The sequence below is a fragment of the Crossiella sp. SN42 genome, from assembly GCF_023897065.1.
Classification (GTDB): domain Bacteria; phylum Actinomycetota; class Actinomycetes; order Mycobacteriales; family Pseudonocardiaceae; genus Crossiella.
This window is the reverse complement of record NZ_JAMHIV010000007.1, coordinates 55,325-110,763: the sequence shown is the minus strand read 5'-3', so window position 1 is coordinate 110,763 and position 55,439 is coordinate 55,325. Positions and strand designations below refer to the sequence as shown.

At 72.4% G+C, this 55,439-nt stretch carries 58 protein-coding genes and 1 pseudogene (2 of these 59 running past the window's edge); 21 read left to right on the top strand and 38 right to left on the bottom strand.

What is annotated here, in order from left to right:
• From M8C13_RS10460 to M8C13_RS10435, 6 genes are all read left to right on the top strand, one after another.
• On the top strand, positions 1-285 hold the 3' portion of the coding sequence (locus M8C13_RS10460) for a VOC family protein (protein WP_252480322.1). The gene continues 126 nt to the left of window position 1, outside the view; 285 of the gene's 411 nt are visible here — the last part of the coding sequence; its start codon lies off the left edge, out of view; its stop codon occupies positions 283-285.
• 71 nt (positions 286-356) lie between these two features.
• The gene (locus M8C13_RS10455) at positions 357-2,777 is read left to right on the top strand and encodes an excinuclease ABC subunit UvrA (protein WP_252480321.1); all 2,421 of its coding nucleotides are present in this window, start codon (positions 357-359) and stop codon (positions 2,775-2,777) included.
• A 42-nt stretch (positions 2,778-2,819) separates the two neighbouring features.
• Positions 2,820-4,097, top strand: a complete 1,278-nt coding sequence (locus M8C13_RS10450; protein ID WP_252480320.1) for an esterase family protein — start codon at positions 2,820-2,822, stop codon at positions 4,095-4,097.
• Positions 4,094-4,879 carry an alpha/beta fold hydrolase gene (locus M8C13_RS10445; RefSeq protein WP_252480319.1) on the top strand — a complete coding sequence of 262 codons (786 nt, stop codon included), beginning with the start codon at positions 4,094-4,096 and terminating at the stop codon, positions 4,877-4,879. Before M8C13_RS10450 ends, M8C13_RS10445 begins: the two co-directional genes overlap by 4 nt.
• 17 nt (positions 4,880-4,896) lie before the next feature.
• The gene (locus M8C13_RS10440; protein ID WP_252480318.1) at positions 4,897-5,517 is read left to right on the top strand and encodes a suppressor of fused domain protein; all 621 of its coding nucleotides are present in this window, start codon (positions 4,897-4,899) and stop codon (positions 5,515-5,517) included.
• Positions 5,518-5,658: 141 nt separating this feature from the next.
• A complete protein-coding gene (locus M8C13_RS10435; RefSeq protein ID WP_252480317.1) occupies positions 5,659-6,432 on the top strand; it encodes a putative protein N(5)-glutamine methyltransferase in 774 nt (257 codons plus the stop codon).
• Here the strand turns inward: M8C13_RS10435 and M8C13_RS10430 are convergent.
• The 5 genes from M8C13_RS10430 to M8C13_RS10410 form a co-directional block, all read right to left on the bottom strand.
• Positions 6,429-6,602, bottom strand: coding sequence for a hypothetical protein (locus tag M8C13_RS10430; RefSeq protein ID WP_252480316.1), 174 nt, complete (start codon positions 6,600-6,602; stop codon positions 6,429-6,431). The genes M8C13_RS10435 and M8C13_RS10430 overlap by 4 nt on opposite strands.
• Positions 6,603-6,620: 18 nt before the next feature.
• Positions 6,621-8,147 (bottom strand): alkaline phosphatase, encoded by a 1,527-nt coding sequence (locus M8C13_RS10425; protein WP_252480315.1) that lies wholly within the window; start codon positions 8,145-8,147, stop codon positions 6,621-6,623.
• Between the two features lie 14 nt (positions 8,148-8,161).
• A complete protein-coding gene (locus M8C13_RS10420; RefSeq protein WP_252480314.1) occupies positions 8,162-8,548 on the bottom strand; it encodes a hypothetical protein in 387 nt (128 codons plus the stop codon).
• A 120-nt stretch (positions 8,549-8,668) separates the two neighbouring features.
• On the bottom strand, positions 8,669-10,027 hold the full coding sequence (locus tag M8C13_RS10415; RefSeq protein ID WP_252480313.1) for a S9 family peptidase: 1,359 nt from the start codon (positions 10,025-10,027) through the stop codon (positions 8,669-8,671).
• 107 nt (positions 10,028-10,134) lie between these two features.
• A complete protein-coding gene (locus tag M8C13_RS10410; protein ID WP_252480312.1) occupies positions 10,135-10,701 on the bottom strand; it encodes a helix-turn-helix domain-containing protein in 567 nt (188 codons plus the stop codon).
• A gap of 60 nt (positions 10,702-10,761) precedes the next feature.
• On the opposite strand from M8C13_RS10410, the gene M8C13_RS10405 reads away from it, so the two are divergent.
• Together M8C13_RS10405 and M8C13_RS10400 are read left to right on the top strand one after the other, a co-directional pair.
• Complete coding sequence (locus tag M8C13_RS10405; RefSeq protein ID WP_252480311.1) at positions 10,762-11,250, top strand: GbsR/MarR family transcriptional regulator; 489 nt, start codon at positions 10,762-10,764, stop codon at positions 11,248-11,250.
• Positions 11,247-11,861: a GNAT family N-acetyltransferase gene (locus M8C13_RS10400; RefSeq protein ID WP_252480310.1), complete on the top strand. Its 615-nt coding sequence runs from the start codon at positions 11,247-11,249 to the stop codon at positions 11,859-11,861. The genes M8C13_RS10405 and M8C13_RS10400 overlap by 4 nt, the downstream gene beginning before the upstream one ends.
• On the opposite strand, the gene M8C13_RS10395 is transcribed toward M8C13_RS10400, so the two are convergent.
• From M8C13_RS10395 to M8C13_RS10380, 4 genes are all read right to left on the bottom strand, one after another.
• Positions 11,794-12,039 carry a DUF397 domain-containing protein gene (locus M8C13_RS10395; protein ID WP_252480309.1) on the bottom strand — a complete coding sequence of 82 codons (246 nt, stop codon included), beginning with the start codon at positions 12,037-12,039 and terminating at the stop codon, positions 11,794-11,796. The two genes, M8C13_RS10400 and M8C13_RS10395, sit on opposite strands and share 68 nt — an antisense overlap.
• Positions 12,040-12,053: 14 nt before the next feature.
• Positions 12,054-12,902, bottom strand: a complete 849-nt coding sequence (locus tag M8C13_RS10390) for a helix-turn-helix transcriptional regulator (RefSeq protein ID WP_252480308.1) — start codon at positions 12,900-12,902, stop codon at positions 12,054-12,056.
• A gap of 67 nt (positions 12,903-12,969) precedes the next feature.
• Positions 12,970-13,929, bottom strand: coding sequence for a CU044_5270 family protein (locus M8C13_RS10385; RefSeq protein ID WP_252480307.1), 960 nt, complete (start codon positions 13,927-13,929; stop codon positions 12,970-12,972).
• Positions 13,926-14,525, bottom strand: coding sequence for an RNA polymerase sigma factor (locus tag M8C13_RS10380; RefSeq protein ID WP_252480306.1), 600 nt, complete (start codon positions 14,523-14,525; stop codon positions 13,926-13,928). The genes M8C13_RS10385 and M8C13_RS10380 overlap by 4 nt, the downstream gene beginning before the upstream one ends.
• A 90-nt stretch (positions 14,526-14,615) precedes the next feature.
• Here M8C13_RS10380 and M8C13_RS10375 point away from each other — a divergent pair, with 90 nt between their 5' ends.
• Complete coding sequence (locus M8C13_RS10375) at positions 14,616-15,434, top strand: class I SAM-dependent methyltransferase (RefSeq protein ID WP_252480305.1); 819 nt, start codon at positions 14,616-14,618, stop codon at positions 15,432-15,434.
• On the opposite strand, the gene M8C13_RS10370 is transcribed toward M8C13_RS10375, so the two are convergent.
• The 4 genes from M8C13_RS10370 to M8C13_RS10355 all read right to left on the bottom strand — a co-directional run bounded on the left by M8C13_RS10370 (position 15,431) and on the right by M8C13_RS10355 (position 18,599).
• Positions 15,431-16,225, bottom strand: a complete 795-nt coding sequence (locus M8C13_RS10370) for an SDR family oxidoreductase (protein ID WP_252480304.1) — start codon at positions 16,223-16,225, stop codon at positions 15,431-15,433. The two genes, M8C13_RS10375 and M8C13_RS10370, sit on opposite strands and share 4 nt — an antisense overlap.
• A 57-nt stretch (positions 16,226-16,282) precedes the next feature.
• Positions 16,283-17,041: a DUF899 family protein gene (locus tag M8C13_RS10365; protein ID WP_252480303.1), complete on the bottom strand. Its 759-nt coding sequence runs from the start codon at positions 17,039-17,041 to the stop codon at positions 16,283-16,285.
• Positions 17,042-17,096: 55 nt separating this feature from the next.
• A complete protein-coding gene (locus M8C13_RS10360) occupies positions 17,097-17,546 on the bottom strand; it encodes a hypothetical protein (RefSeq protein WP_252480302.1) in 450 nt (149 codons plus the stop codon).
• Positions 17,547-17,660: 114 nt separating this feature from the next.
• Entirely contained in the window at positions 17,661-18,599 is a 939-nt protein-coding gene (locus M8C13_RS10355) for a PAC2 family protein (protein WP_252480301.1), read from the bottom strand.
• A 122-nt stretch (positions 18,600-18,721) separates the two neighbouring features.
• On the opposite strand from M8C13_RS10355, the gene M8C13_RS10350 reads away from it, so the two are divergent.
• Complete coding sequence (locus M8C13_RS10350) at positions 18,722-19,375, top strand: HAD-IA family hydrolase (protein WP_252480456.1); 654 nt, start codon at positions 18,722-18,724, stop codon at positions 19,373-19,375.
• A gap of 358 nt (positions 19,376-19,733) precedes the next feature.
• Here the strand turns inward: M8C13_RS10350 and M8C13_RS10345 are convergent, their stop codons facing one another.
• Both M8C13_RS10345 and M8C13_RS10340 read right to left on the bottom strand, forming a co-directional pair.
• Positions 19,734-20,576, bottom strand: a complete 843-nt coding sequence (locus tag M8C13_RS10345) for a GNAT family N-acetyltransferase (protein ID WP_252480300.1) — start codon at positions 20,574-20,576, stop codon at positions 19,734-19,736.
• Between the two features lie 40 nt (positions 20,577-20,616).
• The gene (locus tag M8C13_RS10340) at positions 20,617-22,164 is read right to left on the bottom strand and encodes a hypothetical protein (RefSeq protein WP_252480299.1); all 1,548 of its coding nucleotides are present in this window, start codon (positions 22,162-22,164) and stop codon (positions 20,617-20,619) included.
• 127 nt (positions 22,165-22,291) lie between these two features.
• Between M8C13_RS10340 and M8C13_RS10335 the strand changes: the two genes are divergently transcribed.
• Complete coding sequence (locus M8C13_RS10335; RefSeq protein ID WP_252480298.1) at positions 22,292-23,566, top strand: sensor domain-containing protein; 1,275 nt, start codon at positions 22,292-22,294, stop codon at positions 23,564-23,566.
• 1 nt (position 23,567) lies between these two features.
• Here M8C13_RS10335 and M8C13_RS10330 read toward each other — a convergent pair whose 3' ends face one another.
• The 11 genes from M8C13_RS10330 to M8C13_RS10280 form a co-directional block, all read right to left on the bottom strand.
• Complete coding sequence (locus tag M8C13_RS10330; RefSeq protein ID WP_252480297.1) at positions 23,568-24,707, bottom strand: MFS transporter; 1,140 nt, start codon at positions 24,705-24,707, stop codon at positions 23,568-23,570.
• A gap of 89 nt (positions 24,708-24,796) precedes the next feature.
• Positions 24,797-27,154 (bottom strand): DUF4132 domain-containing protein, encoded by a 2,358-nt coding sequence (locus M8C13_RS10325; protein WP_252480296.1) that lies wholly within the window; start codon positions 27,152-27,154, stop codon positions 24,797-24,799.
• Position 27,155: 1 nt separating this feature from the next.
• On the bottom strand, positions 27,156-27,479 hold the full coding sequence (locus M8C13_RS10320; protein ID WP_252480295.1) for a hypothetical protein: 324 nt from the start codon (positions 27,477-27,479) through the stop codon (positions 27,156-27,158).
• Positions 27,480-27,526: 47 nt separating this feature from the next.
• The gene (locus tag M8C13_RS10315; RefSeq protein WP_252480294.1) at positions 27,527-27,922 is read right to left on the bottom strand and encodes a hypothetical protein; all 396 of its coding nucleotides are present in this window, start codon (positions 27,920-27,922) and stop codon (positions 27,527-27,529) included.
• 123 nt (positions 27,923-28,045) lie between these two features.
• Positions 28,046-28,702 (bottom strand): response regulator transcription factor, encoded by a 657-nt coding sequence (locus M8C13_RS10310; protein WP_252480455.1) that lies wholly within the window; start codon positions 28,700-28,702, stop codon positions 28,046-28,048.
• Positions 28,703-28,763: 61 nt separating this feature from the next.
• Entirely contained in the window at positions 28,764-30,353 is a 1,590-nt protein-coding gene (locus tag M8C13_RS10305) for a sensor histidine kinase (RefSeq protein ID WP_252480293.1), read from the bottom strand.
• Positions 30,354-30,377: 24 nt separating this feature from the next.
• On the bottom strand, positions 30,378-31,133 hold the full coding sequence (locus tag M8C13_RS10300) for a hypothetical protein (protein ID WP_252480292.1): 756 nt from the start codon (positions 31,131-31,133) through the stop codon (positions 30,378-30,380).
• On the bottom strand, positions 31,130-31,843 hold the full coding sequence (locus tag M8C13_RS10295) for an ABC transporter ATP-binding protein (protein WP_252480291.1): 714 nt from the start codon (positions 31,841-31,843) through the stop codon (positions 31,130-31,132). The genes M8C13_RS10300 and M8C13_RS10295 overlap by 4 nt, the downstream gene beginning before the upstream one ends.
• 74 nt (positions 31,844-31,917) lie before the next feature.
• Positions 31,918-32,910, bottom strand: coding sequence for an RNA polymerase subunit sigma-70 (locus tag M8C13_RS10290; protein WP_252480290.1), 993 nt, complete (start codon positions 32,908-32,910; stop codon positions 31,918-31,920).
• 87 nt (positions 32,911-32,997) lie between these two features.
• Positions 32,998-33,813: a sucrase ferredoxin gene (locus M8C13_RS10285; RefSeq protein ID WP_252480289.1), complete on the bottom strand. Its 816-nt coding sequence runs from the start codon at positions 33,811-33,813 to the stop codon at positions 32,998-33,000.
• Between the two features lie 69 nt (positions 33,814-33,882).
• Entirely contained in the window at positions 33,883-34,548 is a 666-nt protein-coding gene (locus M8C13_RS10280; protein ID WP_252480288.1) for an O-methyltransferase, read from the bottom strand.
• A 1,182-nt stretch (positions 34,549-35,730) separates the two neighbouring features.
• Between M8C13_RS10280 and M8C13_RS10275 the strand changes: the two genes are divergently transcribed.
• Positions 35,731-36,366, top strand: coding sequence for an MSMEG_1061 family FMN-dependent PPOX-type flavoprotein (locus tag M8C13_RS10275; protein ID WP_252480287.1), 636 nt, complete (start codon positions 35,731-35,733; stop codon positions 36,364-36,366).
• Here M8C13_RS10275 and M8C13_RS10270 read toward each other — a convergent pair.
• Positions 36,351-36,590 carry a TetR/AcrR family transcriptional regulator gene (locus tag M8C13_RS10270; RefSeq protein WP_252480286.1) on the bottom strand — a complete coding sequence of 80 codons (240 nt, stop codon included), beginning with the start codon at positions 36,588-36,590 and terminating at the stop codon, positions 36,351-36,353. The two genes, M8C13_RS10275 and M8C13_RS10270, sit on opposite strands and share 16 nt — an antisense overlap.
• An 81-nt stretch (positions 36,591-36,671) precedes the next feature.
• On the opposite strand from M8C13_RS10270, the gene M8C13_RS10265 reads away from it, so the two are divergent.
• The 4 genes from M8C13_RS10265 (at position 36,672) to M8C13_RS10250 (ending at position 41,417) form a co-directional block, all read left to right on the top strand.
• On the top strand, positions 36,672-37,418 hold the full coding sequence (locus M8C13_RS10265; protein ID WP_252480285.1) for an SDR family oxidoreductase: 747 nt from the start codon (positions 36,672-36,674) through the stop codon (positions 37,416-37,418).
• 76 nt (positions 37,419-37,494) lie between these two features.
• The gene (locus tag M8C13_RS10260) at positions 37,495-37,845 is read left to right on the top strand and encodes a nitroreductase/quinone reductase family protein (RefSeq protein WP_252480284.1); all 351 of its coding nucleotides are present in this window, start codon (positions 37,495-37,497) and stop codon (positions 37,843-37,845) included.
• A gap of 37 nt (positions 37,846-37,882) precedes the next feature.
• Entirely contained in the window at positions 37,883-41,014 is a 3,132-nt protein-coding gene (locus M8C13_RS10255) for a UvrD-helicase domain-containing protein (RefSeq protein WP_252480283.1), read from the top strand.
• A gap of 13 nt (positions 41,015-41,027) precedes the next feature.
• A complete protein-coding gene (locus tag M8C13_RS10250) occupies positions 41,028-41,417 on the top strand; it encodes a VOC family protein (protein ID WP_252480282.1) in 390 nt (129 codons plus the stop codon).
• On the opposite strand, the gene M8C13_RS10245 is transcribed toward M8C13_RS10250, so the two are convergent.
• On the bottom strand, positions 41,402-42,805 hold the full coding sequence (locus tag M8C13_RS10245; protein WP_252480281.1) for an FAD-dependent monooxygenase: 1,404 nt from the start codon (positions 42,803-42,805) through the stop codon (positions 41,402-41,404). The genes M8C13_RS10250 and M8C13_RS10245 overlap by 16 nt on opposite strands.
• 67 nt (positions 42,806-42,872) lie before the next feature.
• Between M8C13_RS10245 and M8C13_RS10240 the strand changes: the two genes are divergently transcribed.
• Complete coding sequence (locus tag M8C13_RS10240) at positions 42,873-43,499, top strand: TetR/AcrR family transcriptional regulator C-terminal domain-containing protein (RefSeq protein WP_252480280.1); 627 nt, start codon at positions 42,873-42,875, stop codon at positions 43,497-43,499.
• 64 nt (positions 43,500-43,563) lie between these two features.
• Here the strand turns inward: M8C13_RS10240 and M8C13_RS10235 are convergent, their stop codons facing one another.
• Positions 43,564-43,944, bottom strand: coding sequence for a VOC family protein (locus M8C13_RS10235; RefSeq protein WP_252480279.1), 381 nt, complete (start codon positions 43,942-43,944; stop codon positions 43,564-43,566).
• A gap of 30 nt (positions 43,945-43,974) precedes the next feature.
• Between M8C13_RS10235 and M8C13_RS10230 the strand changes: the two genes are divergently transcribed.
• From M8C13_RS10230 to M8C13_RS10220, 3 genes are all read left to right on the top strand, one after another.
• A complete protein-coding gene (locus M8C13_RS10230) occupies positions 43,975-44,547 on the top strand; it encodes an HhH-GPD-type base excision DNA repair protein (protein WP_252480278.1) in 573 nt (190 codons plus the stop codon).
• 52 nt (positions 44,548-44,599) lie between these two features.
• Entirely contained in the window at positions 44,600-45,742 is a 1,143-nt protein-coding gene (locus M8C13_RS10225) for an epoxide hydrolase family protein (RefSeq protein WP_252480277.1), read from the top strand.
• 199 nt (positions 45,743-45,941) lie between these two features.
• Positions 45,942-48,899 carry an LGFP repeat-containing protein gene (locus M8C13_RS10220; protein WP_252480276.1) on the top strand — a complete coding sequence of 986 codons (2,958 nt, stop codon included), beginning with the start codon at positions 45,942-45,944 and terminating at the stop codon, positions 48,897-48,899.
• 50 nt (positions 48,900-48,949) lie between these two features.
• Here the strand turns inward: M8C13_RS10220 and M8C13_RS10215 are convergent, their stop codons facing one another.
• From M8C13_RS10215 to M8C13_RS10200, 4 genes are read right to left on the bottom strand one after another with little or no spacing between them, the layout of a single operon-like run.
• Positions 48,950-49,891, bottom strand: coding sequence for a bile acid:sodium symporter (locus M8C13_RS10215; protein WP_252480275.1), 942 nt, complete (start codon positions 49,889-49,891; stop codon positions 48,950-48,952).
• 24 nt (positions 49,892-49,915) lie between these two features.
• A complete protein-coding gene (locus M8C13_RS10210) occupies positions 49,916-50,692 on the bottom strand; it encodes a MerR family transcriptional regulator (RefSeq protein ID WP_252480274.1) in 777 nt (258 codons plus the stop codon).
• A gap of 52 nt (positions 50,693-50,744) precedes the next feature.
• On the bottom strand, positions 50,745-51,371 hold the full coding sequence (locus tag M8C13_RS10205) for a cation transporter (RefSeq protein WP_252480454.1): 627 nt from the start codon (positions 51,369-51,371) through the stop codon (positions 50,745-50,747).
• A gap of 35 nt (positions 51,372-51,406) precedes the next feature.
• Positions 51,407-51,742: a helix-turn-helix transcriptional regulator gene (locus M8C13_RS10200; protein ID WP_252480273.1), complete on the bottom strand. Its 336-nt coding sequence runs from the start codon at positions 51,740-51,742 to the stop codon at positions 51,407-51,409.
• A 122-nt stretch (positions 51,743-51,864) separates the two neighbouring features.
• Between M8C13_RS10200 and M8C13_RS10195 the strand changes: the two genes are divergently transcribed.
• The gene (locus M8C13_RS10195) at positions 51,865-52,302 is read left to right on the top strand and encodes a VOC family protein (RefSeq protein WP_252480272.1); all 438 of its coding nucleotides are present in this window, start codon (positions 51,865-51,867) and stop codon (positions 52,300-52,302) included.
• A 9-nt stretch (positions 52,303-52,311) separates the two neighbouring features.
• On the opposite strand, the gene M8C13_RS10190 is transcribed toward M8C13_RS10195, so the two are convergent.
• The 5 genes and pseudogenes from M8C13_RS10190 to M8C13_RS10170 all read right to left on the bottom strand — a co-directional run.
• Positions 52,312-52,833 carry an SDR family NAD(P)-dependent oxidoreductase gene (locus M8C13_RS10190; RefSeq protein ID WP_256508846.1) on the bottom strand — a complete coding sequence of 174 codons (522 nt, stop codon included), beginning with the start codon at positions 52,831-52,833 and terminating at the stop codon, positions 52,312-52,314.
• Positions 52,796-53,086 (bottom strand): annotated as a pseudogene (locus M8C13_RS45370) (SDR family NAD(P)-dependent oxidoreductase); the annotation flags it as partial. The pseudogene M8C13_RS45370 and the gene M8C13_RS10190, both read right to left, overlap by 38 nt.
• A 367-nt stretch (positions 53,087-53,453) precedes the next feature.
• The gene (locus M8C13_RS10180; protein WP_252480270.1) at positions 53,454-53,870 is read right to left on the bottom strand and encodes an SRPBCC family protein; all 417 of its coding nucleotides are present in this window, start codon (positions 53,868-53,870) and stop codon (positions 53,454-53,456) included.
• On the bottom strand, positions 53,867-54,205 hold the full coding sequence (locus tag M8C13_RS10175; protein WP_252480269.1) for a helix-turn-helix transcriptional regulator: 339 nt from the start codon (positions 54,203-54,205) through the stop codon (positions 53,867-53,869). The genes M8C13_RS10180 and M8C13_RS10175 overlap by 4 nt, the downstream gene beginning before the upstream one ends.
• 41 nt (positions 54,206-54,246) lie before the next feature.
• On the bottom strand, positions 54,247-55,439 hold the 3' portion of the coding sequence (locus M8C13_RS10170) for an MFS transporter (RefSeq protein WP_252480268.1). 10 nt of this gene lie beyond the right edge of the window; only the last 1,193 of its 1,203 coding nucleotides appear in the window; its start codon lies off the right edge, out of view; its stop codon occupies positions 54,247-54,249.

Sequence of the window (55,439 nt, the reverse complement as noted above, 5' to 3'; positions counted from 1 at the left end):
ACCGTCGGCCCGGTCGACCAGCCCGGCACCTCCATCGTGCTCTACCCGCCCGGCGCCGACCCCGGCGTCACCGAGGCCGAGCGTCAGACCATCACCGAGATGATGGCCAAGGGCACCTTCGCCAGCCTGGTGCTGGCCAGCGCCGACGTGGACGCCGCCTTCGAGAAGCTGCAGGCCGGGGACACCGAGGTGGTGCAGGAGCCCACCGACCAGCCCTACGGCGTGCGCGACTTCGCCATCCGGGACCCCGCGGGCAACATGATCCGCGTCCAGCAGGTCGGCTGAGCCCCACCCCGCACCACCCCGAGCAAGCAGGACGGCCCAGCCCGGCCGGCGCGTCAGCAGATGGAGAGACGATGAGCACGGCCCCGAAGAAGACCACGCGGACCGCCGCCCCGCACGCCGCCGACACCCACGACATGATCCGGGTGCACGGCGCGCGGGTGAACAACCTCAAGGACGTCAGCATCGAGCTGCCCAAGCGGCGGCTGACGGTCTTCACCGGCGTCTCCGGCTCCGGCAAGAGCTCCCTGGTCTTCGACACCGTGGCCGCGGAGTCCCAGCGACTGATCAACGAGACCTACAGCACCTTCGTGCAGGGCTTCATGCCGAGCCTGGCCCGCCCCGAGGTCGACGTGCTGGACGGGCTGACCACCGCGATCATCGTGGACCAGCAGCGGATGGGCGGGGACATCCGCTCCACGGTGGGCACCGCGACCGACGCCAACGCGATGCTGCGCATCCTGTTCAGCCGGATCGGCACCCCGCACATCGGCTCCCCGCAGGCCTTCTCCTTCAACGTCGCCTCCATCAGCGGCGCGGGCGCGGTCACCCTGACCAAGGGCGGGCAGAAGGTCAAGGAGCGCAGGGAGTTCAGCATCACCGGCGGCATGTGCCCGCGCTGCGAGGGCAAGGGCAAGGTCAACGACATCGACCTCACCCAGCTCTACGACGACTCGAAGTCCATCGCCGAGGGCGCCTTCACCATCCCCGGCTGGAAGTCCGACAGCCACTGGACGGTGCGGATCTACGCCGAGTCCGGGTTTGTCGACCCGCACAAGCCGATCCGCAAGTACACCAAGAAGGAGCTCCAGGACTTCCTGTACAAGGACGCGACCCGGATCAAGATCGACGGCGGCAACTTCACCTACGAGGGCCTGATCCCGAAGATCCAGAAGTCCTTCCTGGCCAAGGACCGGGAGTCGATGCAGCCGCACATCCGGGCCTTCGTGGACCGGGCGGTCACCTTCACCACCTGCCCCGAGTGCGCGGGCTCCCGGCTCAGCGAGGCGGCCCGGTCCTCCCGGATCCAGGGCGTGAACATCGCCGAGGCCTGCGCGATGCAGATCAGCGACCTGGCCGAGTGGGTCGGCAAGCTGGACGAGCCCTCGGTGGCGCCGCTGCTGGCCAAGCTGCGCGCCAACCTGGACGCCTTCGCCGAGATCGGCCTGGGCTACCTGTCCCTGGACCGGCCCTCGGCCACCCTCTCCGGCGGCGAGGCCCAGCGGGTCAAGATGATCCGGCACCTGGGCTCCTCGCTCACCGACGTCACCTACGTCTTCGACGAGCCCACCATCGGCCTGCACCCGCACGACATCCAGCGGATGAACGAGCTGCTGCTGCGGTTGCGGGACAAGGGAAACACCGTGCTGGTGGTGGAGCACAAGCCGGAGACCATCGCGATCGCCGAACACGTGGTCGACCTCGGCCCCGGCGCGGGCGCGGCAGGCGGCACCATCTGCTACGAGGGCACCGTGGAGGGGCTGCGGGCCAGTGGCACCGTCACCGGCCGCCACCTCGACGACCGCGCCCAGCTCAAGGACACCGTGCGCGCGGCCACCGGCAAGCTGGAGATCCGCGGCGCGAACAAGCACAACCTCCAGGACGTCGACGTCGACGTGCCCCTGGGCGTGCTGTGCGTGGTCACCGGCGTGGCGGGCTCGGGCAAGAGCTCGCTGCTGCACGGCTCGCTGCCCGCCGAGGCCGGCGTGGTCGCGGTCGACCAGGCCCCCATCCGCGGGTCCCGGCGCAGCAACCCGGCCACCTACACCGGGCTGCTGGAACCCATCCGCAAGGCCTTCGCCAAGGCCAACGGGGTCAAGCCCGCGCTGTTCAGCGCCAACTCCGAGGGCGCCTGCCCCACCTGCAACGGCGCCGGGGTCACCTACACCGACCTGGGCATCATGGCCAGCATCGCGACCACCTGCGAGCTGTGCGAGGGCAAGCGGTTCGACGCGGTGGTGCTGGACTACCACCTCGGCGGCCGGGACATCAGCGAGGTGCTGGCCATGCCGGTGACCGAGGCGCTGGAGTTCTTCGGCTCCGGCGAAGCGCACACCCCGGCCGCGCACGCCATCCTGGCGCGGCTGGCCGAGGTCGGCCTCGGCTACCTCACCCTCGGGCAGCCGCTGACCACCCTCTCCGGCGGCGAACGGCAGCGGCTCAAGCTCGCCACGCACATGGCCGACAAGGGCGGGGTCTACATCCTGGACGAGCCCACCACCGGCCTGCACCTGGCCGACGTGGCCCAGCTGCTCGCGCTGCTGGACCGGCTGGTCGACTCGGGCAAGTCGGTGATCGTGATCGAGCACCACCAGGCGGTCATGGCGCACGCGGACTGGATCATCGACCTCGGTCCCGGCGCGGGCCACGACGGCGGCCGGATCGTCTTCGAGGGCACCCCGGCCGAGCTGGTCGCCGCCCGCACCACGCTGACCGGCGAGCACCTCGCCGAGTACGTGGGCAGCCCGGCCAAACCTGCCCGCAAGCGCCGCTAACCCGGTTGCGCGGCGGGGCGCGGTGGTCAAAGGTAGGTCGCCATGACGATCACCAGCCCCGCCCTCGCCGCGCTCGCCGGCGACCCGGCCGCGCTCGCCGAACACCTCAAGACCGCGGGCGGCCCGCTGGTCGAACCCGCTCCTGACAACCCGGGCTCGGTGCTGGTCACCTTCGTCTGGCTGGGGGAAGCCGAGCGGGTCTCGATCAGGGCGGGCCAGCTCTTCGCCGACCACCTCGCGCCCTCGCACGCCCTGGAACGCCTGCCGGGCACCGACATCTGGCACCGCTCCACCGTGGTGCGCGCCGATGTCACCAGCAGCTACCAGTACATCGTGGACGAACCCGCCGCCGGCGACCTGATCGCCGACGCCTTCGAGGCGCTGCGCCGCCAGGTCGACTGCTGGCGAGCCGACCCGTTCAACCCCCGGCGGATCTACCCGCAGACCGGCATCATCGCCGGCCGCCTCGACCTGCCCGAACACCAGTGGGACTCGATCCTGGAACTGCCGGAGACCGAGCCCGCGCCCTGGTTCACCCCCGCCGGCGCACCGGCCGGGACCCTGGTCGAGCGGCGGCTGACCTCGGCGGCGCTGGGCAACGAACGCCAGGTCACCGTCTACCGGCCGCCGAGCGGGCAGGGCCCGTTCCCGCTGGTGGTCATGCTGGACGGCGAGTGCTGGACCCGCGTGGCCGACCTGCCGACCGCGCTGGACAACCGGATCGCCGACGGCAGCCTCGCGCCGGTGGTGGTCGCCTTCGTGCACACCCCCGAGGTGGCCGACCGGCCGGGCGCGCGGATCGGGGAGAGCACCTGCAACCCGGCGCTGACCACCATGCTGGCCGAGGAGCTGCCGCCGCTGCTGGCCGAGTTCGACGTCACCACCGACCCCGCGCGCACCGTGCTGGCCGGCAACAGCCTCACCGGGCTGGCCGCCGCGTTCACCGCGCTGCACCGGCCCGAGGTCTACGGCAACGTGCTCGCCAGCTCCGGCTCCTTCTGGTGGGGCTACGCCGACCACCCGGTCGCGAAAATGCTCGGCGGCAAGGACGGCGAACCCGAGTGGCTCACCCGCCAGTACGCCGGGTCACCGCGCGTCCCGGTCCGGTTCTGGCTGGACTGCGGGGTCCTCGAAGCCGGGAACGTGCCGTGGATCCCCGGCGTCGACCCGCGCGCGGCCAACCGGCACTTCCGGACCGTGTTGCGCGCCAAGGGAAACCAGGTCGACTACTTCGAGGCCCCCGGCGGGCACGAGTTCGTCTCCTTCCGCCGCAACGCCATCCGCGCCCTGTGCACGCTGCTGCCGGGAGCCGGGGCATGATCGAGTCCACTGTGGACCTTGGCGGGCGGCGGTTCGGCTGGGTCGACTTCGGCGGTGCGGGAGCGCCGATCCTGTTGCTGCACGGCAGTTTCGGGCGCGGCAGCCAGTTCGCCCGGCTGGCCGCCGACCTCGCGCCGGAGTACCGGGTGCTCGCCCTGGACCAGCGCGGGCACGGGCGCAGCGAGCACGGCGGCGACTTCGGCCGCGCGGAGTTCGTCGCCGACGCCGCGGCCTTCCTGCGGCACCTGGACCTCGGCCCGCTGCCGGTGCTCGGCCACTCCCTGGGCGGCCTCAACGCCTACCAGCTCGCCGCCCGGCACCCCGAGCTGGTGCGCGCGCTGGTGGTGGAGGACTTCGGCGCGGTGATGCGCGCCCCGGAGATCGAACACCCCGAGCTCGACCTCACCGGCTGGCCCCTGCTGGCCGATACCGAGGAGGAGCTGCGGGCACAGATCGCCCAGCGGGTGCCGGTGCTGGACTACTTCATGGCCAGCGCCATCCAGACCGCGCAGGGCTGGCGGCTCTGCTTCGACTACGCCGACCTGGCCGCCACCCAGCGCGGCGGGCTCGGCGACCACTGGGCCGACTGGCTGGCCGTCACCTGCCCGGCCCTGTTGCTGCGCGGCGAACACAGCCCGATGCTGCCGGCCGCGCTGGCCAAGGAGATGGTGCGGCCGGGAGTGGAGCTGGTGGAGCTGGCCGGGTGCGGGCACTGGATCCACGACGACGATCCGGCCGCCTTCGCCGAGGCCGTGCGCGGCTTCCTGCGCACGGTCGGCTGAAACGGCATGATGCCCCGATGACCCAATGCCCGGCGCCCGGCCAGGACGCCATCGACGCCGCGCTGGCCGCGCTCTACCCCGGCCGCCAGCCCCGCAGGGTCGGCTTCCCGCCCGGTGGCGCGCTGGCCTGCTGCGTGGCCTACCCGGCCGCCGGGCACTGGCACTACATCAGCTACGGCCTCAGCGAACTGCACGAGGCGGGCCCGGAGGAGGACCCGGAGTTCTCCGGCTGGGGCTTCGAGCTGACCCTGCGAGTGCGCCGCGGCGACGAGGCCGAGGCGCCAGGCTGGCCGTTCGAGATCGTGCACCACCTGGCCCGGCAGGTGAACACCCGCCTGCTGCTGCTGGAACCCGGCCACCGCCTGGACCTGCGCCGCCCCATCACCGGCCACCCCACCCTGCCCGACGCCCCGCCCACCGGGCTCACCGCCTTCACCCTCGTGGCCGACCCCGAGCTGGGCGAGCTGGCCACGCCGAACGGGAAGGTGCTGTTCCTGCAGGCCGTCGGGGTGACCGCGGCCGAACAGGCCCGGATGCGCGCCGGCGGCACGGCCGCGGTGCTGGCCGAACTGGCCGGGGACAACCCGCTGCTGGTCACCGACCCGGCACGGGCGCCAGGGCCTCCTGGTGTAGCGTGAGCGGCCGGAACATCGGATCGGCCGAGGAGGTGGGACCCATTACCGCTTGTGCAGCGGGGTGCTCTCGCCACCCGGACCCGCGGTTCGCCTGACCGCGTCGATCCCGAGCGCCCCTACTCGGCATTCCGGAAGGCGCGTTCCATGACGACCCTGTCTGTCTTCACCACCATCACCGCCCGCCTGCGGGCCGCCGGCTGCGTCTTCGCCGAGGACGAGGCCCAATTGATCCTGTCCACCGCCCCGCTCCCGGCCGCCATCGAGGCCATGGTGCTGCGCCGGATCGCCGGCGAACCCCTGGAGCACGTGCTCGGCTGGGCGGAGTTCCACGGCCTGCGCATCGCGGTCGACCCCGGTGTGTTCGTGCCCCGCCGCCGCACCGAGTTCCTGGTCAGCCGCGCGGTCGCGCTGGCCAAACCCGGGGCGGTGGTGCTCGACCTGTGCTGCGGCTCCGGCGCGCTGGGCGCGGCCATCGAGGTCGAGCTGGGCGAGGTGGAGCTGCACGCCGCCGACATCGACCCGGCCGCGGTGCGCTGCGCCCGCCGCAACGTCCTCGGCCCGGTCCACCAGGGCGACCTGTACGAACCGCTGCCCGCCGACCTGCGCGGCCGGATCGACGTGCTGGTGGCCAACGCGCCCTACGTGCCCACCGAGGCCATTGGCCTGCTGCCGGCCGAGGCCAGGCTGCACGAGCCGTGGGTGGCCCTGGACGGCGGACCGGACGGCCTGGACGTGCAGCGCAGGGTCGCCGCCGGGGCCGCGGACTGGCTGGCTCCCGGCGGTCACCTGCTGGTGGAGACCAGCGCCCGGCAGGCCCCGCGCACCGCCGACACCTTCGCCGCCTGCGGGCTGGTGCCGGAGATCGCCGAGGACGAGGAAGCGGGAGCCACCGTCGTCATCGGGCAGCGCCCGGCCTAGTCCTTGTCTTCAGTGGGTTCGGCCGCCTTGCGCTGGGCGGGGCGGCCGAACCGCACGACACCGGAGTCCAGGTCCAGGGGTCCGCGCTCGAACTTCTCGCCGGTGCCGTCCTCATCGGAGGTCACCTTGCCGAGCTTGCGGCTGGGGAACAGTTCACCAAGCTGTGCCATGCCCCCCACGGTACTTCGTCAGAGCCGCTGCACCCCCGGTTTGCCGTCCAGCACCGCGAACCTGCGCGCCACCGACAGCGTCACCTTGGCCGGATCCTTCTCCAGCACCGAGGACACCTGCATGAACTCCGCGGTCAGCTGCGCCGGGGTGAGCGTGGCCCGCACGTAGCCGCGGGTGTGCCCGACGTAGTTGAGGTGCGGGTTCTTGGCCAGCCCGGCGGGCGGGGTGGTGGAGCTGTGCGAGGTGATCGAGGTGGTGACCAGCTCCGCGCCCACGATCGGCGAGCTGTGCTGGAAGTAGTTCAGCCGCAGGTTGTTCGCCCAGGCCCGGTGCACGTCGCCGGTGAGCACCACCGGGTTGCGCACGCCTCGGTCGATCCAGCCCTGGGTGATCCGCTCCCGGTTGCGCCGGTAGCCGTCCCAGGCGTCGGTGGAGACGTCGCAGGTGCCTGCCGCGCCGTCGGTGTCGCGCTGGGCGAAGAAGACCTGCTGGCCCAGGATGTCCCAGCGCGACTCCTTGACCGCGAGCCGATCGAGGAGCCACTTCTCCTGGGCGGCGCCGGTGAGGGTGCGCGCCTCCTTGGTGATCTCCGCGCAGGACCCGGCCGGGGCTTGCAGCCAGCGGTGCTGGCGGGTGTCCATCAGGTGGAAGCGGGCCAGTGAGCCCCAGGCCACCCCGCGATAGAGGTTGATCTTGCCGCTGGCTGGTTTCATCGCCTTGGGCAGCGGCATGTTCTCCCAGAACGCCTGGAACGAGGCCTGCCTGCGGGCCGCGGCGGGTTCGGTGTGGCCACCGGCCCAGTTGTTGCGCAGCTCGTGGTCGTCGAAGACCACCAGCCAGGGCGCGGCGGCGTGCGCGGCCCGCAGCATCGGATCGAGGCGGTGCTGGGCGTAGCGGATGCGGTACTCGCCCAGGGTGTCGGTCTCGTCGAAGTCGGTGTAGCCGCGCACCTTGGTGGCCTGCCCGGAGGGCTTCTCGTACATGTAGTCGCCGAGGAAGAGCACCAGGTCCGGCCGGTCGGCGGCCAGGTAGCGGTAGGCGTGGTACCAGCCCTCCTCGAAGTGCGCGCAGGAGGCGAAGGAGAAGGTCAGCTTGGCCGGCTCGGTCCCGGCCGCGGGCGCGGTGCGGGTGCGGCCGACGGGGGAGAGGGCGGCCCCTGCCTTGAACCGGTAGAAGTACTCCCGGCCGGGCTGCAAGCCGCGGGGTTCAGCGTGCACGCTGTGGCCCTCGGCGGCCACCGCGGTCTCCTTGCCCGTGGCCACGACCGCGGTCATCGCCGCGTCGGTGGCCACCTGCCACTCCACCTCCACCGCCGCGGCGCCCATGCCGCCGTCGGGGTCCAGGGGGTTCTGCGCGAGGCGGGTCCACAGCACCATGCCGTCCGGGCGCGGTTCCCCGGAGCCGACGCCGAGGGTGAACGGGTCGGCCAGCGGCGCGAGGCGGCGGGCGGGGGCGTCGGAGAGGCCGAGCACGGTGGCGGGGGCGGCCAGGGCTCCGGTGGTGGCCAGGCCGGTGACCAGGAACAGACGACGGTTCAGCGACATCGGGATCCTCCTGGTCAGGCTCGGTCGGTGACGGTGACGCCGCAGGTGCTCTCCAGCACGTCCTTGGTGCCGTGCTCGCCGAGGCAGACCCGGTAGTGCACCCAGCTGCCCTCGGCCAGTTCCAGGTTCGCGGTGACGCTGGTGCCCTTGCCCTTGGCGTTCCACACCAGGTGCGGGCCGGTGCCGTCGGGCAGCCAGTAGAGCAGCACCGCGGAGTGGCCGTCGCCGACCTGGTCGGTGACGGTGAAGACCTCGCCGAGGGACTTGAACGAGGCCTTGCCCGCGCAGGCGGCATCCGCGGTGCAGCGGGAGGAGTCGGCCAGCGCGGCCGGGGCGCTCGACAGCGCCGCCACCAGGGCGGCGCCGCCGACTATGAGCGTGCGTAACGGGATTCCGGTCATGGACACCTGCCGTGGTGGGGGACGGCACGGCGTGGTTACCTGTTGGCAACCTTGCCGCAGGAACAGTCAGTTCCTAACATGCGGTGCGGGACCGGGGTAGCGCCGTTCAGCGGTTGTGGATCAGGGCAGCAGCAGGCCCCAGTACAGGCCGAAGGGCACCAGCACCGCGGTCCCGGCCAGCAGCAGCGGCAGCCGCACCCGCGCGACCACCTCCGCCCGCTCCCGCCGCCAGGCCAGCGCGGTGACCACCCCGGCCACCACGGTGGCCAGCCACAGCAGTTGCAGCGCCAGGTAGGGCAGCGGGCGGCCGAGGATGATCGGACCGCCGACCACAGAGGCGTTGCTGCTGAACAGGAACGCGAAGTAGCCGAGCGCGCCCAGCACTGCCACGCCACCCAGTCCGGCCAGCCAGCGCGCCGGGCGCACCGACCGGGTCCGCCGCAGCGCGCCGACCCCGTAACCGAGGAAGCCGAGCAGCATCAGGGCCAGCGCGGCCAGCTGGAGCCAGCCCGCCTCCCACCAGGACAGGGGTTCCCTCGGCAGGGTGCGCGCCTCCTGCCTGGCCGGAGCGTCCACAGTGGAGGCCGCGGTGCTGAAGGCGGTGGTGTTCACCCAGTCGCCCAACAGGTCCAGGTAGCCCGGCTGGTAGTCCGCGCGCTTGGTGAAGCCGCGGTCGTCGGTGCCCAGGACGCGGTGCTGACCGTCCGGATAGGTCTTGAGCGTGTGCTGCCGGTGCCCGGTGCGGGCGAAGGTGTCCCGGTAGACCTCCAGGGACTCACCGGGCGGGGTGAGCACGTCGTAGCCGCCCCACACCGCGAGCACCGGCACGGTCACCTTCGCCAGCGTGGGCACCGGGTCGTAGAACGGTTCCGGGAACACCCCGCCCTCGGTGACCTGCCGCATCGCGGTGCGCAGGAAGTGGTTGAGCGAGCCCTGGAGGCCGTGCCGGCGGGCCCGGTTGGCGATCGCCCAGGTCTCCTGCCGGGCCGGGGTCAACCCGTTGGCGCCCACCGTGATCAGGAACCGGACCTCGGCCGAGCGGGTCGCGGCCAGCGGGGCCACCCAGCCGCCCTCGGAGAAGCCGAACACCCCGATCCGGGCCGGGTCGACGTCCGGCCGGTTCCGCAGCAGCGCGAGCCCGGCGAGGGCGTCGTCGGCGAGCTGGGTGTAGTCCCGGTGGAACTTGGAGTAGCCCTCGGTGCGCTTGCGGTAGGTCAGCGCGACGATCCCGGCCCTGGCGAAGGCCTGCGCCTCGGGCAGCATGTTGTCCGCCTCGGTGGCCCCGGAACCGCTGATCAGCACCACCGCCGGGTGGCGGCCGGGCGTGCCGGGGGAGGTGACCAGAGCAGGGAAGTTCAGTCCCTCCCGGCTGAAGCTGACCTGTTCCGACCGCGAGGACGGTTGGGCGTGACCGGGTAAGGCAGCAGCGAGCGTCGCGGTGACCGCGAGCAGCGTGGCGAGCTTGATCCGGAGCAGCACAGGGTGCTCTCCTTTCCATGCGGAGGTTGCGTACACGGGAAATGGCGCGTGCTTCCGTTGCTCCGGTGTCGCCGAGCGGCAACTCGGCGACACCGGTCTTCCTTTTCTCAGCCGTCCCCTGGATCGGGGAAGGCAACCCAGCGCACCAGCAGGCGGCGGGAGTCGGGGGCGTCCGGGTCGTGCTGCTCCCGGTACCGGTTGAGCAGGTCGAGGTAGTCGGCGAAGAACCGGCCCAGCTCCTCCTGGGTCAGGGTGAGCGCGCCCCTGGAGTAGGGCACCGCGTCCCGCCACTCGCCGAACTCGGCCCGGCGCTCGGCAAAGCGCGCGTAGGTGGCCAGGTCGGCGGCCAGGCCCTCGTCGGCGAGCTTGGCCAGCAGGGCCTGCACCTCCGGCGGCTGCCCGGCGGCGCGGGGGAAGCGGATGTCCTTGGCGGTGGGCCGCCACCAGCGTTGCTTGCCGTGGCCCAGCTCCGGGTCCTCGCGGATGAAGTCGTGCCGGGCGAGCTGGCGCAGGTGGTAGCTGGTGGCCCCGGTGTTCTGCCCGAGCGCGGCGGCCAGGGTGGTCGCGGTGGCCGGGCCGTTGCGGTGCAGCTCCCGCAGGATGCGCTGCCGCAGCGGGTGCGTGAAGGCCTTCAGCGCCGCTGGGTCGGTCAGCTCCCGGGGAGACTCGGTCATAGTTGCAAAGATACCTGTGCAAAGAAAGTTGTGCACGCGGGGGTGTGGTAAACCCGGGTCATGAACGACATCGAGCCCGAACGGCCCCGCGACGAGGAAGCGGTGGCCCGGTTCGTGGAGCGGTTCGCCCTGCTGATGACCGAGGGCGGCATGCAGCGGATGGCGGCCAGGGTGTTCGCGCTGATCATGGCCTCACCCGAGGGCGCGCACACCGCGGCCGAGATCGCCCAGCGGCTGGACATCAGCCCGGCCGCGGTCTCCGGCGCGGTCCGCTACCTGACCGAGCTGCGGCTCATCGTCCGCGACCGCGAGCCCGGCCAGCGCCGGGACGTCTTCCGGATCGGCGAGCTGTTCTGGTACGACACCATGGCCCGCAAGAACCGGGCGGTGACCGACCTGCTGGCCGTGGCCGCCGAGGGCGTGGCCGTGCTCGGCCCGGGCACCCCGGCCGGGCACCGGATGCTGGTCACCCAGGACTTCCTCACGCACATGACCACCGAGCTGCCCAAGCTGCTCGACCGCTGGCGCGCCGAGCGGGCCGCCGGATGACCGAGCTCCGCATCCGCCCGGCCGAACGCGCCGACCTGCCCGCGCTGACCGACCTGCTGGTGCGGGCCTTCGCGCCGGACGAGTTCATCGGCTGGGTCTACCTGGACCCGGCCAGCCGCGCCCGCGTGCACGGCCGGATGACCGGGGACGCGCTGCGCCGCCACTACCTGCCCGGCGGCGGGGTGGAGGTCGCGGTGGACACCGAGGGCAGGCTGCTCGGCGGCGGCGTGTGGGCCCCGCCCGACCCGCCGAAGAGCAGCCGCTGGGGCAAGGCGCTGCTGATGCCCGGCATCCTGGCCGCGATGGGCGCGCGCAACTTCCGCGAGTTCGCCGAGCGCGGCCGCGCAGTGGACCGGGCGCTGACCGCGGGCCGGCCGCGCACACCGCACTGGTACCTCTCGCTGCTGGCCGCCGACCCGGACCGGCAGCGCACCGGCGTCGGCGGCGCGCTGCTGCGCTCCCGGCTGACCCGTACCCGGCTGCCCGCCTACCTGGAGTGCGTGCCGGACAACGTCGGCTACTACGAGCGCTTCGGCTTCACCGTCACCGAGAAGCTGGACCTGCCGCCGGGCGCCCCGGCGCTGTTCGGGATGTGGCGGGAACCGAGCTGAGGAAGGCCAGCCAGGCGGCCGGGGCGAACTCCAGCACCGGCCCCTCCGGCTGCTTGGAGTCGCGCACCCCGGTCAGCCCGTCCGCCCAGGCCACCTCCACGCAGTCCGCGCCGGTGCCGCTGCGGCTGCTGCGCCGCCACCGTGCCCGCGCCCAGCGCGCACTCGCCGATCGGTCCATCAGTTTCCGCTCCTTCACGCCTGGTCGTACTGCTTGGCCAGACCGGCGATGAACTCCACCGACCGCGCCGGGCTGAGCGCGACCTCGATGAGCTTGTCCACCTCGTGCTGGAAGAAGGCCAGCTCCTCCGGCTTGTCCAGGAACAGCCCGGAGATCTTGTGGTCCAGGAAGGCCACCGGCCCCTGCTCGGCGAAGTCCAGCAGGGTGAACGGCCCGTCCAGCCCCGCGTGCCCGCCCAGGTCGAAGGGCAGCACCTGCAAGGTCACCGAGGGCCGCTCCGCGGTGTCCAGCAGCTGCCGCAGCTGCCGGGCCATCACCCGAGGGCTGCCCAGCACCCGCCGCAGCGCCATCTCGTCCATGATCGCGTGGTACTCCGGCGGGAGGTCCCGGCTGAGCACCGCCTGCCTGCCCATCCGGATCGCCACCCTGGGCTCCACATCGGCCTCCGGCACGCCCGCGGCCTTCATCAGCGCCCTGGTGTAGTCGGCGGTCTGCAGCAGGCCGGGGATGAGCAGCGGCTGGCAGCTGTCGATCCGGATGGCCTCGTTCTCCAGCCGGATCAGCGTCCTGACCTCCTCCGACAGCGGCCCGCTCAGCTCCCACCAGGCGTCCTCGCCGGCCCGCTCGGCCAGGGTGAGCAGCCGCTGCCGCTCCACGCCGACCACCCGGTAGATGGCCAGCATGGAGGCGGCGTCGGCCGGGGTCACGCCCTGTTTCCCGGTCTCCATCCTGGAGACCTTGGACGCCTGCCAGCCCAGCTCCGCGGCCACCTGCACGCAGGTCAGCCCGCGCTGTTTGCGCAGGGCGCGGAGCTCACCGCCCACACTGCGCCCAGGCAGGATGGCGTGCTTCGGGCTGGACATGACCCCACGTATACCTGTACGCAAATTTGCGAGCAGAGTCAGGCCCTCGGCTGACCCGATGAGGTGATCACGGCAGCTGACCGGGCTTGTCCACCACGGCCCGCCGGATGATCTCCTCCGGGCCGCGGACCTCCCCGGCCTTGCCGTAGCCGGTGTCCCGCAGGGTGACCTTGCGTTCACCGAGGAAGTCGAAGCTGTCGCGGTGGAAGAGCAGGTCGAGCCGGTCGGCGCCGTTGTCGAAGAGGAAGCCGACCGCCAGCGCCGGCCTGCCGAGTCCGTCGACGGTCTCGCCGACCAGCTGCACCCCGGGGATCTTGGCCGCGGCCCGGTAGATCGCGGAGAGCACCGCGGGGGAGGCCACCGGGAACTTGAGCAGGTCGCTCAGGTGCCGGAACGCGGTCAGGTCCCGGGGCTTGTCCGACGGGATGTCCTGGTACAGCCAGGCCAGCAGCTGGTCCGGATCGGTGGGCAACTTGGTCTGCTCGAAGTGGTGCGTCCTCGGGTTGGTGCTCTCGTTGTAGCTCGAAGTCTCGCGCAGCGGCGCGCCGTTCATCCGGCTGAAGCTCTGCTTGGCCGGGTCCATGGCCAGCCAGGACTCCACGATGTTGTACTCCGGGCCGGGCAGTTCGGTGACCTTGCCGTCGGAATCGGCCCTGTGGCCCCGCCACTGGTTGCGGCTCTTGACGTAGATGTACTGGTCCGGCCGGACGTTCGAGGGCACCGCGATGGCGGACTGGGCCGCCCTGGCCAGCACCGAGGCGACCGTCCGGTCCTCGGCGGAGGGCCCCGCTTCGGGCCGCACCAGCGCGGGCACCACCACCAGCACCGCGGTCACCGCGGCCGCCAGCGCGAGCGGCACCGCGACCATCGGCCACCGCACCCGCGCCCGCCCGGCTCGGGGCGCGGCCGCGTCGATCCGCTGGAGCAGGTCGGTCCGCAGCTCGGCCTGCCGCTGCTGGAGGAGGGCCGGGGCTTGCGGTGGCGGCAGCAGGCGGGCCAGCTCGGCCCGGTCGTTTTGGTCGTTCATCGGAAGCTCTCCTGGGTCGAAAGTGCCTGGTCACCTGCTACCTGTCCGGCTCGTGGCGGTGGTTCCGCGGCCAGCGACCGCAACTTGGCCCTGGCCCTGGACAGCCGGGAGCGGACCGTGCCGACCGGGATGCCCAGCGCCTGCGCGGTCTCGGCGTAGTCCAGCCCGGCCCACACGCACAGCGTCACCACCTCCCGCTCGGCCCGCCGCAGCTTGGCCAGCGCGGCCTTGGCCCGGTCCAGCAGTTCCCCGTCGTGCCACCGGCCGACCAGCTCGTCGGTGAAGTCCGGCACCGACTCCGGCGGCGGCAGCTTGGTCAGCGCGAGCTGGTGGCGCCGCGCGGCCCGCGCGGTGTTGCGCAGCACGTTGACCGCGATGCCGAACAGCCAGGGCCGTACCGAGTCCCCTTCCGGATCCAGCCGTTCCCGGACCCGCCAGGCCTCCAGGAAGGTCAGCGAGACCACGTCCTCGGCCGTCGAGGAGTTGCCGGTGACCCGGGTGGCGTGCCGGTGCACCGCCGCGGCGTGCTCGTCGAACAGCTCTCCGAAGGCGACCGGATCGCCTGCGCGCAACCTGGCGCGAATGGATGTCCCCACACCTCTGCCTGTCCGCGGCCCAGCCCGAGTTCCCGTTTCGAGCCTATTGCCGGATGCGCGGCGCGGGGGGATAGCGCGATCATCGGCGGGGTGAGCAGGGAGAAGATCGACTATCGCGAGGTGCGGGAGACCAACCTGGCCACGCTGTACGGGCGGGCGGTGCACAGCGCGGAACCCGAGCCGATCCTGCGGGACGAGGTCGCCGAAGAGCTGGTGGCCCGGATCGACTACGACTTCGGGCGGATGCGCATCGACCGGGCCGCCGCGGCGGCGGTGGCGCTGCGGGCCCGCCAGTTCGACGAGTGGGCGGCGACCTTCCTGCGCCGCCACCCCGACGCGGTGGTGCTGCACCTGGCCTGCGGCCTGGACAGCCGCTACCTGCGACTACGCCCGCCCGCCACGGTGGACTGGTTCGACGTGGACTTCCCGGACGTGGTGGACCTGCGCCGCCGCCTGTTCCCGCCGGAACCGCCCGGCTACCACCTGCTGGGCGCCTCGGTCACCGACCCGGACTGGTTGGAGCGGATCCCGGCGGACCGGCCGGGGCTGATGATCACCGAGGGCCTGACCATGTACCTCACCGAGGCCGAGGTGCTGCCGCTGCTGCGCCGGGTCACCGGCCACTTCCCGGCGGGGGAGTTGCAGTTCGACGCGTTCAACCGGCTCGGCGCCCGCGCGAGCAACCACACCCCGCTGCTGCGCAAGACCGGCGCGCGCTTCCAGTGGGGCCTGGACCAGGCCAGGGACCTCGAACGGCAGGTGCCCGGCGCGCGCCTGGCAGAGGAGCGCTCGCCGACCCAGCTGCCCGGCCTGCACCGGCTGCCCCGGCTCTACCGGCTGGCCGCGCACGCCGCCGACCGAGTCGGGCCGCTGCGCCGCCTGTACCGGCTGCTGCGCTACCGGTTCTAGCGGCGGAACCCGCCCTCGGAGTTGATCACCTGCCCGGTGATCCACTCGGCTTCGTCGGTGGCCAGCCAGGAGATCAGCCGGGCCGGGTCGTCCGGCTGTCCCCAGCGGCCCGCGGGCATGCTCTTGGTGACGAACTCGTCGAGCTCAGGTCCCGCCCAGCCGGTGTCCACCGGGCCGGGGTTGACCGCGTTCACCGTGATCCCGGCCTCGGCCAGCTCGTGCGAGATGGTCTGAGTGATCGCGGCCAGCGCGCCCTTGGAGGCGGCGTAGGCGACCTCGCCGGGCATCGGCCCGAGCTGCTGGCCCGAGGTCAGGAACACGATCCGCCCGCCGCGACCGGCCCGGAAGTGGTGGGCGAAGCGCTGGGCGAGCAGCAGCGCGGAGCGGGTGTTCACCGCGTAGTGCCCGTCCAGCTTGGCCGCGGTCATCTCGGCCAGGGTGCCGTCGCCGCCGCTGCGCGCGTGGTTGCACACCAGGATGTCCAGCCGCCCGAACCGCTCGACGGCCGCGTCCACGATCGCCGCGGGCGCATCCGGGGCGGTCAGGTCACCGCCGATCTCCTCGACCCGTCCTGACCCGGCCTCGCGGACCCCGGCCAGCACCTCCGTCAGCGGATCCGCGCCCCAGGGCTGGTCCGCGTCGTGCGGACTGTGGTGGTGCAGCAGCAGGTCCGCGCCGTAGGCGTGCAGGCGGCGGGCGGTGGCGTAGCCGATACCGGCGACCCGGCTGGCCCCGGTCACCAGCGCGACGCGGCCACGCAGCGGGAACGGATCACGTGCGAGATCAGCCACGCGAGCCACCGTAGCGGGCCGCCACGGGGGTGGCGACCGGGTTTCCGGCGGGGGCGGTCAGTGGCAGTCGCCCTGCCTGCCGAGGGTGTCCACCGGGGTCGCGCCGGGGCGGGTCCACTGCGGCACCGGGCGGCTGGTCGGACCCCAGGTGGGGTTGCCCTCGGCGTCGCAGCGCCAGGACCAGCACGACTCGCGCCCCTCCGGCCAGCCCTCGGGGTTGTCCTCCCAGGCCTCGCCGCGGCCGTAGGGGGTCAGGTCGAGCAGCGCGAGGGCGGAGTTGACCGGCTCGTTGCCCCGGCTGGTGGTGGAGTAGGTGAGGAACACGCGCTCGCCCCGGCGCAGGAAGCAGGCCAGGTAGCCCATCTCGCCGCCGATCGGGGCCGGCGCGTCGCGCACCGAGTACCAGGGCTGGCGGTAGCCCATGAACTCCACGTAGGCGGCCACCTCGTGCCAGCGGCCGGTGGTCAGCACGGCGAAGGAGACGCCGCGGGCGTTGAGGTAGGCCGAGTCGTCGAGGTGCCAGGCGGTGGTGGTGCAGCCCTCGCACTGCCCCTGGTGCGGCGCGCCGTCGAACCACATGTGCTGGTAGACCACCAGCTCCTCGCGGCCCTGGAACAGCGCCAGGAACGGCACCGGGCCGTCGGCTCCGATGACCTCGACCGTGCCGTCGAGCTCGACCATCGGCAGCCTGCGGCGGGCCGCGGCCAGGGCGTCACCGGCGCGGGTGTGCGCCTTCTCCCGGACCAGCAGCTCGTCCCTGGCGGCCTGCCAGGTGGCCAGGTCGACCACCGGCGGGTGGGCGGACGTGCTCGTCATGGTGTCCTCCGTGATCTCAGGGGTCACCAGTACAGACTCACCAGCCGGTCAAAAGTCATCGCGGCTGCGCGGGCGGCATCCGCGGAAGCACCACAGGTGCGGTGGTCAGCAGCAAAGCCGCAGGTAGCAGGAACGCGTCCAGGGGGTCCAGGTGGTAGACCGGCACGAAGGCCACCGGGGACAGCGCGCCACCGCCGAAGCGCAGCGACTGCCCCACCGAGACCGCGCCACCCCGGTTGTCCCCGTTGCCTGCCAGCACCAGCGCGTTCAACCCGACCATGATCAGCTGCATGGCCGGGCCCGCGGCCGCCCACAGCAGGCCCACCCCGGCCAGCAGCACCCCACCTGCCACGGTCCCGGTCAGCGCGCAGCGCCGCGCGCCGAAGCGGTCGACCGCCCGGCCGACCGCCCGCGCGGTGAGGATCCCGGTCAGTCCGAACCCGGTCAGCACCAGCCCCCTGGCCCCGGCGGAGAGCTGGAAGTCCTCGTCCAGGCGCAGCGCCACCAGGTAGGACAGCCCGCCCAGGCAGGCCCAGCACGGCCAGCCCGGCGGCCACCACGGCGACCAGCCCGGCGCGCAGCACCGCCGGCCGCCAGGCCAGTCGCCCTGAGCTTCGGCTCAGCGCGCGCCCGGCCCGTGCGGACCCTGGTCGCCGCCCGGTTTGCCCCGGCCGCCGCGGCGGCGCAGGTAGCGCTCGAAGTCCGCGGCGATGGCGTCCCCGCTCAGCTCGGTGAGCCGGTCGTTGATGTCGCCGTCAGGGTCGCCGCGCTCTTCCAGGGAGCGGACGTAGCTGGCCACGTCCTCGTCCTCCTCGGCCATCTCGGTGACCGTGCGCTCCCACTCCTCGGCCTGCTCCGGCAGCGCGCCCAGGGGCACCTCCAGGTCGAGGACCTCCTCCACCCGGTGCAGCAGGGCCAGGGTGGCCTTGGGCGAGGGCGGCTGGGAGACGTAGTGCGGCACCGCGGCCCAGAAGGAGATGGCCGGCACGCCCATCTGCACACACGCGTCCTGGAAGACCCCGACGATGCCGGTGGCCCCCTCGTAGCGGGAGCGTTCCAGCCCGAAGGTCGCCGCCGACTCCGCGTCGTAGGCGGTGCCGGTGACCTGCACCGGGCGGGTGTGCGCGATGTCCATCAGCAGCGCGCCCAGGGTCACCACGGTGGTCACGCCGAGGCTCTCCACGTGGTGCAGCAGCTCGGCGCAGAAGGCCCGCCAGCGCATGTTGGGCTCGATGCCGTGCATGAGCACCACGTCGAAGTCCGCGCCAGGTGGACGGCAGACCGACAGCCTGGTCGTCGGCCACTCCACCCGGCGGGTCACCCCGTCCACCATGTGCACGGTGGGCCTGGTCACCTGGAAGTCGTAGTAGTCGTCCGGGTCGATCTCCGCCAGCGGGGTGGCGTCCCAGGTGAGCTGGAGGTGCTCTATCGCGGTGCTGGCCGCGTCACCTGCGTCGTTCCATCCTTCGAAAGCCGCGATGAGCACCGGGTTGACGAGGGTCGGCGGGTCAGCCCGGGTGTCCTCGGATGCAGCAGGGCGCTCTTCGGGTTCTGTCACCGGGCAAGACTAAGGCCCAGCACCCCCAGCCGGTGCCCGTAGGCTGTCGGCATGTCTGATCATGACGTGTTCACGCTGGTGGAGGCGCGGTGACCGGGTTCCCCGCCGCGGTGCTGTGGGACATGGACGGCACCCTGGTCGACTCGGAGAAGGTCTGGGACATCTCCCTGGACGACCTGGCCGCTGAGCTGGGCGGCACGCTGTCGCTGGCCACCCGCAAGGCGATGACCGGCTCCAGCCAGGACCGCACGATCACCATGCTGTTCACCGAGCTGGGCCGCCCGCACGACCCGGCGGAGATGGCCGCGGCCTCGGCCTGGCTGACCAAGCGCACCGGCGAGCTGTTCTCCGCGGGCCTGCCCTGGCGGCCGGGCGCGCTGGCGGCGCTGCGCCTGGTGCGCGCCAGCGGGTTGCCGACCGCGCTGGTCACCTCCACCCAGCGGGACCTGACCGAGCTGGCCCTGGACAGCATCGGCCGGGAGTTCTTCGACCTCACCCTCTGCGGGGACGAGGTCGGCCGGACCAAGCCGCACCCGGAGCCGTACCTGACCGCGGCCGAGCGCCTCGGCGTCGAGCCCGCCGACTGCGTGGTCGTGGAGGACTCGCCCACCGGAGTGACGGCGGCGGCCGCGGCCGGGTGCACGGTGCTGGTGGTGCCCTGCGAGGTGCCGGTCGAGCCAGGCCCCCGGCGCGTCTTCCGCGACACCCTGGCCGGTCTCGACCTGGCCACCCTGGCCGGATTGCGCGGGGAACTCATTGCGGACACCGCGCACTGATAAAAGGTTGCCAAAACCTCAGTAACGAATAGATCACCGTTTCCGGCGGCCGGAACAAATGCAAGACGCGTTTCTTCCGGCCGCCGAACCGATCAGGTGGTGATCACCTTCCACCCCTCTGCGTGCTGACCCGGGCTGACTGGTCCCAGCCCCGTTTGATGCTGCCTGCCCGGCACTGCCTACCCCTGGCAATGCCGAGCGATCCCCATCTTTCCCCCATGGAAATGCTCCCCAGTTCAGTTGTCACCAAACAATGTGGTGCATGACCAATAATGCCCAAGCCGCCGGAATCGCGCCAACGAAATTAGTTGGATTTTCGATATCCGCAGGTCAGTGCGAAATGATACGGCCGGATGGCTCAGCCCAGTGCCTGCATCAGGGGGCTGAAGAGCCGGTCCCGGTCGCTGGGCAGCGGGCCGCCGTAGGTCATGATCGTGGACTGGAACCCCGGCGTCAGTCCGCGCGCCCGCACCCACTCCATCAGGCCGGTGTGCACGTCGTCGACGTCCACCCGAACCTCCGCCTCGCCCGCCCCTACGGCCAGGTCGGTGACCAGCGCCTTGGCCAGCTCGGGCGTCTCGGCCACCAGCGGGCCGAGCACCAGGTGGTCGTCGTTGCGCCAGGCCCCGGCGAACCCGGTCAGCCTGCCGCCGTCCTCGACCACCCGCAGCTGTTCGGCGAACCCGGGCAGGCGGTTGAGCACGTGTGCCCGGTCGGCCCCGAACACCGCGCGGTCCAGCGCCAGGATCGCGGGCAGGTCCGCGGCGGTGGCCGCCCGGCTGTGCCCAGCCGCGCCGGGTTCGGGCTGGAAGCGGCCCCGGTGGTAGGCGATCCGGCCGTGGCTGTCGAAGCCGAGCTGCTGGTAGAGCCCGAGGCCCTGGGCGGTGGCGGTCAGCGCCAGGGGGGCCCCGCCCGCCTGGGCGATGGCGTGCCGCATGAGCCGTTTGCCCAGGCCCTGGCGGGCGTGCCGGGCGGCGACCAGGACCATGCTGACCGCGACCAGCTCGGCGCCGTGGCGGGTGAGCACCGTGGTCGCGGCCAGTCCGCCGTCGGGGTCGCGCAGCGCGTGCACCTCACCGACCTCCATCAGGAACCGCCACTTGGCCTCCTCACGCGGCCACTCGCGGTCGACCGAGAGCGCGGAGCAGGCGGGCAGGTCAGCGGGGGTGAGGCGCTCGAACGGCGCGGTCGGGGCGATCATGCGTGCAGCATCGCCCCGGCCGCGCCACCGGCCAATTCTTTTAGTCCACGGTGAACCATGGCTCCACCAGCAGGCCGCCGTCACCGGGCACGGCCTCGTAGCGCCCGGTGCGCAGGCCGACCCGGAGGAAACGCGCCTCGATCCGCGTCGCGGCGTAGGGATCCAGGGGCAGCACCACCTGGTCCGGGGTCTCCCACACCAGACCGTGGTCAGGCCAGGTCCGCTTCGGCAGCCAGCGGACGACCCCGGAGGGATCGGCCTCGGCCAGGTCGTACCAGGTCAGCGCGGGCGGGCCCGAGCTGGTGGTGTACAGCCCGGCCGCACCGGGGGCCAGTCGCGCGGTGCCGGGCAGCCACAGTTCGCGGCGCAGCCCGCCGGGTCCGGTGAGCACCAGGCGGTCCTGGGCCTCGATGGTCAGGATCAGCCCGGACCGGCTGTCGGGCAGGCTGATCGGCCCGGTCGGCCACTCGTACTCGGGCAGCCATTCCATCCGGCGGGACCCGTCGGCGAGGTCGACGTGGTGCCGTCGCCGGTAGGACTGGCGGCCGATGTGGTGCTCCTCCACGGTCAGCCACCGCCCCTCCCGGTCCAGCCGCGCGGTGCCGGGCAGCAGCTCCTTGCCCAGCCCGAGCAGCTCCCCGTCCGGCCGGAGCAGCACCGTCGTCTCCGCGGCGAAGACCAGCACGCCGTGCGGGGTCTCCATCGCCCGCCGCGGCGCGGGCACGGTGGGCCAGGTGACCGGTTCGCCCTCCCGCCACCGGGTCAGCGTGCCGTCCTCGGCGAGGATCCCGGCCAGCGGCGGCAGCCCGGCAGGCGGCCGGTAGCCGGGGGAGTCCCACGGCGCGCCCGGCTCCGGCAGCTGGCTGACCCCGCTGGTGTAGGCGGGCTGCTTCGGCGGGTTGGTGGTCAGCGCGAACTGCCCGGACAGGTCGCCGACCACGGTCACCGAGCCCTTGTCCGCGGTCAGCTCGAACGCTTCCCTGACCACCGAGGGCTCCACCAGTAGCCACTCGGCGAGCTCGGGCAGCCGCCAGCGCCGCCCGGTCAGCTCGCTCCAGGCCGCCGTCATCACCAGGTCGGAGGTGAACCAGCTCATCAGGTCGTAGTTGCGCTGCTGGCGGGCGAACCAGCGCGGCACGTCCGCTTCGGCGGCCCAGAACTGCAACCGCCACAGCTTGCCCTCGTCCTGCGCCGGCCGGCTGCACACCCGCACCCGGTAGGCGCCCGGCCCGCCCAGCTCCAGGCCCTCGGTGATCATGCCGCCGGTGAGGAAGGTCAGCCCGACGAACCCGGAGTGGCTCAGGTAGGAGGTCTCGGCCACGTCGGTCCACGGCGCCCGCTCCGGCGGCGGCGGCCCGTCGTGCAGCTCCAGCGCGACCCGGTGGTAGCCGTCGCAGGCGTCCCCGTGCAGCCAGCCGAACCCGCCGATGGCCACGGTGCCGCCACCGAGCACGTCCAGCGCGCCGGGGTTGAGCTGCTCGCCGCCCGCCGGGGGTTCCGGGTCCCCACCGCGGTAGGCGTCGATCAGCACCAGGGTGCCGTACTCGGGCAGGTACTCGTCGTCGATGAACATCCCCAGGAGAGCCACCCGGCGAAACTAGCGGCTGGCACCGACAGGGCGGCACTACCCGCAGGAGTAGGTCCACCACCACTGTGCCTGCCGGAGCGGCCAGCGAGAATGAGCGGGCAACACTCGCGCTGGGAGGATCTGAGGCATGGCCGTGGCACACCGCGTTGGCAGGTTCGCCCTGTTGTCCTGGACGATCCCGCTGCTGGTGTACGCCGCGCTGGGCATGGTGCTGTTCGGGTTGGTGATCGCCTCCTTCGCGCTGTACACGGTGTGGCTGGGCCTGCCGATGTCGGTGCTGTGCTTCGCGGTCCTGCGCGGCTACAACGACCTGCACCGCCGCTGGGCCGGCGCGGTGCTGGGGGTCCGGATCGGCCGCCCGTACCGGCTGCGCACGAACAAGGGCTTCTTCCGGCTGCTGCGGCACGTGATGACCGACCCGGCCAGCTGGCGCGACTTCGCCTGGCTGCCGCTGAACCTGGTCGCCTCGATCGCGGCCTGCTCGGTCACCCTGGCCCTGTTCTTCGCCGGGCTGGGCGGGATCATCGCGCTGCCCTGGTTGATCTGGCCGTTCCTGCCCGACGGAGCCAGCTTCAGCCTGACCTTCTGGACCATCGACTCCTGGTCCAGCGCGTTCTTCGTCGGCACCGGGCACGGCATCGTCTACCTGGCGCTGTGGTACATCGGTAGCCAGTGGATCTTCCGCGGCTACGCCAGCCTGGCCAGGATGCTGCTGGCGCCCACCGAGAAGACCATGCTGGTCACCAGGGTGCGCGAGCTGTCGGAGTCGCGGGCGGACGCGGTGGACACCCAGGCCGCCGAGCTGCGCCGGATCGAGCGCGACCTGCACGACGGCGCCCAGGCCAGGATGGTGGCCATGGGTATGAGCCTGGGTATGGCCGAACAACTCATGACCAAGGACCCCCAAGCGGCCCAGGAGCTCCTGGCCGAGGCCCGCCAGGCCAACACCCAGGCCCTGGCCGAGCTCCGGGACCTGGTGCGCGGCATCCACCCGCCGGTGCTGGCCGACCGCGGCCTGGCCGGCGCGGTCCAGGCACTGGTGATGGCCAACCCCCTGCCCACCGACGTGGAGATCGAACTACCCGGCAGACTGCCCGCCCCGGTGGAGTCCGCGGCCTACTTCGCGGTGGCCGAGGCGCTGACCAACGTGGTCAAGCACAGCGGCGCGGCCAAGGCCTGGGTCCGGCTGACCCACTCCGATGGCCAGCTGCACGTGCTGGTCGGCGACGACGGCCAGGGCGGAGCCGACGCCAGCGGCGGCACCGGCCTGCGCGGCATCGAACGCCGGCTCTCCGCCTTCGACGGCCGGGTGATGGTGACCAGCCCACTCGGCGGACCCACCGTGGTGGTGATGGACCTGCCGTGCGAACCGGTGCCCAGCACCGTCAGCGGCGAGGCCTAGGTCAGGTAGCGCGCGAAACTCGCAACACGTGCGCCAGGAACGCGATCACCGCGAGGGCGAGACCGGCGAGGCCGAACCCGGCCGGCAGACCCGCGCCCTGGGCGACCGCCCCCACCAGAGCCGGCCCGGCGAGCAGACCGGCGAACCGCAGCACCGCCACCGCGGCCACGTTGCGCCCCCGGTCGTGCGCCTGCTCCCGGCTGCCCGCGGCGCTGAAGGCCAGCGGCGAGGGCAGCGCCACCCCGGCGGCCAGCAGCACCAGCCCGGCGAACCCGGTGACCACCGAACCGCCCAGCAGCAGCATCGCCAGCCCGAGCGCCCCCACGCCGGTGCTCACCCGCACCAGCACCACCCGGTCGAACCGCGCCACCAGCCAGTCGCCGCCGAGCCGGGCCAGCGCCAGGGCCACGGAGAACACGCCGAACCCCAGCGCCGCCACACCCGGCGTGGCCGCCATCTCCTGGATCAGCAGGATCGCCCCCCAGTTGGCCACGGCCGCCTCCACGAAGACCGAGCTGAGACCGATCAGCCCGATCAGCAGCACCGGCCTGCCCGGCCAGGCGAACACCGGCGCACCCCTGGGCACCGGTGGCTCCGCTCGCAGGTAACGCCCGGTCAGCGCGGCGACGGCGAGGGTCAGCACGCCCACCGCGGCCAGGTGCGGCGGCGCGGGCACACCGGCCGCGGCCACCGCGCCTGCCGTGGCCGTGCCCAGCAACGCGCCCACGCTCCACATCGCGTGCAGCCCGGAGAGCACCGGCCGGCCGTGCCCACGTTCGATCTCCGCGCCGTTGGCGTTGGCGGCGATGTCCCCGACCCCGGAGGACAGTCCCAGCAGCACCAGCAGCCCGACCAGGGCCGGCAGGCCGGGGGAGAGCGTGACCAGCGCGGTCGCCACCGCCAGGGCGCACATCGCCCCGGTGGTCACCGCCCGGCTGCCCCACCGCGACACCAGCCGGGCCGCCACCGGGGCGCCCAGGATCGAGCCGATCCCGGGTGCGGTGAGCGCGAGCCCCAGGGCGCCAGGGCCGAGCGCGAGCGCCTCCTGCACCCAGGGGATGCGGCCGGACCAGTTGCCGTTGGCCATGCCGGCCAGGGTGAACATGACCGCGAGGGCGACCCGGTCGCGCCGCTCGCTCATGACGCCGCCGGCGGACGTGAGCCGAGGACCCGCCTCGATTCCCGCACGTAGTCCATTCCGGTCCCCCAACCAGTTTGGCAGGTCACTCGTCAGGCTTCGATCCGCTTCCGCAGGGCCAGCTGGCTGGTGATGGCCGGGTCGGTGATCTTGTCGTCGGCGGCCAGCAGCAGCACCTTGGACAGGATCACGCTGAGCAGCTCGTCGCCCTCGAAGGGCAGGTGCACCTTGCCGCCCTTGGCCCGGCCACTGGGCACCACGCACAGGTAGCGGTCGTCGGGTTCGATGAGGATGTTGGCCGAGCCGAGGTGCACCCGGTAGGTGGCGAGGCGGCCGCGCACCCGGACGAACCGGTCGGTCAGCTCCACCCGGTCGGCCACGGCGAGCTTGGGCAGCAGGCGGGCGAGCACGTCCCTGCGCACCTCGGCCAGTGCGCTCAGCGCGCCGAAGGAGACCCGCTGCCAGTAGTCGTGGTGGGCGTCCTGGCCGCGGTCGGCCCAGTCCGGGTCCAGGGCGATGGAGCAGACCCCGGTGAAGAGGTCGACATCGCGCATGGCCTCGGTGAACACCAGCTCCGGGACCTCGGTCAGGGCCAGCGGGGTCTGGCCGCGGTCGCCGGCGCGGTGGAACCAGACGCGGTCGGTGGAGCACAGCTGGGGCGGGCCGGGGTAGTTCGGGTCCACCGGGAAGTGTTCGAAGACCGCGACCACGCCCGCGTCCCGGAACTCCCGCCGGGCCCGGCCTTCGTAGCCGCCGTCGTAGGGGCCGAGGTAGTTGGCGGGCCAGCCGCGTTCCTTGAACAGGGCGTAGGTCTGGCCGTAGCGCAGGATGTGCGCGGCGAAGCGGTTGGAGTAGGTGCCGGTGGCGCGTTCGGCCTCGGTGAGCGGGTACACCTCGCGGAAGGCCTGTTTGGTCGGCTGGCGGAACTCCTTGTCCAGCAACCAGGTTCGCCAGGCGGCGACCTCCTCGGTGCTCGCGCGCACCGGGTGCCACAGCCGAACCGTGGCCTCGGCGGGCAGCTCGGCCTCGCCGTCGAGGGTGCGCAGCCGGGAGCCTGCCGGGAGCCCGGTCGTCCCGCCGATCCGCCACAGCAGGCGGGTGGCGATCCGGCCGGTGATCGGGTGCTCCAGGTAGTGCCGCCGCCAGTCGGCCAGCGCCCACTCGCGGTCCTCGGCGAACAGGCCCTCCATCCGCCGCTTCTCCGCCGCGATGGTGGCCTTGGCCTCGGCGATCCGCCGCTTGACCGCGCGCACCGCCGCCTCCGGCGCGTCCGCGGGCGGCTTGGCCAGCCAGTCCGCGCCGGACTGCCAGCGCACGGTCAGCTTCAGGTCCTCGGCCAGCGTGAGCCGGGCGCGCACCGAGTCCTCGGCGTACTCGGCGATCCCGTCGGCGCCGAACCCGGCCGGGTCGACCAGCTGCTCGGCGAGCTGGCCGGGGGTGAGCCCGAGCTTGCCGCCCGCGATCTCCAGGGCGGCGGCGATCCGCTTGCGGTCGCCGTTGTCCCTGGTGGTGGTGTCCAGCTTGGCCAGCGCGCGCAGGGCCTCGGCGTCACCGCGCAGGCCGAGGGCCAGGATGCCGGAGTTGACCACCTTCTTGCTGGGGATCCAGCCGCCCTCGGTGCTCATCGCCCGCCGCACCAGACCCACGAGCGCGGGCACCACCCACTCCCTTGGCACCCCGGCCGCGGCCCAGGCCGCCGCGCGCACCACGTCGGCGTTGCGGTCGTCCACCACGATGGGTTCGAACTCGCCCCAGGGGTCCTTGCCGGGCACCGCCGGGGCGTCGGCCACCCGCTCCACCAGCATCCGCAGCACCTCGGCCGCGGCGGGGTCGTCGAGCAGGGCGGCGGTGGCGGTGGACCAGGCCTTGCCGGGTTTGCTGCCGGTGGCCGAGGCCAGCTGCCGCAGCACCGCGGTGGCGGCGGCGTGGTCGTGGCCGGGCAGTTCGGCGCGCACCGCCGCGGACCAGCCGTCCACCGGCAGCACCACGGACAGGTCCAGCTCGCCGGAGTCCGTCGGCAGGGCCGCGACCATCCGTGCCCGCAGCGCGCTGCGGTCCCTGGGGAACAGGTCCGCCCGTTCGTCCAGCGCCGCCACCAGGATCCGCAGGCCTGCCGCCGATCCGGCGTGTTCGGCCAGCGCGGTGGCGATCTTGAACGGCACCACCGGGTCTGAGCAGGTGGCCGTGGCCGCGACCCCGGCGGCGAGCTCGGCCTCGGCCGCGGTGACCGTGAACGGTCTGCGCAGCGCGGCCGCCGCCGACTCCCGCAGGTCGTGCCAGAAGTGGCTGTCGAAGCGCCCGGTGGCGGTCAGGCGCACCAGCGTCATCAGCGCCGAGCCGATCCGCTCCGGCGGCTCACCGGCCAGGCTGTCCCGCCACTGCGCGTGCCTGCCCGCGCGCAGCGGTGCCAGCAGGTCCTTGGCGCGCGCGTCGTGTTCCTTCCACCCCACGTCAGCCCCCCACCAGCGGAACCAGCCGGACAAAGCTCACCTCGTCGGCCTCGGCCAGGCTCAGCGGCTCGTCCAGGTCATCGACCTGCCGGTCGCCGACGAAGACGAAGAACCCGTTGCGCGAGAAGGCCCGCACCGCCGTGTCGGCGGCGCTCTCCCAGTTCCGGCGGGCGGTGGTCCGGGCGTTGCGCCGGGCCACCTCCTCGCGCACCCGGAAGCGGATCAGCTCCCGCAGCGTGATCGGGCTGGGCACCTCGGCCAGCAGCAGCCGGGCGGTCTGCTGCCCGGTCGGCGTCGAGTCGGTCACCACGATTGTCATCCCCACGCCGCGGACTATGGCAGCAGGCACCGACAGTCAGCGGGCGCCGGCGGTCAGGACCGGGGCTGGCTGGTCCGCTTGTCCCGGGCGGCCTCGAACCGGTTCTTCTCCACCACCGCGCCCGCGGCGAAGCAGAACCGGTAGACCACGACCCCGCCGCGCAGCGTGGCCTGCTCGTCCTTGGACAGGAAGTGGCGGCACTTGGCCCCGCGCGGCAGCGGCGGGCCCTGCTGGCGGTAGCTGGCGAACATCTTGGAGCCGCCGTGCGGAAGGATCCGGTCGGCCTCGGTCTTGGTCTGGCCGACCGCGACCGAGTCGTAGTCGCCGCGGGTGAGGGTCATGCCCTCCCAGGCCTTGAGGATCCAGCAGCCCGCGACGAAGGCGACCAGGGTCACCGTCAGCACCACACCCACACCGATGCCGAGTGCGTTGCGGACCTTCCGGTTCATCACCCCGAGCGTTCCTTCCCCCAGTGCCGTCGCTGTCCCCGCCAGCCTCCCGTGGCCGCGGCTACGACCACATCACTCTGAAGTCTGGGGCGCTGCTCTCCAAGGTCTATCCCGGAGTCCATCTCAGGTGCCACCGAGCCCGGCCTCGTGCGCCAGGATCGCGGCCTGCACCCGGTTCGAGCAGTCGAGCTTGCCCAGCACCCGGCTGACGTACATCTTCACGGTGGCCTCGCTCATGTAGAGCCTGCCGCCGATGTCGGCGTTGGACAGGCCCTGGGCGAGCAGTTCGAGGACCTCGCGCTCGCGGTCGGTGAGCACGTCCATGCGGCGCTGGGCGTCCACCGCCTTGGCGTTGCCGCCGGTGGCCGAGACCCGGTTGATCACCCACTTGGTCACCGAGGGCGAGAGGTAGGCCTCCCCGGCGGCGACCACCCGGACCGCGCGGATCAGCTCCTCCGGCGCGGAGTCCTTGAGCAGGAACCCGGCCGCCCCGGCGTCCAGGGCGCGGCCGATGTACTCCGACTCGCCGAAGGTGGTCAGGATGACGACCCTGGTGCCGGGGGCCAGGCCGGTCAGCTCGGCCAGCGCGGACAACCCGTCCATGCCGGGCATGCGGATGTCCAGCAGCAGCACGTCGGCGGAGCGGGCGGTGACCTCGGCGATGGCCGCGCGGCCGTCCCCGGCCTCGGCGATCACCTCGATGTCCTCGGCCGCGGAGAGCACGAGCTTGATGCCCGCCCGCACCAGCGGCTCGTCATCGGCGATGATCACCCGGACCACGTCTGCCTCCACCATCCGGCCGCGTCCGGCCCTGAAATTCGTGCCCGGTGATGCTCGCACACTAGAACGGCCGCTTGACCACCAACCGATCTTTCCGGGCCAACTTGCCGTCCTGGAAGCAGAACCGGAACGCCTCGGTGCGGTTCTGCGGCAGCTCGGAGCCGTCGACGTAGTAGTAGCGGCAGTGCGCGCCCTCCGGCGGCGGGCCGCTCTGGTCGGCGATGCGCAGCTCAGCGCCCGGGCTGGCCTCGCCGAAGCGCTCCACCATGACCTGTTCGGTCTCCCCTGGCTGGATCTGGTCGAACTTCTCCGCCTCCAGCAGCACGCCGTTGCGGATGATCACCCAGGCGACTATCCCGGCGAAGGAGAGCGCGCTGATGAGCACCAGCCCGGTGATGGCCAGCCCGGTGAGCACCGGCCGGTGCCGGATGGTCGACAGCAGCTTGCTGACCTCGGTGCGGGCCAGCGGATGGGTGGCCGGGCCGGGTGCGGGCGGGCCGTCGAGCTCGGCCACCGCCTCGGCTGGTTCACCGTCGAAGGGCAGCACCGCGGCCAGCCGGAACCCGCCCTCGGGGGTGCGCGCGGCGTGCAGCACGCCCCCGGCCAGCCGCACCCGCTCGCGCAGCCCGGTCAGGCCCTGTCCGCTGCCGCCGCCGCGGGGTGGTGCGGTGGCGGGGGAGTTGACCACCTCGGTGATCACCGCGTCGGACTCGTAGTTGAGCCGGACGGCGACCGCGCCGCCGGGTGCGTGCCGCAGCGCATTGGTCAGGCCTTCCTGGGCGACCCGGTAGATCGCGTTCTCCACCGGGCGGGGCAGCGGCACCGGCTCGCCGGTCTCGGTCTGGGTGACCGGGGTGCCGCTGCTGCGCGCGGTGGCCACCAGCTCGGGCAGCTGGTCCAGGCGGCGGGCGTGCAGCGGCGCGTCCTCGCTGTCCTGGCTGAGCACGCCGATGATCTCCCGCAGCTCCTCCATGGCCCGCCGCGCGGTGTCGTGCAGCACCCCGGCGGCCTCGGCCTGGGCGGCGTCGCCGTGCGCGGCCAGCTTGAGCCCACCTGCCTGCAGGGAGATCAGGGTGAGGTGGTGGCCGAGGCTGTCGTGCATGTCCACCGCGATCCGGGTGCGTTCCCGGATCCGGGCCTCGGCGACCAGCGACCGGCGCTCCCGTTCCAGGTAGACCGCGCGTTCGCGCAGCGCCTCCACCAGCAGGGCGCGCCGGGCGCTGGAGCGGCCCAGCACCGCGGGCACCCCGACGAACAGCAGCGTCATGATCACGTTGATGCCCAGCACCAGCATGCTGGTCAGCACGCTCTCGGAGTACAGCGGGGACACCGCCCCGGCCAGCAGGAAGTGCCCCAGCGCCGCGCCGAGCAGCTGGTACAGCGACCCGATCCGCCGTCCCGCCCCGTAGGCCAGCGGGACCGCCACCACGCCCGCGCCCAGCGCGCTGAGCACCAGCGCGGTGGCCGGGTAGCGGCGGCGGGCGAACAGGCACAGCGGGATCACCGTCAGCGCGAAGACCCGCAGCGCGGGGTGCGGCGGTAGTTCCAGCACCAGCAGGGACAGCCCGACCAGCAGGTAGAGCCCGATCTCCAGGCTCCACTGCCGCCAGCCGCGGATGCCCAGCCACGGCCGCCGGGCGGTGGTGTCCATCGGCTCAGCCTAGTGATCGCGGGGTCAGCGCAGGTCAGCGGTGGCGGTGCGGCCGACTGCGATGGCCAGTGGCCCGCCGATGGCCAGCACCGAGATCACGATCGCCTGCCACAGCGGCAGCGGGCCCGCGGTGAACAGCCGGTCGAAGGCGGCGTTGACGTTGAGCCAGGACACGATGTCAGCCAGCAGCGGCGAAGCGGTGAACACCCCCTGCACGGCGCCCAGCAGCAACGGCAGCGCGAGCGCGATGAGCAGCGTGAACAGCACACTGCGGGTGGCCGCGCCGAGCACGAAGCCGAAGGCGAAGCTCAGCAGCATCCCGGCGAAGCCCGTCAGCAGTGGCAGGTCGAGCCGGGCCACCGCCTGGCCGTCGGCGGCGGCGAAGGCGGCGGTGGTGATGCCGCCCAGCGCGGTGGCCAGGCCGAGGCCGAGCACCCCGGCGAGCAGTCCGGACAGGGCCTGGGCGCCGAGCCAGCGGCCGCGGTCGGAGCTGACGCCGAGCACCACGGCCACCCCGCGGCGGGCCCACGGGTCGACCGCGAGCACCGCCCCGGCGATCGGGGCGAGCAGGGCCAGCAGGCCGAGGTAGATGGTGACGGCGGCGCGCTGGACCTCGGCGTCGATGACGCTGATGTTGGCCAGCGCGGCGATCAGCACCGCGGTGCCGAGCAGGGCGGGCAGCAGCAGCGCGAGCTGCCCGGCCCGGTGTGCCCGCAGCGCGCCGAGGTGGCCGCGGATGAGGCGGGACAGGCTGATGGGGGTGGTGGCGAGGGTGCTCATCCGGCTTTCCTCAGTTCGGTGTGGTGGGCCCGCAGGTACAGCTCTTCCAGGCTGGCGCCGCCCGCGCGCAGGACGGGCAGCGACTCGTCGAGCACGATCCGGCCTTCCCGGATGAGCACCACCCGGTCGACGTAGGTCTCCAGGGCGTGCAGGTCGTGGCTGGAGACGAGCACGGTCGCCCCGGCCAGCGCGCGTTCGGCCAGGGTGTCGCGGACGAAGCGCTGGGCGACCGGGTCCAGGCCGTTGGTGGGCTCGTCCAGCAGCAGCACCGGCCGCTCGCCCAGCAGCGCCAGGCCGAGGGCCAGCCGCTGGCGCATGCCGAGGGAGTAGGTGCGGATCCGGTCCCCGGCGGCCTTGGTCAGCTCGACCCGTTCCAGCATGTGCTCGGCCGCGCCCGCGGGCAGGCCGAGCAGGTCGGCGACGATGGTCGCGGCCAGCCGCCCGGTCCAGTTGGGCGGCAGCGCGGAGGCGTCCAGCGAGCTGCCCACCACCCGGCCGACGGCGGCGTAGTCGCGTACGTCCTTGCCGAGCACCAGCAGCCGGCCGGCGGCGGGGCGGGCCAGCCGCAGGGCGCAGCGCATCAGGGTGGTCTTGCCCGCGCCGTTGTGGCCCACCAGCGCGGTGACCTGTCCGGGCGCCGCGGCGAAGGACACCCCGTCCAACACCGTGCGGCGCCCGAACCGCTTGCTCACGTTCTCTGCCTCAAACATGGCACAACCGTAGAAAGGCGCAGGTCACCGCGTCAGTTGCCCAAAGTCGAGCCAGGCGCTGACGATCGTCTGGCTTAGCGGGCGGGCAGCGTGGCGGGCAGGCCGCAGGCGGTGATGAACTCCGGGCCGAAGGTGGTCACCTCGGCGACCAGGCCGTCCTCCACCCGCAGCACGTCCACGTTGGTCGCGGTGAACAGCTCCGCGCCGGGCTTGCGCACGTAGTTGCCCAGGGCGGGCTGCCGGTTGACCCAGGTGGGCAGCGCTGCCCACTGGCCCCAGGAGTCGCGGCCGCCTTCCAGCACCGCGGCCCAGCCCTCGATGACGGTGTCCCGGCCACTGGTGGCGAAGGGCTCCGGCGGCATGGTGTGCACGATGTCCGCGCGCAGCAGCGCGGCCAGCGCGTCGGTGTCGGAGGCCTCGGTGGCCGCGACGAAGCGGGCCAGCACGTCCTTCTCCTCCGCGGTGGGCTCGGCGGGCATGCTCCAGTCGGCGCGGCGGGCGGGCAGGTGTTCCTTGAGGGTGACGCGGGCCCGCTGCAGCGCGCTGTTGGCCGAGGCGACCGTGGTGTCCAGCGCCTTGGCGGTCTCGGCGGCCGACCAGCCGAGCACGTCGCGCAGGATCAGCGCCGCGCGCTGGCGGGGCGAGAGGTGCTGCAACGCGACCAGGTAGGCCAGCTCGATGGTCTCCCTGGCCACCGCCACCGCGTCGGGTTCCTGCTCGGCGGGCGCGGCCAGGTCGAGCAGGTGGTCGGGGTAGGGCTGCAGCCAGCTGACCTCGGCGGTGGTGGCGGTCTCCGGGGTGGCCACCGCGACCTGCTTGTCCGCGGGGCGTTTGCCGATTGCGTCCAGGGTCGCGTTGGTGGCGATCTTGTACAGCCAGGCGCGGACGCTGGCCCGGCCCTGGTAGGTCTCCCGCCGCCGCCAGGCCCGCAGGAAGGTCTCCTGCACCAGGTCCTCGGACTCCTCGAAGGAACCCAGCATCCGGTAGCAGTGCACCCGCAGCTCGTGCCGGTGCCGTTCGGTCAGCTCGGCGAACTCCTGCTCGGTCATGGTGGTCGCGGCGTTCATGACGTCTCCCTGGACTCCCGGCGCACCGCTTGCCGGCGCGTCACCACCTATGACCGACCCCGCCGCGGAAACTCATCTCCGCCCAGCTCAGCGCAGGTGCAGCCCGGCCACCACGAAGGCCGAGCGGGGCTCGGGCTCCTCCCCGCACCCGGCAGGAGCGGGCGGCACCGGCCGCTCCACAACCTCCACCAGCCAGCTCCGCCCGTCCAGATGTGTGACCTGGATCGGCTCGTCCTGTTCCTCCGCCACGGTCAGCGCGTCCGGATCAAGCTCGCCCAGCCGCTCCCGCACCGCCAGCTCCGCGGCCTGCCCCCGCCGGCTCCAGGTGCTGCGCCCGCGCACCCCGGCGAGTTCGACCTGCCCCTTGCGCGCGGCCAGCAACGCGGCCTGTGCTGTGGCCAGGTCCAGGCGTCCGTAGGTGTAGCCGGTGGGCAGCAGCAGCGCGGTGGGCGCGAACCGGTGGCCGCCGAGGTGGCTGCACTCCCACACCGAGGGCCGGAACCCGTGGTCAAGCTCCTCGGCGATCGGCCGCCCCAGCACCGCGCAACAACGGTCCCGCCGCCCGTTGGTGCAGACCAACATCAACGGCTCGGCGGTCGTCTCACCCAGCTCCGGCGCACCGAAGTCCAGGTCCAGCAGCTCCCGCGGATCCTCGATCGTCGCGGTGTGCAGGCTGGTGGCCCCCGGCGTGGTCCGCGCCAGGAACACCCGCCGCCCCCGCCCCGGCGCACTGCGCCCCGGCCGACGGACCAGCAGAACCCGGGTCCCGGTCCCGTCACTGCGCCGGACCAGCTCCGCACCCAGCCCCGGATCCAACCGGCTTTCCAGCAGCGCCTTGCGCCCCCACGGCCCGCCCTGCTCCAGGCACAGCCAGTTGACGGCGGCCGGCCCGGTGGCCGCCACGGGTTCCCCCAGCCACGCCGCGCACCCGTTCATACGCGTTCCGTGACGGTGTTCATGCTGGTCACACCATCAGTGTGCACCGTCGGCCACCGTGGTCAGCTCCAGCCCGTCGCCCATGGCGAGCGGAAGCGAGTGGAAACCGTTGCCCGGCGCGCGCACATGCGCGAGGTAGTCACTGAGCCGCCCACCGTTGACCTCGGTGTCATCGGCGACGATCAACGCCCCCACCCGCAACCGCGCCCGCAGCGAAACCAGCACCGGCAGGTACAACTGCTCCCACCCGTCAAGCAACAGAAGATCAATCGGCCCCGCCACATCACCAAGCGTCTCCAGCGCATCCCCGCCCCGAACCTCGGCGTAGGCCCCCAGCCCCGCCTCAGCCAGGTGCCCACGCGCGGCCGCCGCCTTGCCCGGATGCAACTCGGTAGAAATGACCCGCCCCCCGATGCCGCCGTCCCGGACCGCCGCGGCCAGGTAGAGCGTGGAAATCCCGAACGAACTGCCGAACTCCACCACCGTGCGCGCCCGGGTGCCGCGGACGAGGGTGTAGAGCAGCTCGCCCACCTCCCTCGGCACCGGTAAATAGGCCTCGCCGAGCAACTCGGCCAGCGCACGCGGGTCGGCCATGGCTTCCAGCGCGGGCCTAGCGGCCTCGACGTGCAGGTCGTCCACCCGGTCGGCTTCGGCATGCAGCCGGTTCAGCACGGCGGTGACCTGCTGATCAGTGATCGTCATGGCATCGACGCTAGAAGCCGATTGGATTGCCTGCCAACGCAAGTTCGACAAAGACGAGTTGCGCCAAACGCAACTAACCCAGCCCCCGCCCCAGCCCCGCCGACCCGCCGACCCGCTGCCAGCTGGCCAACGAGGGCCCCGGCAACCCGCCGACGGCACCGCCAACCTCCCGGCGACGAACGCACCAGCCCAGCGCCCAGCGTCGCTCGCCACCCACCGGCCCGAGGCGATCAGCAACCCGCCCAACGACTTTCGCCGCCGGAGCGACTCCCGCCGCCGGAGCGACGTGCGCCATCCGGCGACGTGCGCCAGCCAGCGACTTCCGCCACCCGGCGACCTGCGCCGCCCAACGCCCCGCGCGAGCGCCAGCAGCGACCCAACACCAACCGGCTCGACCAACTCGACCGCGAAGCTGCTCGCGAACCTGCGCAACCCTGCTGCCGCGCTTCTCACCGCTGGCGGAGACGGCACTCGACCGGGACCCCGACTCGCAGACGCCAGGCTCTGCGCTAGCGGCAACCCGAGCTCGCGCCGCCCTGACGACTGGCAACGACCGGCGATGCCAACAAGCCCGCTGACGCCACCAGCCAGGCTGACGCCACTGGCCAGGCGGCCCGCCAAGGAGCGCTGGCGCGTGCTGCCACCAAGCGGCCCGTCACCAACAGGACCGGGCTGCCACCCACTCGCTGTCGTCGACATACCGGCCGGGCTGTCAGCGACAAACCGGGCCGTCTGTGACACCCGGGCCGTCTCGGACGAACCGGCTCTTGCGACGAACCGGCTGGCCTCTGCGACAAACCGGCCGGTGTGACTCGCCGGTCCGAGCCCCTGACGGGGTCCGCCGCCGCCACCGTTCCTCTGCGGAACGCTAAAACCGCGATTTTGGTTGCCTCGCGTCTTGACCTTGCCACTCAATCGGGTGACCCGGACGCCTGTCGCCGCACCACGCCAACCGGCCCCGCACCAGCAGCATACCCCCGCGACCAGCAGATACCCGACCGACCCACCCCCGGACCGCCCCCACCGACTCCCGACCGGCCAACGCGAACCGAGAACACCAACCACCGCCAACGACGGCACCGCGACCACCGGCAACCGCACCCCCGCGGCCAACATCCCACCGGCCGTGACCACCGCCGCAACCCCACCCACCACCCGATCACCCGCGGCTAGCCTGACCCCATGACTGGGGACCTGTTCACCGACGCCATCCGCTCGCCCGAGCACCTGCGCGACCTCTACGAAGCGCCCTCCCCGCTGGCCGCGCGCAAGCAGATCACCGAGATCGACGAGATGGCGCGCCGGTTCATCGCCTGCTCGCCGCTGGTCTTCATCTCCAGCGCCGGTGCGAACGGCAGTTGCGACGTCACCCCGCGCGGCGGGCCTGCCGGGTTCGTCTCGGTGCTGGACGAGCAGCACCTGGTGGTCCCGGACGCCACTGGCAACAAGCGGTTGGACACCTGGCAGAACGTGATCGAGACGGGCCGGGCCGGGTTGTTGTTCGTCATTCCCGGCCGCGGCCAGACTCTGCGGGTCAACGGCGCCGCCTGTGTCAGCGCGCGTCCTGAGTTGCTGGATTCGCTGACCGCGGTGGGCAAGCCGCCCCGGTCGGCGCTGGTGGTGCGGGTGGAGGAGGTCTACGCGCACTGTCCGAAGGCGTTTGTGCGGTCCAAGGCCTGGCAGCCGGAGCACTGGCTGGATCCCGGTTTGCAGCCCAGTCCGGCCGAGGTGACGCACGCGCACCTGCGGATGCCCGAGATGACCATCGCCATGGTCGAGCAGAGCCAGCGGGAGTCGCTGCTCTACCGGTTGGAGTGATCATCGGGTAACTGGTCGCGGACCAGTTCCACCAGCTCGTCCTTGTCCTTGATGTGGCGGTAGAGGGCCATGGGGGAGCAGCGCATGCGTTCGGCGACCCGGCGCATGCTCACCCCCGCCAAGCCGTCTTCCGTGGCGATGGCCACCGCGGCGGCGACCACCGCGTCCCTTGTCAGTCGGGCCGGGCGTCCCGGCCGTCGTGGTTGCTGGCCCCCAGGCGTCATCACATGAGTGTGCCTGAGACACGCAAGTGCCAAACGCGCCACCGGGCGCCAGAACCGAACACAGCGGAGTTGGAGGAACACATGGCACCGGTCACGGTGATCACCGGCGGCGGTCGGGGCATCGGCGCGGCCACCGCGCGCAAGCTGGCCGCCGACGGCCACCGGGTGGCGATCAGCTACGTCCAGGCCAGCGGGCCGGCCGAGGAGCTGGCCAGGGAGATCGTCGCGGCGGGCGGGCACTGCCTGTGCGTGCGCGCCGACACCACGGTGCGCGCGGACGTGGACCGGCTCTTCGACCTGGCCGGGCAGGAGCTGGGCGTGGTCACCGGGCTGGTCAACAACGCCGGGATCACCGGGCCGCTGGGCCGCCTGGCCGAGCTGTCGGAGGAGACGCTGCGCCGGGTGGTGGAGGTCAACGTGGTCGGCTACCTGCTCTGCGCCCAGCGCGCCGCGCGCCAGATGGCCACCTCCGCCGGTGGTGCGGGCGGGGCGATCGTGAACATCTCCTCGGCCGCGGCGACCCTGGGCAGCCCCAACGAGTACGTGCACTACGCGGCGACCAAGGGCGCGGTGGACTCGATGACGGTGGGGCTGGCCAAGGAGCTGGCCGCCGACGGCATCCGGGTCAACGCGGTGGCCCCCGGCATCATCCAGACCGAGATCCACGCCGCCATGGGCGATGCGGACCGGCCGTGGCGGCTGGCCGACCGGATCCCGGCCGGGCGGCCGGGCGAACCGGAGGAGATCGCGGCCGCGGTGGCCTGGCTGCTCGCCCCGGAGTCCTCGTTCACCACAGGTGCGGTGGTGCGGGTGGCCGGCGGTTTGTAGGCGTTTAGCGGGGCCGCGCCCCAGCGTTGTGTTCGCGCTAAGCGCAACGTCAGAGCGGCCCCCTACGCTCCCGGCCATGACCTACCTGAGCAGCGCGGACACCGTTGAGCACACGCTGACGCTGGCCGCGGGCCGGGAACGGCCCAAGCTGACCTACCACACCGATGGTGACCGCCTGGTCGTCTTCGCCGCGGTGGGCGGGGCGCCGCAGCACCCGCGCTGGTTCCACGAGGTGCTCACCCACCCCGAGGTCACCGTGGAGCTCGACGGCGAGACCTTCCCCGCCGTCGCCGCGGTCACCACCGGCCGGGAGCGGTACCGGATCTGGTCCACCGCGGTGCGCCGCACCCCGGCGCTGGCGGAGTACCAGGTCAGGGCCGGGGCGCGGACGATTCCGGTGATCACCTTGCGCCGCAGGGAAGTCTGAAGACGAGGGTGTCGGTGCGCCCTGGCAAGATCGCCGCGTGCGCTTCTACGCTGACCTGCACATCCACTCCAAGTACTCCCGCGCCTGCAGCCGTGACTGCGACCTGGAACACCTGACCTGGTGGGCCCGGCGCAAGGGCATCGCTCTAGTAGGCACCGGGGACTTCACCCACCCGGCCTGGTTCGCGCACCTGTCCGAGACCCTGGAACCGGCCGAACCCGGGCTCTACCGGCTCAAGCCGGACCTGGACCGCGACATCGACCGGACCCTGCCCGGCAGCTGCGCCGGCACCGACGTCCGCTTCATGCTCTCGGTGGAGATCTCCACCATCTACAAGCGCGGTGACAAGACCCGCAAGGTCCACCACCTGATCTACCTGCCCGACCTGGAGGCCGTCGCCCGGTTCAACCAGCGCCTGGGCAAGATCGGCAACCTGGGTTCGGACGGACGACCCATCCTCGGCCTGGACTCCCGGGACCTGCTGGAGATCACCCTGGAGGCCAGCCCGGACGGCTACCTGGTGCCCGCGCACGTGTGGACCCCGTGGTTCGCGGTGCTGGGCTCGAAGTCCGGCTTCGACGCCATCGAGGACTGCTACCTGGACCTGGCCGAGCACATCTTCGCGGTGGAGACCGGCCTGTCCAGCGACCCGGAGATGAACTGGCAGGTCTCCGGCCTGGACAAGTACCGCCTGGTCAGCAACAGCGACGCGCACTCCCCGCCGATGCTGGGCCGGGAGGCCACCGTCTTCGACACCGCGCTGGACTACTTCGCGCTGCGCCGCGCGCTGGAGACCGGCGAGGGCTTCGCCGGGACCGCGGAGTTCTTCCCCGAGGAAGGCAAGTACCACCTGGACGGGCACCGCAAGTGCGAGGTCCGCTTCGACCCGGCGCAGACCCGCGCGCACGACGGCCGCTGCCCGGAGTGCAAGAAGCCGCTGACCGTCGGCGTGCTCAGCCGGGTCAACGACCTGGCCGACCGCCCGCTCGGTTACCGGCCCGAGGGCGCGGCCGGGTTCCGCAGCCTGGTGCCGCTGCCGGAGATCATGAGCGAGATCCTCGGCGTCGGCCCGAAGTCGAAGAAGGTGCAGACCGCGCTCAACGCGCTGACCACCGCGCTGGGCCCGGAGCTGACCATCCTGGACGAGGTGCCGCTGCACCTGATCGCCGAGCAGCACGAGCTGCTGGGCGAGGCGATCGGGCGGCTGCGGCAGGGCACGGTGATCAGGGACTCCGGCTACGACGGGGAGTACGGGGTGATCCGGCTGTTCGAGCCGGGTGAGCTGCGCCGCCGCACCGAGGCCAACTCCTTCGCGCTGTTCGAGGACAGCCTGTTCGCGACCGAACCCGAGCCGAAGCCGAAGCCGCGTCCCGCCGCGGAGCCCGACCTGCCCACCGAGCCGCCGCCCGTGCCCGAACCCGCCGCCGTCCCGGCGACCGGGGCGCCGGCGTCCCTGCTCGACGGCCTCGACCCCGACCAGCGCGCCGCCGCCGAACGCCTCGGCGGCCCGCTGCTGATCATCGCCGGACCGGGCACCGGCAAGACCCGCACCCTCACCCACCGCCTGGCGCACCTGGTCACCGCGCACGAGGTGCCGCCGGAGCAGTGCCTGGCGATCACCTTCACCCGCCGCGCCGCCGAGGAGATGCGCGAGCGGCTGGCCCTGCTGGCCCCCGCGCACGCCGGGCGGCTGACCATCTCCACCTTCCACGCCCTCGGCGTGCGTTTCCTGCGTGAGCTGCACGAACGCCTCGGCCTCTCGCCCAACTTCACCATCGCGGGCACCGAGGCGCAGCTGGCCATCCTCACCGAGGTCACCGGCGCGGAGAAGACCGCCCGGGAGCTGCTGGACGGCAAGACCGACTGGGACCCGCACCTGCGGGAGAGCTACACCAAGACCCTGCGCGCCCGGGACCTGGTCGACTTCGACGACCTGATCAGCCAGCCCGTGCGGCTGCTGGAAGAGGACCCGGAGCTGGCCGCGGCCTACCGCGAGCGCTACCGGTGGATCTCGGTGGATGAGTACCAGGACGTGGACGAGCTCCAGTACCGGCTGCTGCGGCTGCTGGCCGGGGAGCGGGCCAACCTGACCGCCATCGGCGACCCGGACCAGGCGATCTACCGCTTCCGCGGCGCCGACGTCGGGTTCTTCCTGCGCTTCCAGCAGGACTTCCCCGGCGCGGCCACCGTGCAGCTGAGGCGCAACTACCGCTCCGGCAAGCACATCATCGCCGGGGCCCGCCAGGCCATCGAGCCCACCACCCTGGTGCCCGGCCGGGAGCTGCTGGCCTGCGGCAGCCATGCCGAGCACGCGCCGATCGGCCTGCACACCGCCGCCGATGAGACCGCGGAGGCCGCCTTCGTCGCGCGCACCATCGACCAGCTGCTGGGTGGTTCCTCCTTCCACTCCCTGGACAGCGGCCGGGTGGACGGCGACGGCGACGGCGGGCTGTCCTTCAGCGACTTCGCCGTGCTGTACCGCACCGACAGCCAGGCCCGCGCCGTGGTGGAGGCGCTGACCAGGGCCGGGGTGCCGTTCCAGAAGCGCTCGCACGACCGGCTGCTGCACCGGCCGGGGGTGGCCGAGATCCTGCGCGAGCTGACCTTCACCGACCCCGGCGCGGCGGCGGACGTCCCGGCCAGGGTGCGCGCGGCCGCGACCACCGCGCTGTCCCGGATCCCGGCCGCCGAGCTGGCCGAACGCGAGGCCGACATCCACACCGCGCTGGAGCTGCTCGCCCCGCTGACCCGCCGCCACGAGCAGGACCTGGACGCCTTCCGCACCGAGCTGTCCCTCGGCGCGGAGGTCGACGCCCTCGATCCGCGCGCCGACCGGGTCTCGCTGCTGACCCTGCACGCGGCCAAGGGCCTGGAGTTCCCGGTGGTCTTCCTCATCGGCTGCGAGGACGGGCTGCTCCCGCTGCGCTGGCAGGGCGCGACCGGGGTCGACGAGGAGCACGTGCGGGAGGAGCGGCGGCTGTTCTTCGTCGGCATGACCCGCGCCCAGGACCGGCTCTACCTCAGCCACGCCGCCCAGCGGCACCGGCACGGGGCCGAGCGTTCGCTGCCGGTGTCGCCGTTCCTGGCGGTGCTGGGCGCGGACCTGCTGGAGCGGCACGGCGAGGCGGTGCCGCGCAAGCGCAAACCGCGCCAGATCAGCCTGTTCTAGCTACGGTCGGGGGATGACCAATCCGAGTCCGCCCAGCATCTACCCGACCCTGCGCTACACCGACGCCGACGCCGCGGTCACCCAGCTGACCACGGTGTTCGGCCTCGCCGAGAAGTCGGTCTCCCGGTCCCCGGCGGGCATGATCGAGCACGCCGAGCTGACCTGGGGCAACGGGCTGATCATGCTCAGCCAGCGCAGCGCTGAGCCCAGCCCGTTCGACACCGGCCGCAGCGTGCTCTACCTGGTGGTGGCCGACCCGGACGCCCACCACGACCGGGCGGTGGCCGCCGGGGCGCAGGTGATCATGCCGCTGACCGACCAGCCGTACGGGTCCAGGGAGTACGCGGCCACCGACCTCGAGGGCAACGTGTGGTGCTTCGGCACCTATCAGCCCACAGTGTGAACTGCGCGCGCGGGGACCTCGATCGCACCGAGGTAGCCGTCCGGCCGCACCAGCACCACCGCGCCCTCCGGCACGCCGTAGCTCGCCCGCACCGACTCCTCGGTGACCACGACGGTGCGCACGTTCTGGCTGGTCAGCTCAGGAGTGGTCGCGCTCGTCCCGAACTCCAGCCGGGTCCAGTGCGGCCCGCGGAACAGCTCGAACAACCGCCGCCCGTCAGCCAGCCGGGCATCGGGCGCGCGGTCCCCGGCGGCAAGCCCGGTCGCGCTCTGCCAACCCGGCCGCGCCAGTGGCCCGCCGCGGTAGCTGATGTCGAGCTGGTCGGTCTCCTTGCCGCGCCGGATGCCCTCGGTGGCGTCCCGTTCGACCAGCCGTGAGCTCAGGCCCAGCACGTCCGCGGCCACCGGCAGCCGCTCGGCCTGGTAGGTCTCCAGCAGCTCGGCCGGCTCTCCGGAGAGCACCGCAGCCAGTTTCCAGCCGAGGTTGTAGGCGTCCTGCACGCCGGTGTTGAGTCCCTGGCCGCCGGCGGGGGAGTGCACGTGCGCGGCGTCCCCGGCCAGGAACACCCGGCCGACCCGGTAGCGGTCCACCATCCGCACGTTGGCCCGGTACCGGGAGAGCCAGCGCAGCTCGGTCAGCCGCAGCTCCGCCCGCCCGGTCGCGGCGGTGACCAGCTCCTGAAGCCCGGCCAGCGTGGGCAACTCGACGCCGTCCGGGGGCGGGGCGATGAGCTGGAAGGTGTCGGTCCCGGCCAGCGGGCACAACGCGAGCGGCCCGGACTCGCCACGCCAGATGTGCCAGAACTCGCGGTCCAGGCCGGTGAGCCGGAGGTCGCCGACGAGCATCTGCTGGGTCTCGATGGTCTCGCCGAGGAAGTCCACGCCCAGGGTCTTGCGCACGAAGCTGCGGCCGCCGTCCGCGCCCACCAGGTAGCAGGCGCGCACGCTCTGCCCGCCCACGGTCGCGCTCACCCCGTTCTCGTCCTGGGTGAACCCGGTCAGCGGCGTGCCGAACTCCACCGCGCCGCCCAGTTCGGCCAGGCGCTCGCGCAGCAGCGCCTCGGTGCGCCACTGCGGGCTCATCAGGCCGTTCGGGTAAGGCACCGCGTCGGTGGCTTCGCGGGGTACGAACAGCTGGTGGTCGCCGAGCACCTGGTAGCCGCGGTAGGCGCGCATCCGCGGATACGGGCCGCCGTGGGCGAGGAGGCGCTCCAGCACGCCGAGGTCCTCGAAGACCTCCTGGGTGCGGGGCTGGATGCCCTTGCCGCGGGAGCCGTTGAAGGGTTCGGTGGCGGCCTCGACCAGGCGGAACGGGATGTTCCGGCGGGCCAGGTCGATGGCCAGGGTGAGGCCGGTGGGTCCGGCGCCTGCGATGAGGACGGGCAGCACGAGCACTCCTTAACGTCGTTCAATTTAACGTCGTTAAGGTTGCTTGAACGGCGTTAAGCTGTCAACCATGGCTCTGGATCGCGACACGGTGGTCCGCACCGCACTGGCGGTGCTCGACGAGGTCGGCCTGGACGCGCTGACCCTGCGCCGGATCGCCGCCAGCCTCGACGTGCAGGCTCCGGCGCTGTACTGGCACTTCAAGAACAAGCAGGAGCTCGTCGACGAGATGGCCACCCGGGTGCTGCGCTCGGCCACCGAGGTCCCGGAGGCCGAGTGGGCCGGGCTGGACTGGCGCGGGGTGGCCCGGCGCAACGGCCACGGCCTGCGCCGCGCGTTGCTGGCCCACCGCGACGGCGCGCGCATGGTCGCGGGCACCCACCTGACCGACACCAGCGCCTACGCCTCGATGGAGCGCACGCTGGCGATCTTCACCGCCGCCGGCTTCAGCCTCTCCGCCGCGATCACCGCGCTGACCACGGTCTACCACTTCACCGTCGGGTTCGTCATCGAGGAGCAGGCGGTGCAGCCCCGCCCCGGCGAGCGCGACCCGAGCTATGACGTCGCCACCCGCGCGGCCCGGATGGACGCCGGGGCGACCCCGCTGGCGGTGGCCGCGGGCGAGGAGCTGTTCAGCGACTTCGACCGCCGCTACCAGGCCGGGCTGGACGTCATCGTGCGCGGCCTGGACCGCTGACCACCCCAGTTGTGGTGCCACACCCGTGGCGGAAGGGCATCAGCCCAGCTCAGCGGCCCGGCGGTCAGTGACCGAGCAGGCAGAACGGGTGCCCGGCCGGATCGGCGTAGACCTGCCAGCCCCGCCCGAGCATGCCGTCCAGCAGGGTGGCCCCCAGCTCCAGGACCCGCTCGTGCGCGGTGGCCAGGTCGGCCACGTCGATGTCCAGGTGCGCCTGCTGCGGCCGCGCCGGATCGCCCCACACCGGGGGCTGGTGCCGCGGCTGGCGCTGGAAGCAGAGCACCTGGCCGTCGGGCAGGTGCAGGGTGGACCAGTCGGCGTTGACCGCCCACCGCCGGTCCGGCCGGTTGACCTCGCCACCGAGCAGTTCCTGGTAGAAGGCGGCCAGTCGGCGCGGGGCCGGACAGTCCAGGACGACGCACTGGAACACACCCAAGGGACGCACCCGCGAGAGGCTACTGCCATCCTTGTCGCCATGACTCGCACGCTGTGCCTGGCCCAGGACCCGGCCGCGGACGCCCTGCTGACCGAGAGCCACCTGGCGCTGCTGTTCGGCATGCTGCTGGACCAGCAGATCCCGATGGAGAAGGCGTTCAAGGGCCCCAGGGTGCTCGCCGACCGGCTGGGCGAGCTGGACGTGCGGCGCATCGCCGAGCTGGACCCCGAGGAGTTCACCTCGGTGATGGCCACCCCGCCCGCGGTGCACCGCTTCCCCGGCTCGATGGGCAAGCGGCTCCAGGAACTCGCGCGGTTCCTGGTCGAGCACTACGACGGCCAGGTCGAGCGGCTGTGGACCGAGGGCGAGCCGGACGGCAAGGAGGTCCTCAAGCGGCTCAAGGCGCTGCCCGGCTTCGGCGACCAGAAGGCCCGGATCTTCCTGGCCCTGCTGGGCAAGCAGCGCGGCATCACCCCGAAGGGCTGGCGCGCGGCCGCGGGCGCCTACGGCGAGGACGGCGCCCGGCGCAGCGTGGCCGACGTGGTGGACACCGCCACCCTGACCGAGGTCCGCGAGTTCAAGAAGGCGGCCAAAGCGGCGGCCAAGGCTTAACCGCTGACCGAAGAGGACCGAAGTTGTCCTCTTCGCTGCCTACGGTGGTGTCATGACCGAGATCGCCCCCTTCCGCATCGACATCCCCCAGTCCCAGCTGGACGACCTGCACGCGCGGCTGGACCTGACCCGCTGGCCGGAGGAGCTGCCCGGTGCGGGCTGGGACCACGGGGTCCCGCTCGGCTACCTGCGCGAGCTGGCCGCTCACTGGCGGCACGGCTACGACTGGCGCGCCCACGAGCAGCGCCTCAACGGCTATCCGCAGTTCACCACCGAGATCGACGGCCACCGGCTGCACTTCCTGCACATCCGCTCCCTGGAGCCGGATGCGGTGCCGCTGATCATGACCCACGGCTGGCCCGGCTCGATCGCGGAGTTCCTGGACGTGATCGGCCCGCTGACCGACCCGCGCGGCCACGGCGCCCCCGAGGGCAGCCCCGCCTTCCACCTGGTGCTGCCCTCCATCCCCGGCTACGGCTTCTCCGGCCCGACCACCGAGGCCGGCTGGAACGTGGCCAGGGTGGCCAATGCCTTCGCCGAGCTGATGCGGCGGCTGGGCTATGACCGCTACTTCGCCCAGGGCGGGGACTGGGGCTCGGCGATCAGCCTGGCGCTGGGCGCGGCCGACCCCGACCACGTGCACGCGGTGCACCTGAACATGCTGATCACCCTGCCCGACCCCGAGATCGAGCTCACCGAGGCGGAGCAGGCCAAGCTGGCCACCCTGGGCCGCTACCAGGACGAGCTGTCCGGCTACATGAAGATCCAGTCCACCCGGCCGCAGACCCTCTCCTACGGGCTCACCGACTCCCCGGTGGGCCAGCTGGCCTGGATCGCGGAGAAGTTCAAGGAGTGGACCGACTCCGACTCCGCGCCCGAGGACGCGGTGGACCGCGACCACCTGCTGACCAACGTGATGCTGTACTGGCTCACCGGCACCGCCGGCTCCTCCGCGCGGCTGTACTACGAGTCCGCCCGCGCCTGGGGCCGCCAGCCCGCGCTGAGCTGCCCGCTGGGTGTGGCGGTCTTCCCGCACGACCTCACCCAGCCGGTGCGGCGGCTGGCCGAGAAGCAGCAGCCGACGCTGACGCACTGGAGCGAGATGCCGCGCGGCGGGCACTTCGCGGCCATGGAGGAGCCGGAGCTGTTCGTGGCGGATGTGCGGAAGTTCTTCCGCGACCAGCTGCCCATGTGATCAAGTAAGCCTCTACGGGGCCGGTCCCGGCACCCACGGGACCGGCCCCGTAGAACCCCTCCCCGCCCAGCTCACTCCCGGTATCCCCGGTTTCCCGCGCGATTGGGATACGGCGAACCCCTGCCCGGACAACCTCGCTCGCCCCGAGACTCGGCAGCACCGGCCAGATCGGCCAGGACGAGAGCCAGGGGAGAACACGGTGTCAGCAACGCGCGCACGGCGCTGGTGGGGGCTGCTGCTCGCCTCAGCCCTGGCCGCCGGGACGCTCACGGCCAGCGCCACGGCCCAGCCCAGACCACCCGAGCCGCCCGCCGCGCCAGCCGCGACGCCCGCGGTCACCTGCGCGATCACCCCGTTCGGCCTGATCGGCCAGCGCTGGCAGGACCTCAACGCCGGCGCGGGCCCGCTGGGCTGCCCGACCGGCCAGGAACAGGACGTGCCCGGCCGCCGCGGCCGCAAGCAGTCCTTCGAGCGCGGCGAAGTCGTCTGGTCCCCCGACCAGGGCCCGAACCTGGTCGTCTCGGCCTACCGGGTGCACAACGACGTCACCGTGGACTGGGGTCCCACCAACGACCCGTGGAACTACGACGGCTTCCTGATCGGCTGGTTCCACAACGGCCTGTCCAGGGTGGAGGACGTCTACGGCGGCCCGCGCACCTGGGGCACCTTCACCATGCCGCTGACCCGCGGCGCCGGCCGCTACGACTTCACCGTCACCGGCTGCGACAAGCTGCCCGGCCAGTCCGGGCACAAGTGCGACCAGGGCGCGTCCATCCCGGTCAGCGTCACCCTGCCGGACACCGGCGCCACCCCGACCGGCTGCCCCGGCGCGGCGGTGGAAGGCACGCTCGGGCGGCGCTGGCGGGAGATGGGCGGGGCGACCGGCAAGCTCGGCTGCCCGACCGGCGCGGCGGTGACCGCGCCCAAGGGCCGGGTGCAGAGCTTCCAGCACGGCCAGCTCGCCGAGTCACCCGGCCAGGGCGGCAACCTGGTGGTGGCTGCCTACTCGGTGAAGGGCCGGGTCTACGTCGAGTGGGGACCCAGCGACGGCTACTTCTACGACTTCTTCATCGTGCGCTGGTACCAGCCGGGCCGGGAGGCCAAGCAGGCCGATGTGAAGTACCGCCAAGATCGGCGGCGGGAAGGCTTCTACAGCTTCAACGCCGAGGTCGGCGGTGAGATCGGCGTGGAGGTCCAGGGCTGCGACAACAGCCTCGGCGGCGCGCAGTGCCGGCAGGGCTGGACCCAGCGGGTGGCCACCACGGTGCGCTTCCCCGGCGGCGTCGACCTCGCCGGCGTCACCGCCACCACCCCCGCGGAGGCGCCCCGGCACCTGGACAAGCGCCGGGAGCTGGTCGCGGACTACCAGGCCTGCCAGAGCGTGCTCAGCCCGACCGGGGAGAAGGCCGGCGAGGACACCGGCATCGTGCTGATGGCGCATCTGGAACGGCTGCGCCGCAAGGGCACCGGCAGCCAGTGCGAGAACCAGGCGCCCAGCCAGGAGCTGGTCAACCGGGTGCTGCGGCAGATGCGCCCGTACCTGACCGGCTCCTCCACTGACGACATCCCGACCTGCCACCGCGACGCCGACTACGACGCGGTGCTCAAGAGCCTGGTGGTGATCACCAGCAGGTACTGGGACCTGGTCTACCCGCTGACCCGCAAGCACCTGCTGCACCACCTGCTCAGCGAGCACGGCCCGCACTCGGTGGACGATGAGAAGATCACCGTCTGCGGCCTGGTCAACGTGCCGGAGACGGAGAACCACCGGCTGCTCATCGAGAGCTCCCGCTACCTGAGCAACCAACGGCTGCGCGAGGCCACCGGCGAGGCCCGCTACGACAACGTGGCCAACGGCATGCGCGAGCACCTGCTGCGGCTGCTGCAACTCTTCGCCAAGCACGACTTCATGGAGTACAACGCCCGCCCCTACCAGCGGTACTCGCTCAACGCGCTGCTCAACCTGTTCGACCACGCCCAGGACCCGGCCATCCGCACCGCGGCCCAGATCGTGCTCGACTACGCCACCACCAAGTTCGCGGTCAGTAGCAACCAGCTGCGCCGGGCCGGTCCGTTCCGCCGGATCGCCGACCGCGCCGATGCCGACAACCAGAGCTACTACACCGGCAACTCCGACCCGCAGACCGGCTTCTTCCTGCTGTGGACCGGCCTGGCCGGCAACACCGGCGGGCGCATCCCGCACCACTTCACCGGTGAGGCGCTCATCGTCGGGGTATCGGGCTACCTGCCGCCGCGTGCCGCGATCCACCGGGCGATGGACAAGTCCGGCGCGGCCTACCAGCACTCCTTCCACCACGGCGCGCGGCCGAAGCTGAGCTTCTCCGCCGACAGCGCCATGCCGGGCATCGAGGTCTACCGCAGCTCGCCGTCCTTCCAGCTCACCGCGGGCGGGATCTGGGGCAACAGCGGCTACGGCCTGGACGAGCTCCGCGGCCCCAAGCTCTACGGCCGCGCCCAGGCCACCACCCTGATGCCCACCCTCAACTCCCCGGGCCGGGAGACCCGCGCCGATGACCTGATCCGCTTCGACGGCTTCCACAACAGCGGTGGCCCCGCCGACCGGGACCGGGTCAACACCTGCGTGCAGGACGGCTTCGCCTGTGGCCTGCGGCTGAGCGTGCCGCAGTTCCTGCGGGAGTGCGCGCAGCGGGTGACCGAGGCCCGCTGGGAGTTCCTCAACCTCAACACCCCGGCCTGCGGGAACCTGGGCGTGTACGTGGCGCTCAACAGTGTGGACAGCGGAAACCCCGCGCACGGCACGGTCGGCGTCCTGCACGCGGTGGAGTCGACCACCATGGACTTCGCCGCCTTCCACACCCGCACCAGGGAGCGCAACCCGAACCTGACCACCGAGATCGCCAACCAGTCGGCGGGCACCATGACCACCGCCGAGGGCCGCCGCTACCAGTTCAAGCTCACCACCGGCGACAACTACGAGACCCTGATCAAGGCCATCGACGGCCAGCCGGTGGCGAACTGGACCAGCGCGCCGCTGGTCTCCGGCCCGATCCTGCGCAGCCGGGGCCACGAGGGCCACCTGGAGATCAGCTACCCGGAATGCCAGTCCACCACCACGCTGGACTACCGGGACCCGCTCAACCCGGCCATCACCACCCAGGGCGGCACCTGCCGCTGACCCCGCCCGGTCCGTCCCGCGCCGCGCCAGGCCGCGCGGGACGGACCGCTTCAACGTTGCGGCACCAGCCGAGGCACCACCCGGACGTAGACCACCATGCCGACCACCTCGACCAGGGTCTGCGCGACCACCACCACCGCGGCCAGGGCCAGCGAGTCCGGCAGGGCCAGCGCCAGCGGCAGCACGACCAGGGAGTTGCGGGTGGCGCCGGTGAACACGATCGCCCGCCCAGCCGCGACATCCAGCCGGAACAACCGCGCCACGGCCACCCCGGCGAAGGCCATCACCACCAAGAACACCACATAGAACGGCACCACCTCCGCCACCCTGGCGAGCCCCGCACCGAGCTTGGGCACCTGCGAGGCCACCACGATCACCAGCGTCACCGCCATCAGCGGCACCATGGCCGTGCCCAGCGCCGCCACGACCGCCCGCCCGGCCGCGCGACGGGCCGCCCAGACCTGGGTGAGCCAGGCCAGCGCCAGCGGAACGACGATCAACACCAGGAACGCTTCCAGGAACGGCCCGGCCCGCACCACCTGGCCCAGCTCCGCCCCCAGGAACAGCCACAACAACCCCGGCAGCAGCACCATCTGCGCGAGCAGCAGCACCGGCGTGGCCGCGAGCAGCCGCCGGCTGCTGCCCCCGGCCAGCCCGCTGAAGACGATCACGTAGTCCACGCACGGGGTCAGCAGCACCAGCAACACCCCCAGCCGCAACGCCCGCTCACCGGGCAGGAAGGCGAACATCCTGGCGACCACCACCGGCACCACCACGAAGTTGACCACCAGCGCCGCGGCCAGGAACCGCCCATCCCGCAGCGAACGCCCCAGCTCCGCCACGGGCACCTGCAGGAAGGTCACGAACAGCAGGGCGGCCAGCACCGGGTTGATGGCCCACTCCAGCCCCGGCCCCGCAGCCGGGACGGCCCAGCCCACCGCGGCCCCGGCTGCCAGTGCGCCCAGGTAGATGGCGACCTGGTGGCGTTCCATGCGCACTAGCTCCTCGCGGCGGGGTCAGGCGGCGGGGGTGAACAACTCGGCGAGCAGCTCCGCCCCGTCGGCGGGCGCGCGGACTTCCAGGTACAGCACCGGACCGTCCAGGTGCAGCCGGAAGTCGAAGAACGGACAGCACCCCTGCTCATCCACCGCCAGCGCCGCGACCTGCCCGGCCCGCGCGGCAGACAGCACCAGCCGCACCCCTTCCGCGATCGGCTCGGTCTCCGCGCCGTCGAGCAGCCGCCGCCACTGTGCCACCCGCTCGGTGAGCGCCGTCCCGGCCAGTCCCGTCCCGGTCAGCGAGCAGGCCACCGGCGCGGTGCGCCATCGCTCGCTGCCCGCCGCGTCGCCAGCGGGATCTGCGCCGGTGTCGGTGCCGGAATCCGCGTCGGTGTCGAGGAGGGCGCACTGCGAGTCGCAGCGGCCGCTGCGGTCGGGCAGCGCGTCCAGGTGCGCCAGCGCCCGGCGCAGCAGCGCGGTGAACGCCGCCAGCTCCGCCGCCCGCTGCTCGGCACCGGCGATCCGCGCGCCGATCCGCGGCCGCAGCTGTGCCTTGACCTCGGCGCAGGACCCGGACTCCCACACCGCCAGCAGCTCGGCGATCTCCTCCAGCGGCAGTCCCAGGTGCTTGGCCGCCCCGATGAACTCCAGCCGCTCCACCGCGTCCTGGCCGTAGTGGCGGTAGCCGGCCGGTGTCCGCTCGGCCGGCAGCAGTCCGGCGCTCTCGTAGAACCGCAGGGTGCTGGCCGGGACACCGGTGCGTTCGGCCAGTTGGGAGATCCGCAGCGCGCTCACCACCCGACGGTAAACCTTCAACCCGACTCGAAGGTCAAGCCCCATTCGCCACTCAGCAGCAGTGCTGCCCCCGCCACGCCTCCCGGCCTTCCTTGACCGCCACCGCCGCGATCACCAGCGCCACCAGCGGATCGGCCCACCACCACCCCAGCAGCGAGTTCAGCAGCAGCCCCGCCAGCAGGACACCGGAGAGGTAGGTGCACAGCAGCGTCTGCTTCGAGTCGGCCACCGCACTGGCCGACCCCAGCTCCCGCCCGGCCCGCCGCTGCGCGGCCGACAGGAACGGCATCACCACCAGCGACACCGCCGCCAGCACGATCCCGATCGTGGAATGCGCCGCCGGCTCGGCATCCACAAAGGTCCGCACCGACTCGACTGACACATAGGCGGCCAGCGCGAAGAACGACAGCGCGATCACCCGCAACGCCGCCCGCTCCCGCCCCTGGGGATCGCGGCCGGAGAACTGCCAGGCCACCGCCACCGCCGAGGCCACCTCGATGACGGAGTCCAACCCGAACCCGATCAACGCGGTGGAGGAGGCCAGGGTCCCCGCGGTGATCGCCACCACGGCCTCGATCACGTTGTAGGTGATCGTCGCGGCCACCAGCAGCCGCACCCGCCGGATGAGCACCGCCCGCCGTCCCGTGTCCGGCGCCGGGGGAGTGGCGGCACAGCACACGCCCGCGCAGCCACCCGTCGTAGCTTCCTGGCTGCTCACGCAGTGTCCTCCCCATCCGAGGAGAGGCAGGGCTGCCCGGTGTCGACGGCCAGCACAACCTGCGCCAGCTCCCGCAACGCGCGGGCAAGATGCTCATCGGCCAGCGCGTAGCGGACCTGGCGGCCTTCATAGGCGGCCACCACCAGACCACAACCCCGCAGGCAGGCCAGGTGGTTGGACACATTCGAGCGGGTCAGCCCCAACCGCTCGGCCAGCAACGCCGGATAACTCACCCCGTCCAGCAACGCGACCAGGATCCGGCACCGAGTCGGATCAGCCAGCGCGCGCCCCAGCCGGGCCAGCGCGTCCTCCCGCGTCTCACACTTCAGCACACGCAGAACCATACAGCCACAGCTGAACCAACAAAAGCGTGCCACCGATGTCGAGACCAGCCCGGCGGCTCCGTCCCAGGACCAGACGCGGCCACCAGGGTCGCCCCACCAAGGAGACCGGCATGACGATCCAGCGCATGGAACACATCGGCATCGTCGTCAACGACCTCGCCGCCGCCGTGGCCTTCTTCGTCGAGCTCGGACTCGAACTCGAAGGTCAGATGCCAGTCGAAGGTCCCGTGGTGGACCGCATCGTCGGGCTGCCCGGAGTCCGGTCGGACGTCGCGATGCTGCGCACCCCGGACGGCAACAGCCGGCTCGAACTGTGCAAGTACCACACACCCGCAAGCCCCGCCGGCGACGCGAACGCCCCGGCGAACGCTCTCGGCATCCGGCACATCCTGTTCGCGGTCCAGGGCCTCGACGAGCTGCTCGACCGCTTGCGGCCGCACGGCGGCGAACTCGTCGGCGAAGTGGTCCGCTACGAGAACAGCTTCCGGATCTGCTACCTCCGCGGTCCGGAGGGCATCATCATCGAACTGGCCGAACAGCTCAGCTGACCGACCCGATCAGTCGACCGGAGCTGGTGCGGGACCCCACAGCCGGGGCGCGTAACCGATGCTCCAGCCCCCGTCCACGGCGAAGATGCTGCCGGTGACGTAACTGGCCAGGTCCGAGCACAGCATGACCGCGGTGTTGGCGATCTCCACCGGCTCAGCCAGCCGCCCCATGGGAATCATGGCCAGCGCCTGCTCGATGGTCCCAGCGCCCTGTTGCTGGGCGTGCTCGGCGAGCGGGGTCCGGACTCCGCCGGGGCAGATCGCGTTGACGCGGATCCCGCGCTTGGCGTACTCCAGAGCAGCGGTCTTGGTCAGGCCGACCACGGCGTGCTTGGCCGCGATGTAGGGCGCGAGCCCGGCGTCCACCGCGCTCAAGGCCACGACCGAGGCGGTGTTCACGATGGCGCCGCCACCCTGGGCGAGCATCTGCCGCGCCTCGTGCCGTATGCCAACATGACGCCCTTGAGGTTGACCCCGAGAACCCGGCCCAGTCCTCCTCGGTGTGCTCCTCCAACGCGCTGACTGACCCATCGACGCCGGCATTGTTGAACGCGCAGTCCAGCTGCCCGAACCGGTCCACCGCCGCCCGCACCAGGGCCTCCACGTCCGCGTCCCTGGTCATGTCGGTGCGCACGAACACCGCCTGCGCGCCGGTGGCCCGAACCGCCCACTCTTGCCAGCAAGCAACCCCATGGACAGCTCCTCCTTGTGCGACTGGGCTTTCCGGCCTTGCGGACCATAGGGCAGTGATCGACTTCGCAACTTCTGCGGACGACCGTGGCACACGCTGGCTGGGCCCAGCGATTCGCCAACACGCTGTGCCTTGTCCGGATTGGCAGACCGCTACCGGGCGGCGGTCCTGGTGACCTCAGCGAGCCTGCCCGCCGAGGGTGGCAACGGCCCTGCCGCGACGACAGCACGGACCAGCGTGACCCGCGCCCAGGACAAGTTCGCCGTGGGTCGTGCAGAGCCGTTGCTGGGCAACGGTTTCTCGGTCCGCCGAGGGCTTCGCCGGCAGACGGGGACGGGTGGGATTGAGCGCGGCCGCGTGTCGCATGCCGGGGCACGGTTGGGCGACGCGATGCAGGGTTGTGTGGGTTGTGTCTGCCTTTCGTGGTTTGCGGGCCGGGGGAGGGGACCGGTGGGGCGGGTCAGGGGGAGAGGTGGGTGGCGAGGGCGTCCAGGCAGTTGTGCCAGCCGGTGGTGTAGTTCTCGTAGCCTGCCGTTTCGGCGAAGGTGTGGGTCAGCACCAGGAGGCAGCCGGGGGGCTGGTCGTGCAGTTCCAGGCGCAGGTGGTCGTCGACCTCGCGGAAGGCGAAGACCTTGGGTGGGTCGACGTCGGTGATCTCGCCGTCCAGGGTGCCGCCCTCGCCGTTGTCGAAGCGGATGACGCCGCCGGTGCGCAGGTCCAGCTCGACCGCGGGGAAGGGGTACCAGGCACTGAGGTGCTCGGGCGTGGTCAGGGCGCGCCAGACCTTCTCCGGTGGGTGGGACAGGTGGCGTTCGATGCGCAGGGCGAGGCGGCCGTCGGGCAGGCGGGTGGTGTCGCCGGGTGGGGGAGTGGTCATCGGGTTTCCTTGCCGGGCTCGGTTTCGGTGGCGGGCATGGTGTCGAGGTGGTTTTCCAGGGCGTTGAGGCGGTCGGTCCACAGGCGGCGGTAGGGGGCGATCCAGGCGTCGATCTCGGCCAGCGGTTCCGGGCGCAGCTCGTACCAGCGGCGCTGGGCCTCCGGGCGGACGTGGACCAGTCCGGCCTCGCGCAGCACGCGCAGGTGCTTGGACGTGCCGGGCTGGGTCAGGCCGAGGTGCTCGGTCAGCTCACCGACCAGGCGGGGGCGTTCCAGCAGCAGGTCGAGGATGCGGCGGCGGGTGGGTTCGGCGAGTACTTCGAAGGTTGCGGGCACAGGAGGAACATACCATGAGGTTTATATACACCAAAATGGATTCACCTGGTGGTGGCCAGCGGGACCTCACGGAACACCCCAACCGGCAGCAACACCGCCAGCACCGCGACCCCCAGCGCACCCAACCAGAACGGCGCCGCCAGCCCGAACCAGCCCGCCAGCAACCCACCCAGCGCCGACCCGGCCAGCATCGCCGCCCCGGTCACCCACCGATAACTGCTGTGCACCCGTCCCAGCAGCTCAGGCGGCGTCAACGACTGCCGCAACGACGCCCCCACCGTGGAGAACACCAGCAGCTGCGCCCCCACCACCGCCGCCGCCACCCCGGCCACCACCACCTCCCGGCTCACCGCCAGCACCAGGTGCGCCACCGCCTCCAACACGAGCCCCGCCCGCACCAGCACCGGCACCCCGAACCACCCGACCAGGCGATCCGCCAGCAACCCACCGAGCACCCCACCCACCGCCGTGACCATCAGCAGCACACCGAACCCGAGCTCACCCAGCCCCAGCCGCTCCCGCGCGATGAGCACCAGCACCGCCGTCATCGCCCCCACGGTCACGTTCTCCGCGGCCACCGCCACCGTCAGCACCCGCAACACCCGGTGCCGCCACAACCACCGCACCCCGGCCACCACCTCGGCCCACACCGAAGCCCGCCCCGCACCCCGCTCCGCGACACCAGCAGGCAACCGCGCTGACAACACCGCCACCAGCAACAACGCCACCGCATCCAGCACGAACGGCACCCACACCGCCACCGCGAACAACAACGCCCCCACCGGCTTGGCCAGCAGGTCCCGCCCCACCACCGCCGCCCCGAGCAACCGCCCGTTCGCCCGCGTCAACCCCGCAGGCGGCACCAGCACCGGCACCAGCGTGCTCGCCGCGTTCTCAAAGGCCACCCCCGCGCAACCCACCACGAAGAACACCACGTACAACAGCCACAACGACGCCTGACCGGCCAGCAACGCCAGCCCGAGCGCACCCAGCGCCACCGACCGCACCAGCGCCGCGGTCACCAGCACCCGCCGCCGCGACACCCGGTCCACCAGCGCCCCGCTCGGCAGCGCGAACAGCATCCACGCCAGCTGCTGCGCCACCGCCAGCCCGGCCACCTGCACCGGATCCCTGGTCAGCGACGCCGCCAGCAACGGACCGGCCACCATGGTCACCCCATCGCCGACCGCCGACACCGCGCCGACGGTCCACAACCGGCCAAAACTCCGCCCCA

Coding starts and splice junctions, on each gene's coding strand:
- M8C13_RS10455 (WP_252480321.1), top strand. CDS start 357: ATGAGCACGGCCCCGAAGAAGACCACGCGGACCGCCGCCCCGCACGCC.
- M8C13_RS10450 (WP_252480320.1), top strand. CDS start 2,820: ATGACGATCACCAGCCCCGCCCTCGCCGCGCTCGCCGGCGACCCGGCC.
- M8C13_RS10445 (WP_252480319.1), top strand. CDS start 4,094: ATGATCGAGTCCACTGTGGACCTTGGCGGGCGGCGGTTCGGCTGGGTC.
- M8C13_RS10440 (WP_252480318.1), top strand. CDS start 4,897: ATGACCCAATGCCCGGCGCCCGGCCAGGACGCCATCGACGCCGCGCTG.
- M8C13_RS10435 (WP_252480317.1), top strand. CDS start 5,659: ATGACGACCCTGTCTGTCTTCACCACCATCACCGCCCGCCTGCGGGCC.
- M8C13_RS10430 (WP_252480316.1), bottom strand. CDS start 6,602: ATGGCACAGCTTGGTGAACTGTTCCCCAGCCGCAAGCTCGGCAAGGTG.
- M8C13_RS10425 (WP_252480315.1), bottom strand. CDS start 8,147: ATGTCGCTGAACCGTCGTCTGTTCCTGGTCACCGGCCTGGCCACCACC.
- M8C13_RS10420 (WP_252480314.1), bottom strand. CDS start 8,548: ATGACCGGAATCCCGTTACGCACGCTCATAGTCGGCGGCGCCGCCCTG.
- M8C13_RS10410 (WP_252480312.1), bottom strand. CDS start 10,701: ATGACCGAGTCTCCCCGGGAGCTGACCGACCCAGCGGCGCTGAAGGCC.
- M8C13_RS10405 (WP_252480311.1), top strand. CDS start 10,762: ATGAACGACATCGAGCCCGAACGGCCCCGCGACGAGGAAGCGGTGGCC.
- M8C13_RS10400 (WP_252480310.1), top strand. CDS start 11,247: ATGACCGAGCTCCGCATCCGCCCGGCCGAACGCGCCGACCTGCCCGCG.
- M8C13_RS10395 (WP_252480309.1), bottom strand. CDS start 12,039: ATGGACCGATCGGCGAGTGCGCGCTGGGCGCGGGCACGGTGGCGGCGC.
- M8C13_RS10390 (WP_252480308.1), bottom strand. CDS start 12,902: ATGTCCAGCCCGAAGCACGCCATCCTGCCTGGGCGCAGTGTGGGCGGT.
- M8C13_RS10385 (WP_252480307.1), bottom strand. CDS start 13,929: ATGAACGACCAAAACGACCGGGCCGAGCTGGCCCGCCTGCTGCCGCCA.
- M8C13_RS10365 (WP_252480303.1), bottom strand. CDS start 17,041: ATGACGAGCACGTCCGCCCACCCGCCGGTGGTCGACCTGGCCACCTGG.
- M8C13_RS10350 (WP_252480456.1), top strand. CDS start 18,722: ATGGACGGCACCCTGGTCGACTCGGAGAAGGTCTGGGACATCTCCCTG.
- M8C13_RS10345 (WP_252480300.1), bottom strand. CDS start 20,576: ATGATCGCCCCGACCGCGCCGTTCGAGCGCCTCACCCCCGCTGACCTG.
- M8C13_RS10335 (WP_252480298.1), top strand. CDS start 22,292: ATGGCCGTGGCACACCGCGTTGGCAGGTTCGCCCTGTTGTCCTGGACG.
- M8C13_RS10330 (WP_252480297.1), bottom strand. CDS start 24,707: ATGAGCGAGCGGCGCGACCGGGTCGCCCTCGCGGTCATGTTCACCCTG.
- M8C13_RS10315 (WP_252480294.1), bottom strand. CDS start 27,922: ATGAACCGGAAGGTCCGCAACGCACTCGGCATCGGTGTGGGTGTGGTG.
- M8C13_RS10305 (WP_252480293.1), bottom strand. CDS start 30,353: ATGGACACCACCGCCCGGCGGCCGTGGCTGGGCATCCGCGGCTGGCGG.
- M8C13_RS10300 (WP_252480292.1), bottom strand. CDS start 31,133: ATGAGCACCCTCGCCACCACCCCCATCAGCCTGTCCCGCCTCATCCGC.
- M8C13_RS10295 (WP_252480291.1), bottom strand. CDS start 31,843: ATGTTTGAGGCAGAGAACGTGAGCAAGCGGTTCGGGCGCCGCACGGTG.
- M8C13_RS10290 (WP_252480290.1), bottom strand. CDS start 32,910: ATGAACGCCGCGACCACCATGACCGAGCAGGAGTTCGCCGAGCTGACC.
- M8C13_RS10280 (WP_252480288.1), bottom strand. CDS start 34,548: ATGACGATCACTGATCAGCAGGTCACCGCCGTGCTGAACCGGCTGCAT.
- M8C13_RS10275 (WP_252480287.1), top strand. CDS start 35,731: ATGACTGGGGACCTGTTCACCGACGCCATCCGCTCGCCCGAGCACCTG.
- M8C13_RS10270 (WP_252480286.1), bottom strand. CDS start 36,590: ATGACGCCTGGGGGCCAGCAACCACGACGGCCGGGACGCCCGGCCCGA.
- M8C13_RS10265 (WP_252480285.1), top strand. CDS start 36,672: ATGGCACCGGTCACGGTGATCACCGGCGGCGGTCGGGGCATCGGCGCG.
- M8C13_RS10260 (WP_252480284.1), top strand. CDS start 37,495: ATGACCTACCTGAGCAGCGCGGACACCGTTGAGCACACGCTGACGCTG.
- M8C13_RS10250 (WP_252480282.1), top strand. CDS start 41,028: ATGACCAATCCGAGTCCGCCCAGCATCTACCCGACCCTGCGCTACACC.
- M8C13_RS10240 (WP_252480280.1), top strand. CDS start 42,873: ATGGCTCTGGATCGCGACACGGTGGTCCGCACCGCACTGGCGGTGCTC.
- M8C13_RS10230 (WP_252480278.1), top strand. CDS start 43,975: ATGACTCGCACGCTGTGCCTGGCCCAGGACCCGGCCGCGGACGCCCTG.
- M8C13_RS10225 (WP_252480277.1), top strand. CDS start 44,600: ATGACCGAGATCGCCCCCTTCCGCATCGACATCCCCCAGTCCCAGCTG.
- M8C13_RS10215 (WP_252480275.1), bottom strand. CDS start 49,891: ATGGAACGCCACCAGGTCGCCATCTACCTGGGCGCACTGGCAGCCGGG.
- M8C13_RS10195 (WP_252480272.1), top strand. CDS start 51,865: ATGACGATCCAGCGCATGGAACACATCGGCATCGTCGTCAACGACCTC.
- M8C13_RS10190 (WP_256508846.1), bottom strand. CDS start 52,833: ATGGGTCAGTCAGCGCGTTGGAGGAGCACACCGAGGAGGACTGGGCCG.
- M8C13_RS10180 (WP_252480270.1), bottom strand. CDS start 53,870: ATGACCACTCCCCCACCCGGCGACACCACCCGCCTGCCCGACGGCCGC.